At 56.0% G+C, this 57,671-nt stretch carries 51 protein-coding genes and 1 tRNA gene (2 of these 52 cut by a window edge); 34 read left to right on the top strand and 18 right to left on the bottom strand.

Going from position 1 to position 57,671, the window contains the following annotated elements:
- The 7 genes from NHF56_RS07640 to NHF56_RS07610 form a co-directional block, all read left to right on the top strand.
- Positions 1-346 carry the 3' portion of a biotin--[acetyl-CoA-carboxylase] ligase gene (locus NHF56_RS07640; protein WP_252803063.1) on the top strand. Its footprint begins 410 nt before the window's first position, so only the last 346 of its 756 coding nucleotides appear in the window; the start codon falls outside the window, past its left edge; its stop codon occupies positions 344-346.
- Between the two features lie 15 nt (positions 347-361).
- On the top strand, positions 362-2,029 hold the full coding sequence (locus NHF56_RS07635; protein WP_252803061.1) for a ribonuclease J: 1,668 nt from the start codon (positions 362-364) through the stop codon (positions 2,027-2,029).
- Positions 2,030-2,063: 34 nt separating this feature from the next.
- The gene (mce, locus tag NHF56_RS07630) at positions 2,064-2,468 is read left to right on the top strand and encodes a methylmalonyl-CoA epimerase (protein ID WP_252803059.1); all 405 of its coding nucleotides are present in this window, start codon (positions 2,064-2,066) and stop codon (positions 2,466-2,468) included.
- 85 nt (positions 2,469-2,553) lie between these two features.
- A complete protein-coding gene (locus tag NHF56_RS07625) occupies positions 2,554-2,835 on the top strand; it encodes a DUF1467 family protein (RefSeq protein ID WP_252803057.1) in 282 nt (93 codons plus the stop codon).
- A 639-nt stretch (positions 2,836-3,474) separates the two neighbouring features.
- Positions 3,475-4,806, top strand: coding sequence for a proline--tRNA ligase (gene proS / locus NHF56_RS07620; RefSeq protein ID WP_252803056.1), 1,332 nt, complete (start codon positions 3,475-3,477; stop codon positions 4,804-4,806).
- A 10-nt stretch (positions 4,807-4,816) separates the two neighbouring features.
- Positions 4,817-6,121, top strand: coding sequence for a lipoprotein-releasing ABC transporter permease subunit (locus NHF56_RS07615; RefSeq protein WP_252803054.1), 1,305 nt, complete (start codon positions 4,817-4,819; stop codon positions 6,119-6,121).
- 12 nt (positions 6,122-6,133) lie between these two features.
- Positions 6,134-6,814, top strand: a complete 681-nt coding sequence (locus NHF56_RS07610; protein ID WP_252803052.1) for an ABC transporter ATP-binding protein — start codon at positions 6,134-6,136, stop codon at positions 6,812-6,814.
- Positions 6,815-6,834: 20 nt separating this feature from the next.
- Here NHF56_RS07610 and NHF56_RS07605 read toward each other — a convergent pair whose 3' ends face one another.
- Together NHF56_RS07605 and uvrA are read right to left on the bottom strand one after the other, a co-directional pair.
- Positions 6,835-7,626: a DUF72 domain-containing protein gene (locus NHF56_RS07605; RefSeq protein ID WP_252803050.1), complete on the bottom strand. Its 792-nt coding sequence runs from the start codon at positions 7,624-7,626 to the stop codon at positions 6,835-6,837.
- Between the two features lie 139 nt (positions 7,627-7,765).
- Positions 7,766-10,687 carry an excinuclease ABC subunit UvrA gene (uvrA, locus tag NHF56_RS07600; protein ID WP_252803048.1) on the bottom strand — a complete coding sequence of 974 codons (2,922 nt, stop codon included), beginning with the start codon at positions 10,685-10,687 and terminating at the stop codon, positions 7,766-7,768.
- 268 nt (positions 10,688-10,955) lie between these two features.
- Between uvrA and NHF56_RS07595 the strand changes: the two genes are divergently transcribed.
- Both NHF56_RS07595 and NHF56_RS07590 read left to right on the top strand, forming a co-directional pair.
- A complete protein-coding gene (locus NHF56_RS07595) occupies positions 10,956-11,462 on the top strand; it encodes a single-stranded DNA-binding protein (protein WP_252803046.1) in 507 nt (168 codons plus the stop codon).
- Positions 11,463-11,476: 14 nt separating this feature from the next.
- Complete coding sequence (locus NHF56_RS07590; RefSeq protein ID WP_252803044.1) at positions 11,477-11,908, top strand: VOC family protein; 432 nt, start codon at positions 11,477-11,479, stop codon at positions 11,906-11,908.
- A 16-nt stretch (positions 11,909-11,924) separates the two neighbouring features.
- Here NHF56_RS07590 and NHF56_RS07585 read toward each other — a convergent pair whose 3' ends face one another.
- Positions 11,925-12,551, bottom strand: a complete 627-nt coding sequence (locus NHF56_RS07585) for a MarC family protein (RefSeq protein WP_252803042.1) — start codon at positions 12,549-12,551, stop codon at positions 11,925-11,927.
- 189 nt (positions 12,552-12,740) lie between these two features.
- On the opposite strand from NHF56_RS07585, the gene gyrA reads away from it, so the two are divergent.
- Positions 12,741-15,533 (top strand): DNA gyrase subunit A, encoded by a 2,793-nt coding sequence (gyrA, locus tag NHF56_RS07580; protein WP_373456263.1) that lies wholly within the window; start codon positions 12,741-12,743, stop codon positions 15,531-15,533.
- A gap of 89 nt (positions 15,534-15,622) precedes the next feature.
- Here gyrA and NHF56_RS20875 read toward each other — a convergent pair whose 3' ends face one another.
- Positions 15,623-15,754, bottom strand: coding sequence for a hypothetical protein (locus NHF56_RS20875; protein WP_256995383.1), 132 nt, complete (start codon positions 15,752-15,754; stop codon positions 15,623-15,625).
- Positions 15,755-16,072: 318 nt separating this feature from the next.
- Between NHF56_RS20875 and coaD the strand changes: the two genes are divergently transcribed.
- From coaD to NHF56_RS07535, 9 genes are all read left to right on the top strand, one after another.
- Positions 16,073-16,570: a pantetheine-phosphate adenylyltransferase gene (gene coaD / locus NHF56_RS07575; protein WP_252803039.1), complete on the top strand. Its 498-nt coding sequence runs from the start codon at positions 16,073-16,075 to the stop codon at positions 16,568-16,570.
- Positions 16,571-16,590: 20 nt separating this feature from the next.
- Complete coding sequence (locus NHF56_RS07570) at positions 16,591-17,166, top strand: peptidylprolyl isomerase (protein ID WP_252803037.1); 576 nt, start codon at positions 16,591-16,593, stop codon at positions 17,164-17,166.
- Positions 17,167-17,189: 23 nt separating this feature from the next.
- On the top strand, positions 17,190-17,699 hold the full coding sequence (locus NHF56_RS07565; protein WP_252803035.1) for a peptidylprolyl isomerase: 510 nt from the start codon (positions 17,190-17,192) through the stop codon (positions 17,697-17,699).
- A gap of 69 nt (positions 17,700-17,768) precedes the next feature.
- Positions 17,769-18,851 (top strand): tRNA preQ1(34) S-adenosylmethionine ribosyltransferase-isomerase QueA, encoded by a 1,083-nt coding sequence (gene queA / locus NHF56_RS07560; RefSeq protein WP_252804910.1) that lies wholly within the window; start codon positions 17,769-17,771, stop codon positions 18,849-18,851.
- Positions 18,848-19,978, top strand: a complete 1,131-nt coding sequence (tgt, locus tag NHF56_RS07555; protein WP_252803033.1) for a tRNA guanosine(34) transglycosylase Tgt — start codon at positions 18,848-18,850, stop codon at positions 19,976-19,978. Before queA ends, tgt begins: the two co-directional genes overlap by 4 nt.
- 195 nt (positions 19,979-20,173) lie before the next feature.
- Positions 20,174-21,154, top strand: coding sequence for a septal ring lytic transglycosylase RlpA family protein (locus NHF56_RS07550; protein WP_252803031.1), 981 nt, complete (start codon positions 20,174-20,176; stop codon positions 21,152-21,154).
- A 38-nt stretch (positions 21,155-21,192) separates the two neighbouring features.
- Positions 21,193-22,338: a serine hydrolase gene (locus NHF56_RS07545; RefSeq protein WP_252804908.1), complete on the top strand. Its 1,146-nt coding sequence runs from the start codon at positions 21,193-21,195 to the stop codon at positions 22,336-22,338.
- 129 nt (positions 22,339-22,467) lie between these two features.
- Positions 22,468-23,154 carry a dTMP kinase gene (gene tmk, locus NHF56_RS07540; RefSeq protein WP_252803029.1) on the top strand — a complete coding sequence of 229 codons (687 nt, stop codon included), beginning with the start codon at positions 22,468-22,470 and terminating at the stop codon, positions 23,152-23,154.
- Positions 23,151-24,182, top strand: coding sequence for a DNA polymerase III subunit delta' (locus NHF56_RS07535; RefSeq protein WP_252803027.1), 1,032 nt, complete (start codon positions 23,151-23,153; stop codon positions 24,180-24,182). Before tmk ends, NHF56_RS07535 begins: the two co-directional genes overlap by 4 nt.
- Positions 24,183-24,186: 4 nt before the next feature.
- Here NHF56_RS07535 and NHF56_RS07530 read toward each other — a convergent pair whose 3' ends face one another.
- Positions 24,187-24,987: a sulfite exporter TauE/SafE family protein gene (locus NHF56_RS07530; protein ID WP_252803025.1), complete on the bottom strand. Its 801-nt coding sequence runs from the start codon at positions 24,985-24,987 to the stop codon at positions 24,187-24,189.
- A 182-nt stretch (positions 24,988-25,169) separates the two neighbouring features.
- On the opposite strand from NHF56_RS07530, the gene metG reads away from it, so the two are divergent.
- From metG to NHF56_RS07515, 3 genes are read left to right on the top strand one after another with little or no spacing between them, the layout of a single operon-like run.
- Positions 25,170-26,720, top strand: a complete 1,551-nt coding sequence (metG, locus tag NHF56_RS07525; RefSeq protein WP_252803023.1) for a methionine--tRNA ligase — start codon at positions 25,170-25,172, stop codon at positions 26,718-26,720.
- Complete coding sequence (locus tag NHF56_RS07520; RefSeq protein ID WP_252803021.1) at positions 26,720-27,499, top strand: TatD family hydrolase; 780 nt, start codon at positions 26,720-26,722, stop codon at positions 27,497-27,499. The genes metG and NHF56_RS07520 overlap by 1 nt, the downstream gene beginning before the upstream one ends.
- A 9-nt stretch (positions 27,500-27,508) precedes the next feature.
- Positions 27,509-28,321: an MBL fold metallo-hydrolase gene (locus NHF56_RS07515; RefSeq protein WP_252803019.1), complete on the top strand. Its 813-nt coding sequence runs from the start codon at positions 27,509-27,511 to the stop codon at positions 28,319-28,321.
- Positions 28,322-28,354: 33 nt separating this feature from the next.
- On the opposite strand, the gene NHF56_RS07510 is transcribed toward NHF56_RS07515, so the two are convergent.
- Complete coding sequence (locus NHF56_RS07510) at positions 28,355-29,305, bottom strand: phosphoribosylaminoimidazolesuccinocarboxamide synthase (protein ID WP_252803018.1); 951 nt, start codon at positions 29,303-29,305, stop codon at positions 28,355-28,357.
- A gap of 121 nt (positions 29,306-29,426) precedes the next feature.
- Between NHF56_RS07510 and NHF56_RS07505 the strand changes: the two genes are divergently transcribed.
- Positions 29,427-30,434, top strand: coding sequence for a TIGR00341 family protein (locus NHF56_RS07505; protein ID WP_252803016.1), 1,008 nt, complete (start codon positions 29,427-29,429; stop codon positions 30,432-30,434).
- Between the two features lie 122 nt (positions 30,435-30,556).
- Here the strand turns inward: NHF56_RS07505 and NHF56_RS07500 are convergent, their stop codons facing one another.
- The 3 genes from NHF56_RS07500 to NHF56_RS07490 all read right to left on the bottom strand — a co-directional run bounded on the left by NHF56_RS07500 (position 30,557) and on the right by NHF56_RS07490 (position 33,705).
- On the bottom strand, positions 30,557-32,341 hold the full coding sequence (locus NHF56_RS07500; protein ID WP_306431147.1) for an SLC13 family permease: 1,785 nt from the start codon (positions 32,339-32,341) through the stop codon (positions 30,557-30,559).
- A gap of 149 nt (positions 32,342-32,490) precedes the next feature.
- Positions 32,491-33,444 carry a glycosyltransferase gene (locus NHF56_RS07495; RefSeq protein ID WP_252803014.1) on the bottom strand — a complete coding sequence of 318 codons (954 nt, stop codon included), beginning with the start codon at positions 33,442-33,444 and terminating at the stop codon, positions 32,491-32,493.
- A gap of 171 nt (positions 33,445-33,615) precedes the next feature.
- Positions 33,616-33,705: transfer RNA gene (locus tag NHF56_RS07490), tRNA-Ser, on the bottom strand.
- Between the two features lie 187 nt (positions 33,706-33,892).
- On the opposite strand from NHF56_RS07490, the gene NHF56_RS07485 reads away from it, so the two are divergent.
- From NHF56_RS07485 to glp, 5 genes are read left to right on the top strand one after another with little or no spacing between them, the layout of a single operon-like run.
- Positions 33,893-35,788, top strand: coding sequence for a peptidylprolyl isomerase (locus NHF56_RS07485; protein WP_252803012.1), 1,896 nt, complete (start codon positions 33,893-33,895; stop codon positions 35,786-35,788).
- 21 nt (positions 35,789-35,809) lie between these two features.
- Entirely contained in the window at positions 35,810-36,820 is a 1,011-nt protein-coding gene (gene trpD / locus NHF56_RS07480; protein WP_252803010.1) for an anthranilate phosphoribosyltransferase, read from the top strand.
- Between the two features lie 21 nt (positions 36,821-36,841).
- Positions 36,842-37,657: an indole-3-glycerol phosphate synthase TrpC gene (gene trpC, locus NHF56_RS07475; protein ID WP_252803008.1), complete on the top strand. Its 816-nt coding sequence runs from the start codon at positions 36,842-36,844 to the stop codon at positions 37,655-37,657.
- Positions 37,654-38,145, top strand: coding sequence for a cyclic pyranopterin monophosphate synthase MoaC (moaC, locus tag NHF56_RS07470; RefSeq protein WP_252803006.1), 492 nt, complete (start codon positions 37,654-37,656; stop codon positions 38,143-38,145). Before trpC ends, moaC begins: the two co-directional genes overlap by 4 nt.
- 4 nt (positions 38,146-38,149) lie before the next feature.
- A complete protein-coding gene (gene glp / locus NHF56_RS07465) occupies positions 38,150-39,373 on the top strand; it encodes a gephyrin-like molybdotransferase Glp (protein ID WP_252804904.1) in 1,224 nt (407 codons plus the stop codon).
- Here glp and NHF56_RS07460 read toward each other — a convergent pair.
- On the bottom strand, positions 39,345-40,841 hold the full coding sequence (locus NHF56_RS07460) for an NAD(P)H-hydrate dehydratase (RefSeq protein WP_252803003.1): 1,497 nt from the start codon (positions 40,839-40,841) through the stop codon (positions 39,345-39,347). The two genes, glp and NHF56_RS07460, sit on opposite strands and share 29 nt — an antisense overlap.
- Positions 40,842-41,175: 334 nt before the next feature.
- Here NHF56_RS07460 and NHF56_RS07455 point away from each other — a divergent pair, with 334 nt between their 5' ends.
- The 3 genes from NHF56_RS07455 to hspQ all read left to right on the top strand — a co-directional run bounded on the left by NHF56_RS07455 (position 41,176) and on the right by hspQ (position 43,490).
- Entirely contained in the window at positions 41,176-41,514 is a 339-nt protein-coding gene (locus tag NHF56_RS07455; RefSeq protein WP_252803001.1) for a P-II family nitrogen regulator, read from the top strand.
- Positions 41,515-41,587: 73 nt separating this feature from the next.
- Positions 41,588-42,997, top strand: coding sequence for a type I glutamate--ammonia ligase (gene glnA, locus NHF56_RS07450; RefSeq protein WP_252802999.1), 1,410 nt, complete (start codon positions 41,588-41,590; stop codon positions 42,995-42,997).
- 163 nt (positions 42,998-43,160) lie between these two features.
- Entirely contained in the window at positions 43,161-43,490 is a 330-nt protein-coding gene (hspQ, locus tag NHF56_RS07445; RefSeq protein ID WP_252802997.1) for a heat shock protein HspQ, read from the top strand.
- An 87-nt stretch (positions 43,491-43,577) separates the two neighbouring features.
- Here the strand turns inward: hspQ and NHF56_RS07440 are convergent, their stop codons facing one another.
- Positions 43,578-44,210, bottom strand: a complete 633-nt coding sequence (locus NHF56_RS07440; RefSeq protein ID WP_373456262.1) for an invasion associated locus B family protein — start codon at positions 44,208-44,210, stop codon at positions 43,578-43,580.
- A gap of 280 nt (positions 44,211-44,490) precedes the next feature.
- Here NHF56_RS07440 and NHF56_RS07435 point away from each other — a divergent pair, with 280 nt between their 5' ends.
- Both NHF56_RS07435 and NHF56_RS07430 read left to right on the top strand, forming a co-directional pair.
- Entirely contained in the window at positions 44,491-46,296 is a 1,806-nt protein-coding gene (locus NHF56_RS07435) for an extracellular solute-binding protein (protein WP_252802995.1), read from the top strand.
- Positions 46,297-46,305: 9 nt separating this feature from the next.
- Complete coding sequence (locus tag NHF56_RS07430) at positions 46,306-46,968, top strand: DsbA family oxidoreductase (RefSeq protein WP_252802992.1); 663 nt, start codon at positions 46,306-46,308, stop codon at positions 46,966-46,968.
- A gap of 3 nt (positions 46,969-46,971) precedes the next feature.
- On the opposite strand, the gene mfd is transcribed toward NHF56_RS07430, so the two are convergent.
- Together mfd and NHF56_RS07420 are read right to left on the bottom strand one after the other, a co-directional pair.
- On the bottom strand, positions 46,972-50,484 hold the full coding sequence (gene mfd / locus NHF56_RS07425) for a transcription-repair coupling factor (protein WP_252802990.1): 3,513 nt from the start codon (positions 50,482-50,484) through the stop codon (positions 46,972-46,974).
- Positions 50,481-50,798: a succinate dehydrogenase assembly factor 2 gene (locus NHF56_RS07420; protein ID WP_252802988.1), complete on the bottom strand. Its 318-nt coding sequence runs from the start codon at positions 50,796-50,798 to the stop codon at positions 50,481-50,483. The genes mfd and NHF56_RS07420 overlap by 4 nt, the downstream gene beginning before the upstream one ends.
- 99 nt (positions 50,799-50,897) lie before the next feature.
- On the opposite strand from NHF56_RS07420, the gene recG reads away from it, so the two are divergent.
- Positions 50,898-53,003, top strand: coding sequence for an ATP-dependent DNA helicase RecG (gene recG / locus NHF56_RS07415; protein ID WP_252802986.1), 2,106 nt, complete (start codon positions 50,898-50,900; stop codon positions 53,001-53,003).
- Here recG and NHF56_RS07410 read toward each other — a convergent pair.
- From NHF56_RS07410 to NHF56_RS07390, 5 genes are all read right to left on the bottom strand, one after another.
- A complete protein-coding gene (locus tag NHF56_RS07410; RefSeq protein WP_252802984.1) occupies positions 52,990-53,655 on the bottom strand; it encodes a DUF502 domain-containing protein in 666 nt (221 codons plus the stop codon). The genes recG and NHF56_RS07410 overlap by 14 nt on opposite strands.
- Before the next feature lie 139 nt (positions 53,656-53,794).
- A complete protein-coding gene (locus tag NHF56_RS07405) occupies positions 53,795-54,124 on the bottom strand; it encodes a phospholipid-binding protein (RefSeq protein WP_252802982.1) in 330 nt (109 codons plus the stop codon).
- A 101-nt stretch (positions 54,125-54,225) separates the two neighbouring features.
- Positions 54,226-56,052, bottom strand: a complete 1,827-nt coding sequence (glmS, locus tag NHF56_RS07400) for a glutamine--fructose-6-phosphate transaminase (isomerizing) (protein ID WP_252802979.1) — start codon at positions 56,050-56,052, stop codon at positions 54,226-54,228.
- 92 nt (positions 56,053-56,144) lie between these two features.
- Positions 56,145-57,515 (bottom strand): bifunctional UDP-N-acetylglucosamine diphosphorylase/glucosamine-1-phosphate N-acetyltransferase GlmU, encoded by a 1,371-nt coding sequence (glmU, locus tag NHF56_RS07395; protein WP_252802977.1) that lies wholly within the window; start codon positions 57,513-57,515, stop codon positions 56,145-56,147.
- A 147-nt stretch (positions 57,516-57,662) separates the two neighbouring features.
- Positions 57,663-57,671 carry the end of a BMP family ABC transporter substrate-binding protein gene (locus NHF56_RS07390; protein WP_252802975.1) on the bottom strand. Its footprint extends 1,077 nt past the window's final position, so 9 of the gene's 1,086 nt are visible here — the last part of the coding sequence; the start codon falls outside the window, past its right edge; it ends in the stop codon at positions 57,663-57,665.

The following is a 57,671-nucleotide window of genomic DNA, read 5'->3' as shown; positions in this document are numbered from 1 at the left end:
GATAGGCTGCGGCGTCAATGTTGCGCATAAGCCGACCGAAACACCTTACCCGGCGACTTGCCTGAACGACGAGGGTGCGAATGTTTCGGCTGAGGAATTGTTTGCACGCTTCTATGCTGCGATGGCGGCTATGCTCCAGAGGTGGGATCAGGGCAGGCAGACATCGCAGGTGGTCAAGCGCTGGCGCCATGCTGCCAAGGGCATTGGCGAGAAAATCAAGGTCAACCTTCCGGACCGGACATTGGAAGGGGTATTTGCCGATATTGACGAGCGCGGCATGTTGCTTCTCGATCAAGGTAACGGCAATCTGAAGACAATAGCAGCGGGCGACGTCTTTTTCGCCTGATGGGATGGGCTCATAATGAACGATAAAAACGAACTGGTTTTCCTGCCGCTTGGCGGCGTCGGCGAAATCGGTATGAACCTCGGGCTTTATGGTTATGGGCCCGCCAAGAACCGCGAATGGATCATGGTCGATTGCGGCGTGACGTTCCCTGGGCCGGACCTGCCGGGCGTTGACCTCGTGCTTCCCGATATTCGCTTTCTTGCCGAGGAACGTAAGAACCTCAAAGGCATCGTGATTACGCACGCGCACGAGGACCATTATGGCGCTTTGGCCGAACTTTGGCCGGCCTTGAATGTGCCGGTCTATGCGTCGCCGTTCACCGCGGGAATGCTTGAGGCAAAACGGGATTATGAGCGCAGCCGCGCTGAGGTTCCGGTGCAGATTTTCAATGCCGGCGATGTTATCGAACTGGGACCGTTCACGATTGAAGCTGTGGCGGTCAATCACTCCATTCCCGAGCCCATGGCGCTGCACATCAGGACGCCGCTTGGAAACCTCGTTCACACCGGCGACTGGAAAATTGATCTCGAACCGTCGCTTGGTCCATTGACCGACGCGAACCGCCTGAAGTCGATTGGCGACGGCGGTGTTCTTGCCCTGATGTGCGACAGTACCAATGCCATGCGGGACGGTGTCTCTCCTTCAGAGAAGGAAGTGTCCGCCAGCCTTGAGAAAATCATCGAAAGCGCTGAGGGCAGGGTCGCGATTACCACCTTTTCGTCGAATGTGGGCCGTATCCGTTCCATTGCGGAGGCGGCAGAACGTGCCGGGCGTGACGTCCTTCTGCTGGGGAGTTCAATGCGCCGTGTAACCGATGTTGCGCGCGATTGCGGCCTGATGGAAGGCATCAAGCCCTTTATCGCTGAAGACGAATACGGTTACATTCCGCGCGACAAGGTCGTGGTCATTCTGACGGGAAGCCAGGGTGAATCGCGCGCAGCTCTGGCAAAACTCTCGCGTGACGAGATGCGCCATGTCGCGCTCGCTGCAGGCGACACCGTTGTCTTTTCCTCCCGCACAATTCCCGGCAACGAAAAACCGATACAGGACATCCGAAACGGGCTTGTGGAGCAGGGCGTGAAAGTGCTCACCGACGATGACGCGCTCGTTCATGTTTCCGGCCATCCGCGCAAAAGCGAACTGAAGCAGATGTATGAATGGGTTCGCCCGAAAATACTGGTTCCCGTTCACGGAGAGGCAGCCCATCTGGACGCGCATGCTAATTGGGCAAGGCTAAACGGCATCGAAACCGTGCAACAGGTGCGCAATGGCCAAATCCTGCGGCTCGCACCCGGACCCGCTGCTATTCTCGACGAGGCACCGCACGGCCGTATTTACAAAGATGGCAAGCTGATTGGCGATTACGACGACGTTGGCATCGGCGAGAGGCGAAAGCTTTCCTATGTCGGCCATGTCGCAGTAAATGTGCTGTTGGATGGACGTTATGAGTTTTTCCAGGACCCGGATGTGATCAGCCATGGACTTCCGGCCTTCGATGACGAAGGCGAGGATATGGATGAGGCCATTTTCGATGCCGTCATCGGGGCAGTAGAGAGTATTCCCCGCGCCAGACGCAAGGATCTGTCCATGCTGCAGGAAGCCGTTCGCCGCGCCGTGCGCTCCACCTTGAACGAAATCTGGGGCAAGAAACCGGTTGTCTCGGTCTTCCTGACAAAGGTATAGGCTGAATTAAAGTCTATCGTGGAGGAGCAAGAACATGTTGGGCAGAGTAAACCACGTCGCAATTGCTGTGCCGGATCTGGAAGCTGCAGCCGCATCCTACCGCGCAACGCTTGGCTGCCAGATATCGGAGCCGCAAAGCCTACCGGAACACGGTGTGACGGTGGTTTTCGTCGAACTGCCCAACACCAAAATCGAGCTGCTTCATCCGCTCGGCGAGAATTCGCCGATTGCCGCCTTTCTCGAAAAAAATCCGTCCGGTGGAATGCACCATATCTGCTATGAAGTCGGCGATATCATCGTGGCACGTGATCGCTTGAAAGAGGCCGGTGCACGCGTGCTGGGCGACGGCGCCCCTAAAATCGGCGCACACGGGAAACCCGTCCTGTTTTTGCACCCGAAGGATTTTCAGGGTACGCTTATTGAGCTGGAGCAGGTGTGACGATCTTGCGCGCCCGGTTCTATTGATCGCATGGGCTGGCGGTACTAATGCTCGTGAAAACAGAAAACTTCACTGGACCAAAAGCATGAACCTCTTCTTCCACGTTGCAGTATACTTCATCGTTTGGTGGTTTGCCCTTTTTCTCATCTTGCCGACGGGTGTCTTTAGTCAGCACGATGCCGGGGAGGTGACGCAGGGAACAGTAGCCAGTGCGCCTGCAAAATACAGGGCAACCCGAACCATATTGCTGACCACGGCTTTGGCAGCAGTCCTCTATGGTGGATGGCTTGTTCTGAGCTACTACTTCGGGATCAGTTTCGATACGATACTCGACCTTTTCCCCGATCCGCCGGCGAAGTTCTATTAAGTCGATTTGTAACATCAATTGATTAATAAATGGGCAGTTCGTTTGTACTCAAATGAACTTGCAAACGGATACGTGTTCTCTGGAGCGATGGCAAAAAAAAACAAGGCCGAAAGCCTTGTTTTCAAAGTGTTCGCGTGACCTGTTGCCGTTTCCGGCGGCTGCGGATGAACGCGCCGTAGATCTGATCCTCCCAAGACTTGACCGCGAAAGTGGCAGAAGTCTGTGCTCTCTGCCTGTTTTGTGGGCTGAACCTAGCGGAAAGATTCTGCTTTGTCACTCCGTATTTTTGCATTTTTGCTACACTGAGTAGATTTTTTTCTATTGACACGCATTTTTTTGATGCATTGCAATTTTTTGAGCAAGAACAATGGCTTTGCGGAGCCGGCATTACATGTTTTGTTGTTGCAGTGCAGCATGAAACCTTTGCTTTTATTTGAAGTGACCGTGGGGGTGGACGGGTATGGCGGTGTTCGTGGGCTGAATTCCAAAACAGCGAAAACTGGTGAAAGCGTCCTGGCGAGCCTGTCATTACGCAATGCTGCGCCTTTCCATCGGGCTTTGAAATGTTTATGAACGCCTGAGTAAAAAGTGGTGCCACGATTCCCGCAAAGTGCAGGGAACTTTCATCTGGAATATGTCATGCGTCTTTCGCGTTATTTTATGCCCATCCTGAAGGAAAACCCGAAGGAAGCGGAAATTGTCTCACACCGTCTTATGCTGCGCGCAGGAATGATCCGCCAGCAATCGGCGGGCATCTACGCCTGGCTGCCGCTCGGAAAGCGCGTCTTGGAGAAGGTCAACGCGATCATCCGCGATGAGCAAAACAGAGCAGGCGCGATGGAAATCATGATGCCGACGATCCAGTCGGCAGACCTGTGGATCGAGAGTGGCCGCTACAACGACTACGGTAAGGAGATGCTGCGCATTCGCGACCGGCAGGATCGCGCCATGCTCTATGGTCCGACAAACGAGGAAATGGTGACGGATATATTCCGCTCCTACGTGAAGTCCTACAAGAACCTGCCGCTTAATCTCTATCACATTCAGTGGAAGTTCCGCGACGAGATCCGCCCGCGCTTCGGCACGATGCGTTCACGCGAATTCCTCATGAAGGATGCCTATTCCTTTGACCTGACCAAGGAAGACGCCATTCATTCCTATAACAAGATGTTTGCTGCCTATCTGCGGACGTTTTCGCGCCTTGGTCTGCGCGCAATCCCAATGCGCGCCGATACGGGGCCGATCGGTGGTAACCACAGCCATGAATTCATTATCCTGGCGGAAACCGGTGAATCGGAAGTTTTCTGCCACAAGGATTTCGTGAATTTCGATATTCCCGGCATTGATACTGATTTTGATGACGTCGATGGTCTGCAGGCGATCTTCAATCAGTGGACCTCGGCCTATGCAGCGACATCGGAAATGCACGATGAAGCGGAATTTGGCGCCATTGCGGAAGGCGACCGGCTGTCTGCGCGCGGGATCGAAGTCGGCCACATCTTTTATTTTGGCACGAAATATTCAGAGCCCATGGGCGCCAAGGTGCTCGGTCCGGATGGCGTTGAGCACACTGTCCACATGGGCTCCTATGGCATCGGTCCAAGCCGCCTTGTTCCAGCCATCATTGAAGCATCCCATGATGAAAACGGAATCATATGGCCGCGCTCGGTGGCGCCATTCGAGGCGGTTGTCATCAATATGAAGGCTGGGGACAACACGTGTGACACGGTTTCCGCTCAGGTTTATGAAGCCCTGAGCAATGCTGGCAAGGACGTTTTGCTGGACGACACCGCAGAACGCGCCGGCTCGAAATTTGCCACGGCAGACCTGATCGGCATTCCCGACCAGGTGGTCGTCGGGCCGCGCTCCGCAGCCAATGGCGAAGTCGAGGTCAAGGACCGCAAGACTGGCGAGCGTCAAACGATGACCGTCGAGGCGGCGATCAACATGCTTCTGGCGAAAGCCGGATAACGGAGAGAAAATGGCGGCGGCGGAAAACACTGGCGGGGATATCGGCAAACCGGCTGCGGCGACGCGGCCATTTTCCGCATTCGAACGTATGGTGGCGTGGCGTTATCTGCGCGCGCGCCGCAAGGAAGCTTTCATTTCGGTGATCGCCGGCTTTTCCTTTGCAGGCATCATGCTTGGTGTGGCGACGCTGATCATCGTCATGGCGGTGATGAACGGCTTTCGTTCGGAGCTCATTTCGCGCATCCTCGGCATTAACGGACACATGATCGTGCAGCCTATGGACACACCTTTGTCCAACTACGACGACCTGGCGAAAAAGTTCGAGGCTGTGCCAGGGGTCAAACTGGCTGTGCCGCTGGTCGAAGGTCAGGTGCTGGCATCCGGCACCGGCGGGGCAGGCACGGGTGCGCTCGTGCGCGGCATTGAGGCCGAAGATATTGCCAAGCTCAATTTCATTGCCGACAACATTCGCCAAGGCAGCCTGACGGCGTTTGCGACGGGCGACGGCGTGGCGATTGGCTCCCGCATGGCCACCAATCTCGGTCTGTCAGCGGGAGACAGTATCACACTCATCTCGCCTGAGGGCGATGTCACGCCGCTTGGTGTCAATCCGCGCGAGAAAACCTACAAGGTTGTGGCTGTCTTCGAGATCGGCATGTCCGAATATGATGCCTCGATCATCTATATGCCATTGCCGGAGGCGCAGCTCTTCTTCAATTCCGAGGGCATTGTCCAAACCATCGAGCTCTTTGTCGATAATCCCGACCGTGTGGACGATTTGCGCCAGCCGATCGAAGCTGCAGTCGACCGCCAGATTTTCATCTCCGACTGGCGGCAACGCAATCAGACATTCTTCTCAGCCCTCGAGGTTGAGCGAAACGTGATGTTCATGATTTTGACGCTGATCGTTCTCGTGGCTGCACTCAACATCATCTCCGGTTTGATCATGCTTGTGAAAGACAAGGGGCACGATATCGCAATCCTGCGCACAATGGGTGCGACGTCAGGTTCAGTCATGCGCATTTTCTTTATGACAGGTGCCGCCATCGGTGTGGCCGGCACCTTCGCCGGCGTGGTGCTGGGCGTGATTGTCTGTCTCAATATTGAATCGATCCGCGAATTCTTCTCCTGGCTGGTTGGTACGACGCTCTTCAATCCAGAGCTTTACTTCCTCAGCCAGTTGCCGGCCGAGATGAATGCAGGTGAAACGATTTCGGTGATCCTCATGGCGCTGGCGCTGTCGTTCCTGGCGACGATCTTTCCGGCCTGGAGAGCTTCCAAGCTCGATCCGGTGCAGGCGCTGCGTTACGAATAAAGAATTGAGCAGATGAAGAAAATCGTTCTTGAACTGAAGGATATTACCCGCAACTACGGCGATGGCGATCAGCCCCTGCAGGTTCTGAAAGGGGCGAACTTCGCGCTGGCTCAGGGTGAATTGACCGCCCTTGTTGCTCCATCGGGCACCGGAAAGTCCACGCTTCTGCACATTGCAGGGCTTCTCGAACACGCAACATCGGGCGACGTATTCGTGAACGGTCTGCCATGCGGCACGATGAACGATGATGCGCGCACCGCGATCCGCCGTCAGGAAATCGGCTTCGTCTACCAGTTCCACCACCTGCTGCCCGAGTTTACGGCGCTCGAAAACATCATGATTCCGCAGATGGTGGCCGGTCTTACCAAAGCGGAAGCGGAAAAACGGGCCTCACAGCTTCTCGACTATATGCGCATGGGCCATCGTGCGACACACCGCCCGGCAGAGCTGTCCGGTGGTGAGCAGCAGCGTGTTGCCATCGCGCGCGCGGTTGCCAATGCGCCGGTGATACTTCTGGCCGATGAGCCGACGGGAAACCTCGACCCTGAGACGGCAGGCTATGTGTTTGATGCACTGAAGGCGCTGGTCCGGCAGTCCGGTCTTGCGGCGATCTTTGCCACGCACAACATGGAACTGGCTGCCCGTATGGATCGACGGATCACGCTGGAAGACGGCAAGATCGTCGAGCGATAAGCGCAGTCATCGTCCGCGCTTCAGCTTACTCTTTTCATCATTTCCATGGCGCCAAAGGGCGCATTGACCTTGCCGCCGGTGATGAAAAAGGCAAACACATCCCGGCCTTGCGGTGCGGAAATGTGAGGGCAGAGAGCAGGCAGATCATCCGGATGCCCTCCATCTGCAAAACGGCTGAGGCGCTTTGACCAGGCGTCCATATCTGTTTCATCATAACAAATCGGATTTTCATCCACGCCCCGCTGAAGCCGGGCGTAAACGAAATCGGCGCTGACATCGGCGATCATTGGATATTCTTCATGATCAGCGAGCACGCAGGCAACATTGTGCTTGCGCAAAAGCTCAACGAATTTGGGTGTGACAAATGACGGATGGCGAACTTCGACCACGTGGCGGAGTGATATACCATCCTGCTGTTCCGGCAACAGCGCCAGAAATGCAGCAAAATCATCCGGATCGAATTTCTTGGTCGGCATGAATTGCCAGAGGATGGGGCCAAGTTTGGATCCCAGTTCCGTTACACCTGAGTTGAGAAACTTGGCAACGGACTCGCCGGCTTCAGCAAGAACCCGACGATTGGTGGCATAACGCACCGCCTTCAGCGAAAAAATGAAATCGTCAGGCGTTTCCGACGCCCACTTGGCAAATGTGGCCGGCTTTTGCGTTGAATAATAGGTGCCGTTGATTTCAATCGCCGACAGTTTCGAAGACGCATAGGCAAGCTCGTCCTTCTGCTTCAGATCGGAAGGATAAAAATGGTTGCGCCAGGGTTCGAACGTCCATCCACCGATGCCTGTACGAATCTTTGTCATCGAAAATACCTTTCGTCTCTAGCCTTCGGGTGAACGCCTTTCCCATTTTACAGAAAAGCAGCCGACGTCTCTGCGCGCCACCCGGAAACAGGAGATGTGCCGCCACGCCGGGGCAAACCGCCGAAGCGGCAGAGCCACTTCATTCCGCCGCCTGCGTCTTGCCCATCGGACGACGTTCCAGCAGCTCTTTCAGGAACTGACCGGTATAGGAACGCTCGACCTTCACGATATCTTCCGGTGTGCCGGTCGCAACGATCTCGCCTCCGCCGTCGCCACCTTCCGGACCAAAGTCGATCACCCAATCCGCCGTTTTGATGACTTCGAGATTATGCTCGATGACAACGACGGAATTGCCCTGGTTGACCAGTTCGTGCAGCATTTCCAGAAGCTTGGCGACATCGTGGAAATGCAAGCCAGTGGTCGGCTCGTCCAGAATGTAGAGTGTGCGCCCGGTGGAGCGTTTGGAAAGCTCTTTTGCGAGTTTCACACGCTGCGCTTCACCGCCTGAAAGCGTATTGGCCTGTTGACCGACCTTGATATAACCAAGCCCGACATCGAACAACGCTTGAAGTTTGTCGCGCACGGAAGGAACGGCGGAGAAGAACTCCACACCTTCTTCCACAGTCATGTCGAGAACGTCTGAAATCGATTTGCCCTTGAAGGTCACGTCCAGCGTCTCGCGATTATAGCGTTTGCCATGGCAGACATCGCAGGTGACATAAACATCTGGCAGAAAGTGCATTTCGATCTTGATAACGCCATCACCCTGGCAGGCTTCACAGCGTCCACCCTTCACGTTGAAGGAAAAACGGCCCGGCTGATAACCGCGGGCCTTTGCCTCCGGCAGACCGGCAAACCAGTCGCGGATCGGTGTGAAAGCACCGGTATAGGTCGCCGGATTGGAGCGCGGCGTGCGCCCAATCGGTGACTGGTCGATATCGATGACCTTGTCGATATGCTCGAAGCCATCGATGCGGTCGTGTTCGGCCGGGTTTTCACGCGCGCCCATGACGCGCCGCGCTGCAGCCTTGTAGAGCGTCTCGATCAAAAACGTCGACTTTCCGCCGCCGGAAACACCCGTGACAGCTGTGAACACGCCAAGCGGAATGGCAGCAGTGACATTCTTCAAGTTGTTGGCGCGCGCGCCGATCACCTTGATCTCGCGTCCCTTTTTCGTCTTGCGGCGGCTTTCGGGAACGCTGACCTGCATCTCGCCGGAAAGGTATTTTCCAGTCAGCGATTTTGGATTGGCGATAATGTCTTTTGGCGCGCCTTGCGCGACGACATTGCCGCCGTGAATGCCCGCCGCCGGGCCAATGTCAACCACATAATCGGCGGTCATGATCGCGTCTTCGTCATGCTCGACCACGATGACGGTATTGCCGATATCGCGCAGATGCTGCAGCGTATCGAGAAGCCGCGCATTGTCGCGCTGATGGAGACCGATGGACGGTTCGTCAAGAACGTAAAGCACGCCGGTCAAACCGGAACCAATCTGGGACGCCAGCCGAATCCGCTGGCTTTCACCGCCGGAAAGTGTGCCCGAGTTTCGCGAAAGGCTCAGATATTCCAGCCCGACATCATTCAGGAAGCGCAACCGCTCGCGAATTTCCTTCAGGATGCGCACCGCAATTTCATTCTGCTTTGTACTCAGTTTTTCCGGCAGTGCTTCAAACCAGTCACGCGCCACCCGGATCGACATATCCGTGACTTCGCCGATGTGGAGCTTGTTGATCTTCACCGCCAAAGCTTCCGGTTTCAGCCTGTAACCATGACATGACGGGCAGGGGGCAGCAGACATGTAACGCTCGATCTCTTCACGCGCCCAGGCCGAATCCGTTTCCTTCCAGCGGCGCTCAAGGTTCGGCACGATACCTTCAAAGGTCTTTTCCGTCGTGTATGAGCGGGAGCCGTCCTTGTAGTTGAAGACCACCTTGTCTTGGGTGCCGTGAAGGATTGCCTCTTTGGCCTCCTTGGAAATCTCGCTCCATTTCTGCCCCATCTTGAAGCCGAAATGCTTGCCGAGCGCCTCCAGTGTCTGGCTGTAATAGGGGGAGGACGACTTGGCCCAGGGCGCAATAGCGCCATCACGGAGCGTCCGCTCGGCCTCCGGAACGATCAGGCTCGCATCAATTTTCTGCTGAAAACCGAGACCGTCACAGGTCGGGCAGGCTCCGAACGGATTGTTGAACGAAAACAGCCGCGGCTCGATTTCCGAAATCGTGAAACCGGAAACCGGGCAGGCGAATTTTTCCGAGAACAAAACCCTTTCATGGGTCTCGTTCAATGACTTGTTGGCGGCACCCCCAGCAGCCGTTTCGGATTCCGGCAAAGGCTTGTCGGCAAACTCCGCAATGGCGAGGCCATCGGCGAGTTTCAGGCAGGTCTCGAGACTGTCGGCCAGCCGCGCAGCAATGTCGGAACGCACCACGAGACGATCGACGACAACGTCAATATCGTGCTTGTACTTCTTATCGAGCGCGGGCGCTTCGGCAATCTCGTAAAACTGCCCGTCGATCTTGACGCGCTGGAACCCCTTTTTCATGAGTTCGGCGAGTTCCTTCTTGTACTCTCCCTTTCGCCCACGAATGAGCGGTGCGAGAATATAAAGCCGTGAACCCTCCTCCAGCGCCAGGACGCGGTCCACCATTTGGCTAACCGTCTGGCTTTCGATCGGAAGCCCGGTCGCAGGCGAATAGGGAACACCGACCCGCGCAAACAGGAGGCGCATATAGTCGTATATCTCCGTCACCGTGCCGACAGTTGAGCGCGGATTGCGTGATGTTGTCTTCTGTTCGATCGAAATCGCCGGCGACAGTCCGTCGATCTGATCGACATCCGGTTTCTGCATCATTTCCAGAAACTGGCGCGCATAGGCCGAAAGGCTTTCAACATAGCGGCGCTGACCTTCGGCATAGATCGTGTCGAAAGCAAGCGATGACTTGCCAGAGCCGGAGAGTCCGGTCATGACGATCAGCTTGTTGCGGGGCAGATCAAGATCAATGCCCTTGAGGTTGTGCTCGCGCGCGCCGCGGATGGAAATATTCTTCAGTTCACTCATAAGGTCCACACAAAATGCCCATAGCCCGGCAAACATCTCATATACGGCCGGGTAATTCAGGCGGATTTCAGGATTGGCGTCTATCCCGAATCTGTTGACAATAAAGCCATTAATCAATAGAACAAAAATAGAACATAAAAAGCAAATGCTTTTTTTGCAAATTCATTGTGGATTAGTCACGCGGTGGGCGGCGCAGATCGGTCCAGTTCTTTAAGGTGGAGAAAATTTTCCAGCGACAGGGCTGGCTGCGGATAAGAGGATTAAAAAGATGGCGGGTAGCGTCAACAAGGTCATTCTGGTGGGCAATCTGGGTGCGGATCCCGAAATCCGCCGAACACAGGACGGACGTCCGATTGCCAACCTGAGCATTGCAACATCCGAGAACTGGCGCGACCGCAATTCCGGTGAGCGCCGCGAACGTACCGAATGGCACCGCGTGGTGATTTTCAACGAGGGTCTTTGCAAGGTTGCGGAGCAATATCTGAAAAAGGGCGCCAAGGTTTACATCGAGGGCCAGCTGCAAACGCGCAAATGGACCGACCAAAATGGTCAGGATCGCTATTCGACAGAAGTGGTGCTGCAGGGTTTCAACTCCACATTGACCATGCTCGACGGTCGCGGTGAAGGCCAGGGACAGGGCGGCAGCATGTCCCGCGGCGGTGACTATGGTGATTACGGCGGCGGCGGAGACTACGGTGGTGGCTCTTCACAGGGCGGCGGCAGCAGCAGCGGGGGCGGCTTCTCGCGCGACATGGATGATGATATCCCGTTTTGAGGGAATGCCGGTAAATGGCCCAGCGCCTTTCCAATATCGCTATCGTCGTTCGAGACTATGATGAGGCAATTGCCTTCTATTGCGGTGTGCTCGGCTTCGAGTTGCTGGAGGACACCTATCAAGCCGAACAGGATAAACGATGGGTGGTCGTCAGACCAAAAGGTGAAGCAAACGCGGCTGGCACGGCGCTGGTTCTGGCGCGCGCCTCCAAGCCAGAGCTGGAGGCCTTCATCGGCAATCAGGCGGGTGGCCGCGTCTTCCTGTTTCTGGCAACGGACGACTTTAAGCGCGATTTGGCTCTTTACGAGAGCCGCGGGGTCAAATTCATCCGTGAGCCCAAGGTTATGGACTATGGCACAGTCGCCGTATTCCAGGACCTTTACGGCAACCAGTGGGACCTGGTCCAGTTCGCCGAAGGCCATCCGCTCGCGGTCACGGCTCAATAGCGGCCAAGCGTTTCGTTCACAGCATCGTTGCCTTTATTCCATCGACAACGAATTGCACCGACATGGCAGCCAGCAGAACGCCGAGCAGCCGTGTGAGGATGTTTCGACCGGTATTGCCAAGAAGCCGGTCGAGCCCGCCGGCAATAACAAGCGCGGCAAAAACCAGCGCGATACAGACGGCAAGCACACCAATCAGCATCAGCCTGTCGAGCGGACCGCTGAAAGAACCCGCCAGAAGAACGGTTGCTGATATCGCGCCGGGCCCGGCAATCAGCGGCAGGGCGAGGGGAAAGACGGCCAGATTGTGAAGGTGGTCCTTGTTGATCGCTGTTTCCGTTGTCTTCTGTTTTCGCTCTTCACGCTTGCTGAAAATCATCTCGAACGCGATGGTAAAGAGAAGCAGTCCGCCGGCGATGCGAAACGCGCCCATGGAAATCCCGAGCGTCGCAAGAATGGTTTCGCCAAGCAGAGCAAATCCGACAAGGATGAAAAATGCAATCAGCGTTCCCCGCACGGCGGTCTGGAACCGTTCTCGCCGATCAAGGCCTGCAGTCAAACCGAGAAAAATTGGTGCCATGCCGGGTGGGTCGATTGTGACCACAAGCGTGGCGAATGCGTTGATGACCTGATCGATATTGTTCATGTTTCCCGCGTATTCTTCTTGGCTGAATTCGAGCCGTCTCCCCCGCAGGCTGACAGCATTTTGGCCGGTAGCATATCGCGGTTGTCGTGACATGCAAAAGCCTGTTTATAACGGCCTTGGAAATTGGCACCAATGGCGCGTTTCCGCTATAAAAACACCAGTGATTCTGAAACAAGATTGTGACTTGATTTGACAGCGCAAAATACCCCCGGCGGAATGGGTCCGAGCGACATCGAACCCATCTCCATTATCGAAGAAATGCAGCGCTCCTATCTCGATTACGCCATGAGTGTGATCGTGAGCCGCGCTCTGCCGGATGTTCGCGACGGGCTCAAGCCGGTGCATCGGCGCATTCTTTACGGCATGTCCGAACTCGGCATCGACTGGAACAAGAAATATGTGAAATGTGCCCGTGTCACCGGGGATGTCATGGGTAAATATCACCCCCATGGCAATGCGGCGATTTACGATGCGCTGGCGCGTATGGCGCAGGATTGGTCGCTTCGCCTGCCTTTGATTGATGGCCAGGGGAACTTCGGTTCGGTGGACGGCGATCCACCTGCGGCTGAACGTTACACCGAGTGCCGTCTCGAAAAGGCCGCACATTCGCTGCTCGACGACCTCGACAAGGAAACAGTCGACTTCCGCGAAAACTATGACGGCACGCTGAGTGAGCCGGTTGTTGTTCCCGCGAAGTTCCCCAATTTGCTGGTCAACGGCGCAGGCGGCATTGCTGTCGGGATGGCGACGAACATCCCACCGCATAATCTTTCCGAAGTGATCGACGGCTGCATCGCCATCATCGACAATCCGGCAATCGAATTGCCCCAACTCATGGAATATATTCCAGGGCCGGATTTTCCGACAGGTGCTATGATACTTGGGCGTTCTGGCATCCGTTCAGCCTATGAAACCGGACGCGGTTCGGTTGTCATGCGTGGTCGCGCGCATGTTGAGCCAATGCGCGGCGACCGCGAACAGATCATCATCAATGAAATCCCCTATCAGGTGAACAAGTCGACGATGATCGAGAAAATGGCCGAACTCGTGCGCGAAAAGCGCATTGAGGGCATTTCCGATATTCGCGACGAGTCCGACCGTCAGGGCTATCGCGTGGTGATCGAACTGAAGCGCGACGCCGTTGCCGATGTCATTCTGAATCAGCTTTATCGCTATACACCGCTGCAGACCTCGTTTGGCTGCAACATGGTGGCGTTGAATGGTGGCAAGCCGGAGCAGATGACGCTTCTCGACATGTTGCGGGCTTTTGTCTCCTTCCGCGAAGAGGTTGTCAGCCGACGCACGAAGTTCCTTCTCAAGAAAGCCCGCGACCGCGCGCATGTCTTGGTGGGCCTGGCCATTTCTGTGGCCAATATCGATGAAGTGATCAACCTGATCCGCCGCGCGCCCGATCCACAGACTGCGCGTGAGCAGTTGATGGAGCGCCGGTGGCCAGCCAAGGATGTAGAATCACTGATCCGTCTGATTGACGACCCCCGTCACAGGATCAATGAAGATCTGACCTATAATCTGTCCGAAGAGCAGGCCCGCGCGATTCTCGAACTACGCCTGTCGCGCTTGACGGCGCTTGGCCGCGATGAAATCGGCGACGAATTGAACACGATTGGCGATGAAATTCGCGACTATCTGGAAATTCTGGGTTCGCGCCTTCGCGTCCAGACGATCGTGAAGGAAGAGCTCGCAGCCGTTCGTGACGAATTCGGAACCCCACGCCGCACTGAGATCGTCGAGGGCGGTCCGGACATGGATGACGAGGACCTGATTGCACGGGAAGACATGGTGGTCACCGTGTCTCATGCCGGTTACATCAAGCGTGTTCCTCTGACCACCTACCGTGCGCAGCGCCGTGGCGGCAAGGGACGCTCGGGCATGTCGACGCGTGATGAGGATTTTGTCACACGGCTCTTTGTGGCAAACACCCACACGCCGGTTCTGTTCTTCTCCTCACGCGGCATTGTCTACAAGGAAAAGGTCTGGCGCCTGCCCATCGGCACGCCGACGTCGCGGGGCAAGGCGCTCATCAATATGCTGCCGCTGGAGCAGGGCGAGCGCATAACCACAATCATGCCGTTGCCTGAGGATGAGGCGACCTGGGAAAATCTCGACGTGATGTTTGCAACGACGCGCGGTACCGTGCGCCGGAACAAGCTGTCGGATTTCGTGCAGGTCAACCGCAACGGCAAGATCGCCATGAAGCTCGACGAAGGCGATGAAATTCTCTCCGTTGAAACCTGTACCGACACCGACGACGTTCTTTTGACGACGGCATTGGGGCAGGCAATCCGCTTCCGCGTCGATGATGTGCGTGTCTTTGCTGGCCGCAACTCGATTGGTGTGCGCGGCATCAACCTCGCCGATGGCGACCGTATGATTTCCATGACCATCATCGCACATGTTGACGCTGAAGCCTCCGAGCGAGCGGCCTATCTGCGGCGCTCGGCTGCAGAACGCAAAGCCTTGGGCGCTGATGACGAAGAAGTTGCACTGGTTGGCGAAGACGTCACTGAAGTCTCCGACCTTTCCGAGGAGCGTTATCAGGAGCTGAAAGCCCGAGAACAGTTCGTCTTGACCATTTCGGAGCGGGGATACGGAAAACGTTCGTCCTCCTACGACTTCCGAATCTCCGGTCGTGGCGGCAAGGGCATCCGCGCAACCGATACGTCGAAGACGAACGAAATCGGCGAATTGGTCGCAGCCTTCCCGGTCGAAAACACCGACCAGATCATGCTCGTTTCAAATGGTGGACAGCTTATTCGTGTCCCTGTTGGCGGCATTCGCTTTGCAAGCCGTGCAACCAAGGGTGTGACGATCTTTTCAACCTCAAAGGATGAGAAGGTCGTGTCTGTCGAGCGGATCAGCGAACCGGAAGCCGAAGAGGGCGACGATCCGCTGCTCGAAGAACTGGATGCAGCAGTGGGCGATATCCCTGAAGCTGACGGCGGTACGCCGCCGGAGGCCTGACCGCATCCTAAAGTTGGATTAAAAGAAAGCCGGACGCAGGGAAAACGTCCGGCTTCTTCATTTTGGACTGGAGGGGGACAGTCCGGGGGTCACAAAATGTTATAGCGCCTCTGGAATTCGTCGCTCTTGGTCTCGCGCTGCATTTCGACAACTGAGGCGGCAACGGTACCGACGAACATGGTGCTGATCAGGGTGGCAAGTACTGTCATGGCAATAATCATCTTCTTTTCCTCTCTGCGAAACTTGACCTTCGTTCTACCGGTACTTTTTCGGTCGGGCTGTGACCTGCGTGACATGCCGGTATTGCGCTTTCATTTCGCTTATGAGTTCCAAAGTCGCTGATGCGGCTACGGCTCCAAGCACACTCATAAGAATGATCACAGCAAGCATTTGTTCCCCTCCGGGTTTCAGAAGTTTTCCGTCTGTCTATGAAGCAACATAGAAAAGCCCGCCTGAAACACGCTTGAACAGCACGTTCATCTTGCATTCACCGCCATTTTGCTTGCAGTGCCGGCGCTTCCGTGACAAAAGTCTGGCCCATGAAAACCGCATTTTATCCCGGCTCTTTCGACCCGATGACCAACGGACACCTGGACGTGCTTCTGCAGGCGTTGAATGTCTGTGAGCATCTTGTCGTGGGGATCGGTGTCCATCCGGGCAAGACGCCTTTGTTCAGCTTTGATGAGCGGTCAGCGCTGATCAAGCAGTCGCTTCTCGACGCCACAAAAGATGCCGACGGACGCATTGAAGTCATCGCATTCAACAATCTGGCCGTCGATGCCGCGCGCGATGCAGGTGCCACGATGCTGATCCGCGGACTGCGCGATGGAACAGATCTCGACTACGAAATGCAGATGGCCGGCATGAACGGGCAAATGGCACCGGATATTCAGACCGTGTTTTTGCCTGCGGGAACGGGGTCTCGACCCATTACGGCCACATTGGTTCGTCAGATCGCAAACATGGGCGGAGATGTGAGCGCATTCGTTCCTCCGTCCGTTCTGACAGCCCTTGCCGAAAAGCTCGGTAAGGCTTGAACCATTCCAACGGAGCCAAAATGAAATTTCCTCGTCTTATCGCCGCCGCAGCCATCACGCTTGCCGCTTTTGCCTATTCTTCTGTGGCCAGTGCTGCCGAATATCTGACCATTCAGCTCAAGGACGGGCCTGTGGTGATTGAGCTGATGCCGGAAGTCGCCCCCAAACATGTGGAACGGCTGAAGGAACTTGCAAGCAAAGGCGCTTATGACAATGTTGCCTTCCACCGCGTGATCGACGGCTTCATGGCCCAGACCGGCGATGTGGAATTCGGCAATATGGAAAAGAATTTCCAGCCGCAAATGGCCGGCATGGGCGGTTCTGACCTGCCCGATCTGCCCGCAGAATTTTCCGACGTTCCGTTTGAGCGTGGCGTCGTCGGAATGGCACGCTCCCAGGATCCCGATTCTGCAAATTCGCAATTCTTCATCATGTTCGCGCCGGGCGAATTCCTCAATGGACAGTATACCGTTGTCGGTAAGGTCGTGTCTGGCATGGAGTATGTCGACAAGATCAAGCGCGGCGATGAAGCAACAAACGGTTCTGTCACCGATCCTGATCGTATGATCAAGGTGACCGTCGGCAAGCCCAACTGATTGAAATAGCAAAGGAGACACCTATGGCCGAGATCAAGGATCCGGAAAACGCAATCATCATGGAAACGACCAAGGGTAAGGTCGTGATCGAGCTTCTGCCGGATCTGGCCCCCGGCCATGTCGCCCGCATCAAGGAACTCGCCCGCGAAGGCGCTTACGATGGCGTTGTGTTTCACCGCGTGATCGAAGACTTCATGGCCCAGACCGGCGACGTCCGATTCGGAAAGTCCGGCGGCGAACACTTCAACCCGGCCCGCGCCGGCATGGGCGGCTCGGAAAAGCCGGATCTGAAGGCTGAGTTTTCCAACATGAGTCACGTGCGCGGCACTTGCTCAATGGCCCGTTCGCAGAACCCGAACTCCGCCAATTCGCAGTTCTTCATCTGCTTTACGGATGCGCCGTGGCTGAACCGCCAGTATTCTGTCTGGGGTCAGGTCATTGAAGGGATGGACAATATTGACAAGATCGAGCGCGGTGAGCCGGTGGCGAACCCTGACAAGATCGTCTCGATGAAAGTCGCAGCCGACGCTTAATCGGGTCCAATCGCCAGTTTTTGCGCTCCGGTGTTTGACGCCGGAGCGTTTTTCGTTATGAGCCGTGACATGCTTGTAGATGATTTCGATTTCACACTGCCGGAAGACAATATCGCGCTGCGGCCGGCCAACCCGCGCGACAGTGCCCGCATGCTCGTCGTCCGGCCGAACGGAGACCCATTGCTCACCGATAGCGGGGTCTTGTCCTTGCCTGATTGGCTTGAGCCCGGTGATGCGCTGGTTTTCAACGATACGAAGGTCATACCCGCGCAACTTGAGGGCATGCGCACCCGTGATGGCGGTGAGGGTGCACGGGTCTCCGTCACCTTGCATATGCGTCTTGATGGATCGCGCTGGAAAGCCTTTGCGCGGCCCGCCAAACGGCTGAAACCGGGCGACCGTATAAGTTTTGGGCATAGTGGGAAAATATGCCTATATGGCGCCTTGGACGCGACGGTGGAAAACCGCGAGGAGGCTGAAATCACTTTGAATTTCGACTTCTCCGGCCCAATGCTCGATGAAGCGATCATGGCCACAGGCCACATTCCCTTGCCGCCTTACATTGCGGCAAAACGCGCCGAGGACGACCAAGACAAGACCGACTATCAGACGATCTATGCGCGCGAGGAAGGTGCCGTCGCCGCGCCGACGGCGGGGCTTCATTTTACCCCGCTCCTGATGGACGCGCTTGATGAACGAGGCATCGAACGGCATTTCGTGACGCTGCACGTTGGTGCCGGCACCTTTTTGCCTGTAAAGGCCGACAGGACCGAAGACCACAAGATGCATTTTGAGAGTGGGACCGTGACGGCGCAAACGGCAGATGCGCTGAATGCGGTGCGCGCCAGAGGCGGCCGCATTGTGTCTGTCGGCACCACATCGCTTCGCCTGCTGGAAAGTGCGGCGCGCACCGACGGCGTGATCGAACCCTGGTCCGGCGCGACGGACATTTTCATCACGCCCGGATACAGTTTCAAAGCGGTCGACATCCTGATGACGAATTTTCATTTGCCGCGATCGACGCTGTTCATGCTTGTATCGGCCTTTGCAGGCTTTGAAACAATGCATGCAGCCTACCGACACGCAATTCAAAGCGGTTACCGCTTTTACTCCTATGGCGATTCCAGCCTTTTGTTCAGGAATACGAAATGACCGAAACCTTCACCTTCGAGTTGAAAAACACCGACGGCAAGGCGCGCCTTGGCCTGGTCTCCATGCCGCGCGGGGAAATTCGCACACCAGCCTTCATGCCGGTTGGCACCGTTGGAACGGTCAAGGCCATGTATCTCGATCAGGTGCGTGATCTGGGCGCCGATATCATCCTGGGAAACACCTATCACCTCATGCTTCGCCCTGGCGCTGAGCGTGTTGCGCGCCTTGGTGGCTTGCACAACCTCATCCGCTGGCCATATCCCATTTTGACCGATAGTGGTGGGTTTCAGGTTATGTCACTGGCTGCATTGCGCAAGATCGACGAGCAAGGCGTCACCTTCAAAAGCCATGTTGATGGCAGCTTGCATGAAATGTCTCCAGAGCGCTCGATCGAAATCCAGGGGGTGCTGGATTCCGACATCCAGATGCAGCTCGATGAATGCGTTCGCCTGCCGGCTGAACGCGATGACATAAAGCGCGCCATGGAAATGTCCGTCCGCTGGGCCGAACGCTGCAAGGTGGCCTTTGGCGATCAGCCGGGCAAGGCAATGTTCGGCATCGTTCAGGGTGGCGATATCCCGGATTTGCGCGTCCAATCTGCAGAAGCGCTCAAGAGCCTCGATTTGAAAGGCTATGCAGTCGGTGGGCTGGCCGTAGGTGAACCACAAGCCGTCATGCTCGATATTCTGGATGCGACGCTACCCGTTCTTCCCGGCAACAAGCCCCGCTATCTGATGGGCGTGGGTACACCGGATGATATTTTGAAATCCGTCGCGCGTGGCATCGATATGTTCGATTGTGTCATGCCGACCCGTTCCGGCCGCCATGGTCTGGCATTTACCCGCCGCGGCAAGGTGAATATCCGCAACGCGCGTCACGCAGAAGACCTTCGCCCGCTGGACGAGGAATCGTCGTGTCCGGCAAGCCGGGATTATTCCCGTGCCTATCTGCACCATCTCATCCGGGCCAACGAGTCGCTGGGTGGCATGCTCCTGTCCTGGCACAATCTTGCCTATTATCAGGAGCTCATGCAGGGCATCCGGGCAGCCATCGCTGAAAACAGGTTTCAGGCATTCTACGATGAAACGATCGCCACGTGGGAAGCCGGGGATATCGCCCCTCTGTAGCTCGACGGTTTCGTAACGCTTTGTAAACCATAAGCACTGAAATGCCTTGCCGCCTGCGGGTGCTGAGCGCATTTTCGCCATCTTCTTACCCCGATGTGCCAAAATGAGAATTGTGGCCAGCGGGGTGTGCTGCTGGACAGAGCGGCATGTGTAGCGCCTTGGCCGGGGTGAGTATTGCGTATTAGGACGGGGACAATGGCGAAACGCCATATAAAGAGCGTATTGCGTTTGAGTGTTTTGGGCGTGTTGTTGGTAAGTGTTGCTGCCTGCACCACGACCTCAAAGAGCTCCAAATCCCGCTCCAAGGAATATTTCTCCGAGAGCGAATATGGCGTTGCAGCCAGCCCGAGAGTTGCTCACGGCAAGATACCAAAAGGCGGCGGCCGCAAGATGGTCGGCAAGCCATACAAGGTGAAGGGCAATTGGTTCTATCCAAAGGAAGATGAAGACTACAACAAGGTTGGATACGCATCCTGGTATGGCTCCGCCTTCCATGGGCGATTGACAGCCAATGGCGAAGTCTACGACAAAAACAGCCTGTCTGCAGCGCATCCCACATTGCCGCTGCCAAGCTATGTGCGTGTCACCAATCTGAAAAACGGTAGCTCTCTGATTGTCCGCGTCAATGACCGCGGCCCCTTCGAGCGGGGCAGGATCATCGATCTTTCCAAACGCGCCGCCGAAATGCTGGGATCACGGGATCACGGAATTGCCAAGGTGCGCGTTCAGTATATCGGTCCGGCACGCATGGACGGGCATGACCAGCAATATTTGATGGCATCATACAGAAGCAGTGGCGCGCCGTCCGATACGGGCGTCAGCGGCGTGATGCTTGCCTCAGCCTCGCCAGTCGTTCCCAAGTCTGCGCCGCAGCCTGAGCAGCTGCCTGCAGACAACATCTATGTGACCGCGAGCGCATTGACCGCACCTCAGGCAGAACCCGCGGCGTTTGGTGTTTTCGGCAGTTTCGCCGCCTTGCCGGATATTGGTCCCGTGCCGATCGAACGACCAGGCGTCATGCGGCTTGCCTCTTCAGCGCCATCGCTTGTCAGCGGTTTTGTCATGGAGCGCATGAAACCGGTGGCCTCGGCCCGTTTTGAAACGATTCTCGTTGACACGAATGGCCTGACGCCCGAGTCTGTGAAACAGGCATATCTGCGCCGGCTCGACAACTGAGCCGGAAGGCCTTTGTCGAGGAGTGGGTTTTGAAAACGGTGCATGCGGCGTTCGTGCTGTTCATTTTCATTATGGGAGCGGCGGGTAGCGCGAACGCGTTGGAACCGCTGAAGACCAAGGCCGGGCAGGTTTTCCTGATGGAGGCCAGCACCGGCACTGTTCTGATCGACAAGGATTCCGACAAGATCATTCCGCCGGCCTCGCTCGCCAAGCTGATGACAACGGAATACATCTTTCATCTTCTGAAGACGGGCAAGCTGACGCTTGATACAACATTTCCGGTCTCGGAATATGCCTGGCGGACGGGCGGTGCTCTGTCGCGCACATCCACGATGTTTGCGGCCTGGCGCTCCGAGATTCGCGTCGAAGACCTTCTCAAGGGCATCATCGTCCAGTCAGCCAATGATGGTTGCATCATTCTCGCTGAAGGCATTGCCGGTTCGGAAGAGGCGTTTGCAGATCTTTTGACGGCCCGCGCCAAAGAGATTGGCTTTAGCCATCTGACCTTCGGAAACTCCAACGGTTTGCCCAATCCCGAAAACCTTGTGACGATTCGCGAGTTGACACTGCTGGCGAAGCATATTCACGACACCTATCCGGAATTCTTCCGCTACTATTCAATTCCTGAATTCACCTGGAACAACATCCGCCAGCGCAACCGCAATCCGCTCCTGGGCTATCTGGACGGAGTTGATGGCATGAAGACCGGCTACACGGAGGAATCAGGTTACGCGATCATCTCGACCGTGGAGCGAAATGGCGTTCGTCTTTACCTGGGCATGAGCGGGCTGGAGACCGAAGACGACCGCAAGAAGCAGGCCGCTGCTGCCTTGGAATGGGGGCTCGACAACTTCAAGAGCCGCAAGGTGTTCCAGCCAGGGGAGGTCGTCACCAGCGTTTCGGTTTACGGTGGTGCGCAATCAAGCGTGCCCGTCGCGGCCAAGCAGCCCGTATCCATCTTCGAGCAAAAGATCGATCCGGATCGCGTCAACGCCAAGGTCGCTTATGATTGGCCGCTGAAGGCGCCAGTCAGCAAGGGGCAGCAAGTCGCGACACTGCGCCTCTACAAGGATGAAACACTCGTCAACGAAACACCGCTCTATGCGCAGCAGGATATCGGGCAGGGCGATTTGAAGGGGCGCGCATTTGACGCCATCATTGAACTGCTTTTCTTCTGGATATAGACGATACCCCGGACAAAAGAATAATGAACAATTTTACCCTTTTGCTCATTTGGGTTAAGAGGGAATTCAAGATGGTTGCTGCCGCGGCTTGGTGTTGCGCGCAGAGATCACACCACGGGGTTCGGGATATTGGACGGCGTAAACGGCTTGTTTGTAACGTTTGAAGGCGGCGAGGGCGTTGGTAAATCGACGCAAATTCGCCTCTTGGCCGAACGCCTGCGAAACTTGGGTTATGAGGTGATTGTGACCCGTGAACCGGGTGGCTCCATGGGTGCCGAAGCGGTGCGCCACGTGCTTCTCTCAGGCGCTGCCGAAGAGTTCGGCGTGAGAATGGAGGCAATCCTCTTTGCCGCAGCACGAAACGATCACGTCGAAGAGGTGATCAAGCCGGCACTGAAGAATGGAGCAATCGTACTCTGTGACCGTTTCATGGATTCTTCACGCGTCTATCAGGGAATTACCGGCAATCTCGAACCCAGTTTTGTAAAGACCCTGGAGCGTGTAGCCATCGACGGCGCGGTTCCCGACTGCACGCTCATCTTGGACATGCCCGCGGAAAAAGGTCTTGCGCGCGCCAGAAAGCGGGCGGGAGGGGAGAAGGGCGCAGAACCGGATAGGTTTGAAAAAGAAGAGCTTTCCACCCACGAAAAGCGCCGCGAGGCGTTTCTGGACATCGCCGCATCCGATCCGCTTCGTTGCCGGGTGGTGGATGCGTCTCTGCCATCTGACGAGGTTGCTGAAGCCGTGTTTGTTGCCGTAGAGAACCTGCTCCCGATCCGACTCCAGAAGGAAAAATCTGCGGAGACGGTCGCGTGAGCGGTCATGAAGGGCACATTCTCGATGGTGCAATCCCGCCAGAGGCCAATCCGGCGCTTTACGGACATGACGAGGCGCTGAAATTCCTGAGCACCGCCTATCGCAGCGGCAAGTCTCACCACGCCTTGTTGATCGAAGGGCCGGAAGGGATCGGCAAGGCAACGCTTGCGTTTCGCTTTGCAAACCACGTACTTGCCAATCCGGTCGCGCATCAAGCGCCTTTGGAAATTGGACCACCTGACCTGAACTCTCTCGAATACAGGCAGATCGTCGCCGGCGCCTCGCACAGTCTCATCCATCTGACGCGGCCTGAGGATGCGAAGACGGGCAAACTTCGCACTGAGATTACTGTCGAGGAAGTCCGTCGCCTGGGGCGGTTCTTTGGCCAAACCTCAGGCAATGACAATTGGCGCATTGTGATCGTGGATCCGGCCGACGACATGAACCGGAACGCAGCGAATGCGATCTTGAAAATGTTGGAAGAGCCACCGAAGCGCGCGATGTTTTTGGTGATCTCGCATGCGCCCGGCAAGCTGCTGCCGACAATTCGTTCGCGCTGTCTGCCCATCCGTCTCAAGCCGCTCGTGGAAGCTGATCTCGAAGCAGCGCTAAAGAACCTTGGCTTCGAAATCGAACCTGCCATGCGCGAGGCATTGCTGCGTGAGGCCGGTGGAAGCGTTTCCGAAGCGCTCAAGCTTGTAAATTATGGCGGCCTGGAAATGCTGATGGCGCTTCATGAAGCCGCTTCAACTGGCGGACCTTCAGCGCGCAAGGCGATGCACAAGATCGCGGATGCGCTGTCGGCGCGCGATAACGATACGCTGTTTTCATTCTTCTCCCAGGCGGTCTTGCATCGCATGGAAGTGGCAGCCCGACAAAATGCCCTTTCTGGCGCATTGGCAAATTCGGACAGGATTTCCGCACGTGTCAGCGAGCTACGGCAGAAATTGACCGTCTCTGCCGCCTATAATCTCGACAAGAAGCAGACCGCCCTCTCGATGATCGAGACATACTGCGAATCGGTTTGACCGATCAGGAAAGCAGCATCTTGAGCCCGACCGCAGCCAGGGTCGTGGCAAGCATCGGTCTGATGACGTTTTCTGGTAACCTCGGGGCGAGATAACTGCCGAAGACGACGCCCGGCAAAGAGCCGAGCAGCAATGAGCCGAGCAGGCCCATTTGTGTTTCACCGAGCATCCAATAGCCGAATCCGGCTAATAAAGTTAGCGGCACGGCATGTACGATGTCCGTTCCCACCATGTCGCGAACATTGAGATGCGGATAAAGAAGCAGGAGTACGGTCACCCCGATAGCACCGGCCCCCACGGAGGTGAGGCTAACCAGCGCACCGATGACTGCGCCAAGAACCAGGGTCATGATGGATATCTTCGCAGGCGTCAACTCGGGGTGCGCACCCCTGTAGCGGGCAGCAATCTGCATCAGTTTGGTTCGCAAAAACAGAACGGATGCCGTCAGCACCAGCACGCCACCGAGGATGAGGTTAAGCTGTTCCGACACCGTTGCACTGCGCCGGTCGACGCCGGCCAATATCCAGATTGTCAAAGCCGCCGCCGGTATGCTGCCTGCGGCAAGATTGGCAACAATGCGCCAGTTGATGGTCTTGTTCATGCCATGGATGGCCGTGCCGGCGACTTTGGTGACAGCCGCAAACAACAAATCGGTTCCGACCGCTGCAGCGGGATGGACCCCGAAAAGAAGGACAAGGATAGGCGTCATGAGCGACCCGCCGCCGACGCCCGTCAAACCGATGAGAATGCCGACGAAAGCGCCGGCCAAAGTGTACAAGGGTTCAATCTGGCTTAAAAAACCCAATCGATTCTCCGTGCCGCATGAGGTGCAGGACCACACCCGACATAACCGGGTAGCCTCCACCACCGCGTGTGTCAATGATCGGTAGTGACGGAGTGGCGCTAGAATTGAGCAAAAGAGGTTCCATTTCGCGCCGAAAGGCTCTAGAAGCCAAGCCTGTGAGGCCAATTGCAGAAAATGAAATCATGACGGATAAAACGCCCTTTTACATCACGACTCCGATATTCTATCCCAACGGAGTTCCACATATCGGCCACGCCTATACATCGATTGCCAGCGACGCGTTTGCCCGCTTCCATCGTCTGGACGGACGTGAGGTGTATTTTCTGACCGGGACCGATGAACACGGTCAGAAAATGCAGCAGACGGCTGAAAAGGAAGGGGTGAGCCCGCTGGAGCTGGCCACGCGCAACTCCAATGTTTTCAAGCGGCTTTGGTCTGTGCTGAACATTTCCTACGACGACTATATCCGCACGACCGAAGAGCGGCACAGAATATCTGTCCAGGCAATCTGGCAGCGGATGGCCGAAAATGGCGACATCTATCTTGATTCCTATTCCGGCTGGTATTCGGTGCGTCAGGAAGCCTTCTTCGACGAAAAGGAAACGACAGTCGGTGAAGACGGTGTTCGCCGAGAACCGCTCGGCTCTCCTGTAGAATGGGTGGAGGAGGAAAGCTATTTCTTCCGTCTGTCAGCCTATGGTGACAAATTGTTGGAATTCTACGAGGCCAATCCGAACTTCGTTGCCCCGGTTGAGCGGCGCAATGAGGTAAAGAGCTTTGTAAAGTCAGGGCTGCGCGATCTCTCTATTTCGCGCACGACGTTTGATTGGGGCATCCCGGTCCCCAACGACCCGAAGCACATCATGTATGTCTGGGTGGATGCGCTGACCAACTACATAACTGCAATCGGTTATCCTGATCAGACCAACCCGCTTTGGAAATTCTGGCCTGCCGTTCACATTATCGGCAAGGACATCATTCGCTTTCACGCCGTCTATTGGCCCGCTTTCTTGATGTCTGCCGGTGTTCCGCTGCCGAAGCGCGTTTTCGCCCATGGTTTTCTGCTCAACAAGGGCGAAAAAATGTCGAAATCGCTCGGCAACGTGGTGGACCCGTTCAATCTTGCCGAACATTTCGGAACAGATCCGTTCCGCTATTTCCTGCTGCGCGAAGTCTCATTTGGGCAAGACGGTAGCTATAGCGAAGAGGCAATTGCGACCCGCATCAATTCCGATCTGGCAAATGGCATTGGCAATCTGGCGAGCCGCTCGCTGTCAATGATCCACAAGAACTGCGACGGAAAGATACCCGAATGCGGTCCGCTGACGCCGGAAGATGAGGCCATGCTGGCCCATATTGATGGCATACTGGAAACGGCGCGTTCGGATATGGGCGACTTCATGATCCACCGCGCTTTGGCAAGCATTATCGGTGCTGTGGCGGAAGGCGACCGCTATTTTGCGGGCCAGGAGCCCTGGGCGCTGAAGAAGACCGATCCCAAGCGCATGGAAACCGTGCTTTATGTGACCGCAGAGGTCGTACGCCAGATTTCCATATTGCTGCAGCCCTTCATGCCTGAATCAGCGGGAAAGCTGCTTGATCTTGTTTCTGCGCCGGTGGACAAGCGTGATTTTGCAGCTTTGGGTCCTGCAGGCCGGTTGCAGGCCGGAACGGAAATCGAAAAGCCGCAACCGGTGTTTCCGCGTTATGTGGCTCCGGAGGTTGAGAACTGATGCTGATTGACACCCATTGCCATCTCGATTTTCCAGACTTTGCGGAAGAGCGAGATGCACTGGTTGCCCGTGCAGCCGAGGCCGGTGTCGGCCGATTGGTGACGATATCGACATTGATATCCAAACAGGCGCAGGTGAAGGCCGTTGCGGAAGCCTATGAGAATATCTGGTGTTCGGTTGGAACGCATCCCAACCACGCAGCCGAAGAGCCGGACTTGCCCGTGGAAGCCTATCTTGAAGCCGCAAACCACCCGCGCGTCGTCGCGATCGGTGAGGGCGGGCTCGATTATCACTATGACTATGCATCGCCGGAAATACAAAAGCCGGTGTTCAGACGCCAGATTGAAGCTGCCCGGCTTACGGGTTTGCCGCTGGTCATCCACAGCCGAAGCGCAGATGACGATATGGCTGCAATTCTGACAGAGGAAATGGGGAAGGGGGCATTCACCTTCATTCTTCATTGCTTCTCCTCCGGGCCCGAACTGGCACGTGTCGGTGTTGATCTCGGCGGTTACGTTTCGTTTTCGGGCATACTGACCTTTCCGAAGTCGACCGAGCTGCGCGACATTGCTGCGAGCATCCCCCGCGACCGCCTGCTTGTTGAAACAGACGCACCTTATCTTGCGCCCAAGCCATTTCGTGGCAAACGCAACGAGCCCTCCTATGTCGCCCATACTGCGGCGGTTCTGGCGCAAACGATTGGCGTCAGCGAGGCGGAGATTGCCGATATGACAACGCAAAATGCGCTGCGCTGCTTCTCGCGCATGCCTGCACTCTGAGGTTCTTCCTTGGCCCTGCGGCGTTTCACCATTTTAGGCTGCTCATCGTCTCCCGGCGTTCCGCGCATTACGGGCGACTGGGGCGATTGCAACCCTGACAATCCGAAAAATCGCCGAACCCGCGCAGCTCTTCTGGTTGAACAATTCGCTGATGACGGCGGCAAGACGACAGTCGTTGTCGATACCGGCCCCGATTTTCGCGAGCAGATGGTCCGCGCGAATGTCGATTGGATCGATGCCGTGGTCTATACACATGCCCATGCCGACCACATCCATGGTATCGACGACATACGCGGCTATTTTCACCGCGCTCGTCGCCCTATCCCCATCTATGGCGACGCACCCACATTGGAGCGGATCAGCGAGGGGTTCGCCTATTGTATCGAAACCCCGCCCGGCAGCGAATACCCGCCGATCGTCACCCCCAATCTCATTGAAACGCCTGACAGTCCAGTGACAATCAACGGGGCAGGCGGGGCCATACGCTTTATGCCTCTTTTGCAGCGCCACGGGTCGATCAACTCGCTCGGGTTCAGAATTGGCAACTTCGCCTATTGCAGTGATGTGAGCGATTTTCCGGAAGAAACGGTTGCGAAGCTGCAGAACCTTGATGTTTTTGTGATCGACGCTTTGCAGTATCGTACCCATCCAAGCCATCTCTCTCTTGGCGAGGCACTGATGTGGATCGAGCGCGTGAAGCCGAAACGCGCCGTTCTGACCCACATGCACATTCCTCTGGACTACGACCGCGTCATGGCAGAAACGCCGGATCACGTGGAACCGGCGTTTGACCAGATGAAATTTGAAGAAAGCATAGAATAAACAGAAGCCTGTTCGGCTATCTTGAAGTCAGCCTTACTTAAAGTAAGGCTTCAGATTGTTGCGGATCCGATCGAGCAGCGCGGGCTCGACATCCCAGGCGTCAAACGATTCGCCGGTGATCATCTCATACGCCTTGATATAGACTGCAGATGTTTCCCGAACGAGATTTTCGGGAATTTCGGGAATGGGATCCTTGTAAGGATCGCAGCGCTGTGTGACCCAGGCGCGCACGAAATCCTTGTCGAAACTCTCAGGCCTCTGGCCGGTTTCGAACCGCTCCTGATAGCTTTCCGCGATCCAGTATCGGCTGCTGTCCGGGGTGTGAATTTCATCCGCCAGGATGATCTTGCCGCCTTCGTCCGTGCCGAATTCATATTTGGTATCAACCAGAATGAGCCCCCGCTCAGCCGCCACCTCCTGACCGCGGGCGAAAAGCCGCAATGCATAGTCGGATACCGTATCCCATTGCTCCTGCGTGAGAAGCCCTTGCTCCACGATCTGTTTTTCAGACAGGGGCTCGTCATGCCCGCCGTCAAAAGCCTTGCTGGTGGGCGTAATGATGGGTGTCGGCAGTTTCTGATTGGCCTTCAGCCCGTCCGGCAAAGTGATGCCGTACATCTGCCGCTGACCCTTTTTATAAAGGGTGAGAATAGACGTCGATGTTGTGCCTGCGAGATAACCGCGCACTACGATTTCCACGGGAAGAATGTTGAGCCTTTTGCCAAGCACGACATTCGGATCAGGATAGGAGATCACATGGTTCGGGCAGATGTCGGCAGTGTTTTCAAACCAGAATCGTGCAATCTGCGTGAGAATCTGCCCCTTGTAGGGGACCGAGGTCAGAATACGATCGAACGCGCTCAGACGGTCCGTAGCAATGATGATGCGCTGATCACCTGGCAAATCGTAATTTTCGCGAACCTTTCCCTTATAATGGTTGGGTAGTTCGGGAATTGTGGCGTCGTCGAGAACGGGAAGCCGCATGGTCGCATTGCTCCAGATTGCTGGTCTTTTGTTGCTTCCGATTGAACTACCTTTCTAAGCAAGTCAAGTAAGGGTAGGGTGGTGGTCCCCTTGGCTGACTGGACCGGAATCATAAAAAACAATGCCGCTCTACAGAATTGAAGTGATTGCTGACGAAAAGCACGCAAAAGCCATCAAGAAGATTGCTGATAAGTTTGAAGCGCTCGACTGTTATGTCGATACCGCTGCAGATGGCGGACGTCAGCATAGTACATTGCTTGTCAGCCAGACAGATCGCCAGGAACTGGTTGACGCGATCCAGAGCGAGATTGGTGATCTGGAGGGAAGCCGCATCATTCTGATGGCCGTCGAGGCAACACTGCCGAACGAACAGAAGGAAGAAAAGGAACAAAGTAAGGAGGACGTGAAGAAAAAAGAAGCACTTGCCACGCGTGAGGAGCTTTTTACGCAGGTCGAAAGCGGTGCCGATCTGACCCTTTCGTATCTTCTTCTGACTGCCTTGTCTACGATCGTGGCGGCTATAGGCCTGGTGGAGAATAATATCGCAGCCGTCATCGGCGCCATGGTGATTGCACCGCTTCTGGGCCCCAATCTCGCGCTGTCTCTGAGCGTGGCACTTGGCGAACGAAAGCTGATTTTGAAAGCGCTGCTGACAGGTGCCGCGGGTATCGGTGTTGCACTGGTTATCGGCATTGCGGTTGGTGCCAGCGGCTTGTTTGCACTCGATGCGCCGGAGCTTCTGTCACGCACCGATGTCGGAATTTCCGGTGTGATCCTGGCGCTGTCATCGGGCGCAGCCGCTGCCTTGACGATGACAACCGGAATTCCGCTGGCACTCGTCGGCGTCATGGTCGCCGTTGCCTTGCTTCCGCCCGTTGCTGCAGCCGGCATCATGCTGGGCTCGCTGGAATATGCGCAGGCAATCGGCGCATTGCTGCTGCTGGTCGTCAACATCGTTTGCGTTAACCTGGCAGGCCTTGCGGTATTCGTGGTGCGCGGCGTACGGCCAAGAACATGGCTCGAAAAACGCGCCGCACGGCAATCGACAATCGTCAGCACGACCGTCTGGTTATCCATGCTGATCCTGCTGGTCATCATTATCGTGCTGCGCAAGAATGATGTGCTTTAGATAGCGATATCAAGGGTTTGCTATGCCGTTAAGTTCCATAATCTATCTTATGTGATTTATATGTAGCCGGAGGTGGGTTCTATTCCCATTCGCACAAGGCTCCATGAATGCTGGTGAAATCTTCAAACACCATAATACAGATAGATCGCGTAACAGGACACGACCCCGACAATAATGTTCATCGGCAGTCCGATTTTCACAAAATCGCTGAAGCGATAGTTGCCTGCGCCATAGACCAGAGTGTTGGTCTGATAGCCAATGGGTGTGGCAAAGCTTGCGCTTGCGCCAAACATGACGGCAACGACAAGTGCGCGCGGCTCGATGCCGAGCTGCTGACCGAGACTGATGACGATAGGCGTCAGGATGACGGCGACCGCATTATTCGTCACGGACTCGGTGAGTATTGATGAAAGCGCATAGACGATGAGCAGGACGGCAAAGGGCGTGACGGTGGACATGATCGGCATGGCCGCATCGACAATCAGCGTAACCGCTCCAGTCTCCTGCAACCCCTGCCCGACCACCAGCATGGAAAAGATGAGGATCAAAATGCCGCCATTGATTGATCCCCATGCCTCATCGGCGTCGATGCAGCGCAAAATGAGGATGGCGGGCACCGCAATCATTGCCAGCGCGGCGATATCCATCACATTGAATGCGGCCAGCACGACGACAAGGCCGAGCGCCAGAAGCGCCAGAGGTGCCTTGGTCGGCCGAAATGCACGCGCCGTGGAGCGGGTGATGGACACCAGTTCGCTCTGCTGGGAAAGTTCGTCAAGGGCTTCCGGCTTGCCTTCAAGAAGCAACTTGTCTGCAGGCCGCAGCTGGACATTGCCGAGATCGGGGCCAGGCACATGCCGGTGCCGGTGCGCACCCAGAATATGGACGCCGAACTGGCGTCCAAGCGAGAGACTTGACAGAAGAACGCCGTGACTGAAGCGGCCAGGTGCCACAACGGCTTCAACAACAATCCTCTCGCCCTCTCCGGTGCTCCCGCGGCGTTGCCCGACACGCACCCCTTCCAGAGTGTTCAGAGTCAGAAGTTCAGACGATTTTGCAAGGATTATCAGACTGTCGCCTTTTTTCAGTTTCATGGTCTGCAGGTCTTTGCGAACAACCTTGCCCTCGGATCGCAGACCCACGATGCGCAGACCGGGTTGTTTGAAATCGGCGATCTCGCCAATGGGCTTTTCGGTATATGCGCCATCTGCAACCACCATCAACTCAGACAGATATTCGGCATTGTCCTGATCGTCCAATTCACCGCCCTCTTCCCGCCGGTCTGGCAGAAGGAACTTGCCGAGCAAAAACATGGTGAGAATTCCCGTACAGGCGGCAACCAGGCCGACAGGTGTGATCTCGAAGAGAGAAAACGGCTCCAGCCCCTGCCCGCGCGCTACGCCATCGACAAGCAAGCTGGTCGATGTGCCAATCAGCGTCAACGTGCCACCGAAGATTGCTGCGTAGGACATGGGAATCAGCAGCCGGGTGGCAGCAATATCGAGCGCAGCTGCAAGCCGGATGACAATGGGAATGAGGACCAGAACCACAGGCGTGTTGTTCATGAAAGCCGAGGCGATAAGCGCGGTGAACAGAAAGGACGCCAGCGCCAGTTTTGGATAGGTCTTGGACCGTTCCAGTACGATAGCCGCAACACGCTCCAGAACACCGGTACGAACCAGCGCGCCGGTCAGGATAAACATTGCGCCAATCGTCAGTGGCGCGGAATTGGAAAACACCGCCAGCGCTTTCTCGGTCGGCACAAAACCGAGCGCCATGAAAAGCGCAGCGCCCGCCGATGCCGTCACTTCCGCGGGATATTTCTCCCAAACAAAAAGACCAAAGAGGACAATGACCAGCCCGAGCGCAATTTGAGCCTCGTAACCCGCGAAAAAGGCAGTCATCATATTTGTATTGCCCCCAATGATTCAGCTCCGTTAACGCTCCACTCTCATCTGGGTTCCTCGGAGAAGTAAAATGTTTTTGCCGGCATAGAACAGGCCAGGTAACGCGACGACATACGAGACATACACCAAAAAGGCGAAGGACTGCCCGATCAGTCACTCACAACGGGCTTGCTGACTAAAGGCTTTGTTCGCTGAACTGAAAGATAGGCAAGGCGTTTTTGCTCGCGATGCGCATGCGCCACATTGTCGAGCAGAATGCCGGTCATAAAACTGATGAAGCCAATGATCATCACGCCGGATGCCGCAATGGCGGTTGGAAAGCGCGCCACCTGATCCGTTATAAGAAATTCGATGATCACGGGAACACCGAGCCCGAGCGAGATCGCGACGAAAAAGCCAGCGATGACATTGAAAAGGTAGAAGGGCCTGATCTGCTTCATGACCCGAAACAGATAGAGCAAAATCCGCAAACCATCGCGATAGGTGTTGAGTTTGCTGGTATCGCCCTCCGCCCGCGCCCCGTAGCGCGTTTCCACCTCGCTGACAGGCAGGCGCAATTCAATGGCATGCAATGTCATCTCCGTTTCCGTCTCGAACCCTTCGGCAAGCGCCGGAAGCGACTTGACGAATGGCCTCGACAGCACACGATAGCCTGAAAAAATGTCCGAAAGCTTGGTTTCAAAGAGATTGCCGACAAACCAGTTGAACAGCCGGTTGCCCAGCACATGACCGCTTCGATAGGCGTTCGATTGTTCATGGCGGCGAACGCCGACCACCATGTCCATATCGTTTTCAATCAATTCGCGCACGAGATCGGGAGCCGCCGCGGCATCATAGGTGCCATCGCCATCGGCCATCACATAGATATCGGCGTCAAGAAGCGAGAACGCCTGACGAAGAACATTGCCCTTCCCTTGCGCGCGAACGCTACGGACTATCGCCCCGGCAGCCTCGGCTTCCGCCCGTGTATCGTCTTTGGAGTTGTTATCGAAAACGTAGACGCGGGCGTCCGGTAAAGCCGCCTTGAAGTCGCTTACGACCTTTCTGATAGACCGCCCTTCATTGTAACAGGGCAGAATGATTGCGATGTCCGGTTGATCCATAAATGTCGCCGTTCAAAATCAAGAGATTCGTCCAGCAAAACCTAACCGGATGGCGTGTTTCATCCAAGACAATTTGCCGGTGGGTCGACGCGAGGTCGCGCACGGAGGTGTTTGCTGTTGTTCTTGGGTCAAAAAATGCAACGTCTTATGCGCTGCCGAACGGACGAAAAGTGGCGGATGGGGTGGGATTCGAACCCACGGTACGGTCTCCCGCACGCCGGTTTTCAAGACCGGTGCCTTAAACCGCTCGGCCACCCATCCGTTGGCGCCTACATGCGCGAATCGTCGCGCTTTTGCAAGACCTATTCTCTTCTCGGCACGATCTGCGCACCTTGAGTGATCAAATTCCCCTGCCCGCCTTCATTTCTGGAAAAAATTCATTTAATGAGGCCGTAACTAAAGACAAGCGCCAGCGCGCTGCACAATGGAATCTGAGGAAACTGTTCAAATGATGGACCTTTTGCGCCGCGGCGCGCAGACATGGATCGCCAAGTTCTTTTTCGTGCTTCTGGTCGCCTCCTTCGGCGTATGGGGTATTTCGAGTTCTCTTGTTTCCAGTCCGTCGACAGCGGTTGTCACCGTGGGCGATCAGACCGTTGATGCACCGGAATTCCGCCTCAATTACGAACGTCAGCTCGCGCTGCTGTCGCGTCAGCTCGGGACGCGCCTGACGACCGAACAGGCACGCGCTTTCGGTGTAGACCGTCAGGTTTTTGCCCAATTGGCCGCGGGTGCTGCACTTGATCAGCTTGCGGACGATATGAACCTCGGCCTTTCTGAAGAGCGTCTCGCACAGATCATTGCCGAAGAGCCGGCGTTTCGGGCGCCCAGTGGTCGTTTCGACCGCACGGTCTTTGCCAACGCCTTGCGCAACGCCGGTCTCAATGAAGAAGACTATATCAAGAGCCAGTCCAAGGTTGCTGTTCGCAGCCAGATCGTTGATGCCGTGGCCAATGGTTTTGAGCCGCCGGCAGCCCTCTCGTCCGCGCTGAAGGAATATCAGAACCAGGTTCGCGATGTGGACTACATCGTTCTTTCCTCCGCCAACATCGATCCGATTGCAGCACCTTCCGACGACGTGCTTTCCAAATGGTTTGAAGAGCATAAGAAGGAGTATCGCGCGCCGGAATACCGCACGTTCACCTATCTCAAGCTCGAGCCTTCCGACATCATGGATGTGAACGCGGTGGCCGAGAGCGAGGTGAAGGCCGATTATGAAAAGAACAAGGATCGCTATTCCACGCCTGCCAGCCGCACCATTGATCAGCTGAGCTTCGCCGATAAGGCAGCGGCCGATGATGCTGCTGCCAAGCTTGCCTCCGGTGAAGCAACCTTTGACGAGCTGGTGAAGGAAAACGGCAAGACCGAAAAGGATGTCAATCTGGGTAACTTCACGCCGGCCACCTTCCCTGACAAGAAGACCGCCGATGCCGCTTTTGCAATAAGCGAAAACGGCGGCACAAGCCCGGTGGTCGATGGAACCTTTGGTCCGGTGATCTTGCGGGCCACAGATATCAAGCCGGAAAACACAAAGTCTTATGACGAAGTGAAGGATGAAATCCGCAAGGATATCGCGCTCAATCTGGCAGCCGATGAAATTCTCAATGTTCACGATGCCTATGAAGATGCCCGCGCCGGCGGCGCAACATTGGCCGAGGCTGCAAAGCAGCTTCGCCTGACGCCTGTGAAAATCAGCGATATCGACGAAAACGGTGAAGACATGAGCGGAAAGAAAGTTGCCGATCTTCCTGAAGAGCGGAAACTGCTGACCTCCGTTTTCGACACCGATCCAGGCGTCGAAGCTTTGCCGATCGATATCGGTCGCGAAGGTTACCTGTGGTTTGAGGTCGATTCGATCACGCCGGATCGCGACCGAACACTTGATGAGGTAAAGGACAAAGTCCTTGCCGACTGGAAAGCTGAAGCAACGGCCGATGCCTTGAAAGCCAAGGCTCAGGCGGTCCTTCAAGACGTCAAGGGCGGTAAGAGCCTTGAAGAGGTTGCAACCGAGCTGGCCCTGCCGGTCAACACAAAGTCCAATCTGAAGCGCTCGGGCTCTGCCGATGCTGTGTTTGGAAACGAAGCCGTCGCAGGTGCCTATGGTGGACCTGAAGGCCACGCCGCGACAGCGCCGAGCGCCGACGGTTCTGCACAATTGGTGCTGGTTGTAAAATCCACGGGCGAAGGCGCTAGTGTTGATGCACTGAGTGCTGACAATGGCCAGGTGGAACGCCTCGCACAGGCTGCTGGCGACGACATCCTGGATCAGATGGTCTCCAAACTGCAGGCAACATATGGTGTGCAGATCAATCAGACGCTGGCTCAGCAAGCCATGGTTCGCTAAAATATCGCAATCGGGGGAATGATGGCTGATTTCAAACATTTCATTGCAAAGGTTGCCAATGGCGAGCCGCTGAACCGGCAGGAATCGGCAGAAGCCTTCAATATCATGATGTCGGGCGATGCGACCCCATCGCAGATCGGCGGATTTTTGATGGCGCTGCGGGTGCGCGGTGAAACCGTTTCCGAAATCGCGGGCGCGGTCGGCGTGATGCGGAACAAGATGTTGAAGGTGAAGGCACCCGCCGACGCGGTCGATATCGTCGGTACCGGCGGCGACGGCATGAAAACCTACAATATTTCGACCCTGGCTGCTCTCATCGTAGCCGGGGCCGGCGTACCGGTCGCAAAACACGGCAATCGCGCATTGAGCTCAGCTTCAGGCGCTGCCGATGCGCTGACGGCACTGGGTGTGAAGCTCGATATCGGACCAGAGCAGATTTCGCGCTGCATTACGGAGGCCGGCATCGGATTCATGTTTGCGCAATCGCATCACTCTGCCATGCGCCATGTCGGCCCAAGCCGCGTCGAGCTTGGCACACGCACGATCTACAATCTGCTTGGCCCCCTTTCCAACCCCGCCGGTGTCCGGCGTCAGTTGATCGGCGTTTTCGCCCCCCAATGGCTTCTGCCGATTGCCGAGGTGATGAAGGATCTGGGCTCAGAAAGCGTATGGGTCGTGCACGGCGAAGGCATGGATGAGATCACGACGACGGGCTCGACGGAGGTTGCTGCCCTGGAAGATGGCAAAATCCGAACCTTCAAACTCACTCCGGCCGATTTCGATGTCGCTCCGGCGAAACTGGAAGATGTTCGCGGTGGCAATGGCGAAGAAAATGCAAAAGCACTGCGCGCCGTGCTGGCAGGTGCAAAAAATGCCTACCGCGATATCGCGCTTGCCAATGCCGCAGCCTCTCTGGTTGTCGCCGGAAAAACCTCTGACATTGCCGGTGGCATGGCGTTGGCGACGGAATCGCTGGAAAGAGGCGCTGCCGCATCAGCGCTCGAAAGACTTGTCGCCGTTTCCAATTCATAAGAAGAGCGCTAAGGTTGAACGATGACTGATATTCTGCGTAAGATCGAAGCCTATAAGCGTGAAGAAATTGCGGCTGCCAAGGCAAACCTGCCCTTGCAAGAGCTTGTCGCCATTGCCAAGGACCAAACACCGGCGCGCGGCTTTTACAATGCCTTGAAGCAAAAGCAAGATGCCGGCGCGTTCGGGCTCATTGCCGAGATCAAGAAGGCAAGTCCTTCAAAGGGCCTTATCCGCGAGGATTTCGATCCCCCTGCCCTTGCCCGCGCCTATGAAGAAGGCGGCGCTGCGTGCCTTTCTGTTTTGACGGACAGGCCGAGCTTTCAGGGCGCGCCGGAATTTCTGTCGGCGGCGCGCGATGCGTGTTTGTTGCCTGCGCTGCGCAAGGATTTCATGTTCGAACCCTACCAGGTGTACGAAGCGCGCGCATGGGGTGCCGACGCTATCCTCATCATTATGGCAAGTCTGGCTGACGACGAGGCTAAACGGCTGGAAGAGACCGCATTTTCTCTCGGCATGGATGTGCTGATCGAGGTCCATGATCGCGAGGAAATGGAGCGCGCGCTTGCGCTATCATCCCCGCTGGTGGGCATCAACAACCGCAACCTGCGTACCTTTGAAGTCAGCCTCGGTGTATCGGAAGAGCTTGCGGAAATGGTTCCCGAAGGCCGTCTTCTGGTCGGCGAAAGCGGCATTTTCACCAACGACGACTGTAAACGATTGAGCGCCTGCGGCATCACCAGTTTTCTCGTCGGGGAAAGCCTCATGCGGCAGTCAGATGTCACTGCAGCGACAAAGCGTCTGCTGAGTGGTGTCGCCTCAGAACAGGCCGCCGAATGAGTGGCGATCGTCTGACCCATCTGGACGAAAGCGGCGCGGCCAACATGGTCGATGTCGGCGCAAAGTCGGAGACGGAGCGCACGGCCATTGCCGAAGGCTTCATCAAGATGAAGCCGGAAACCCTGCAACTGATCAAGGATGGTTCGGCAAAAAAAGGCGACGTTATCGGCACGGCGCGTATCGCCGGCATTATGGCAGCCAAAAAGACGTCTGACCTTATTCCACTTTGTCATCCACTGATGCTTACCAAGGTTTCCGTCGATATCGAGTATGATGACCAGCTGCCCGGCCTTCGCGTGGAAGCCATGGCAAAGCTGAGCGGCAAGACGGGCGTTGAAATGGAAGCGCTGACAGCCGTCTCCGTCACCTGCCTGACAATTTACGATATGGCCAAGGCTGTCGACAAAGCGATGGAAATCGGATCGATTCGCCTGGTCGAAAAAACCGGCGGAAAATCAGGCCATTACAGGCTGGAAAACGATGGTTGAGCCAATGCCATTGTTGCCGGTCGAAGATGCGCTCGTAAGGCTTTTACGTGCGGCAAAGCCTGTTTCAGAGACCGAATCCCTTTCGCTTGCTCTTGCGCATGGGCGGATTTTGGCAGCGCCCGTCTCAGCCCGCCTGACACAGCCACCTTTCAACGCTTCGGCGATGGATGGTTATGCATTGCGTCATGCAGATGTTGTCAGCGGCAAGCCCCTGAAAGTCATCGGCGAATCCGCAGCCGGCAAAGCGTTTTCCGGCACGGTCAGCGAAGGCCAAGCGGTGCGGATATTTACCGGTGCTCCAGTTCCGCAAGGTGCCGATACCGTCCTGTTGCAGGAAGATGCGGCTTTCAACGACGACGGCACATTGGCTGCAACCTTTCAGCCATCGCTGGGACGGCACATCCGTCCGCGTGGACAGGATTTTGCAGAGGGTGAAATCGTCTTGCACAAAGGCATGCAGCTTGATGCATCCCGCTTGATGGTTGCTGCTGCCATGAACCACGCAACGCTCGAAGTTTACCGTCGTCCCAAGGTCGCAATCATGGCAACGGGCGATGAACTCGTCGCGCCTGGCAATACGCCGAAACCGGACCAGATTGTCGCTTCCAACAATTTTGCGATCGGCGCGCTGGCGCGCGAGGCCGGTGCAGACGTCCTGGATCTGGGAATTATTCCCGACCGTATGGATGCGCTGGCGGCAGGCATTGCCGAAGCGCGCGCGGCGAATGTCGATATGCTCGTCACATTGGGCGGTGCGTCGGTCGGCGACCATGACCTGGTTCAAAAAGCGCTGAAAACAGCCGGTATGGAACTTGATTTCTGGCGGCTGGCTATGCGTCCCGGCAAACCGCTGATGGCCGGCAAGCTGGATGCTGTTTCCGTTCTCGGGCTTCCGGGAAATCCTGTTTCATCGCTTGTCTGCGCGCTCCTCTTCATGCAACCGGTCTTGCGCAAGATGGCGCACCGGCCTGATGCTTCAAACGAGGCAGATGTGATCGTGACCCGCGATCTTGCCGAAAACGACAAACGCCGTGATCACCTGCGGGCGACACTGACACTGCGTGAAGACGGCGCTTTGCTGGCCGAGCCTTTCGACAAGCAGGATTCATCCATGATGAAAATCCTGGCTCAATCCGGCTGTCTGATTATCCGACCTCCGTTTGCGCCGCCGCTGAAAGCAGGCGAAACCGCGAAAGCAATTATTCTGCGCGAGCCTGGTACGGTCTGACAGCCGAAGCGAGCGTTTCCGCGGTCAGGCCAGGTCCCAAAGTGCGGGCGGTATCAGCATGAAGCCAAACGGCTGCCGCGGCCGCCTCAAAGGTGGAAACGCCCTGCGCCAGCAATGCGCCACACATTCCCGCCAGCACATCGCCTGAGCCCGCAGTCGCCAGCCACGGTGGACCGTTGATATTTGCATAGGCGCGCCCGTCCGGTGCGGCCACAACGGTATCCGCCCCCTTATAGATGATGACCGCGTTTGAACGTTTCGCCGCACTTTTCGCGCGGTCGATCTTCGAGAGCGTTTCATCGTCAGCCAGGTCCGCGAACAATCTGGAGAACTCACCTTCATGTGGGGTCAGTATGGTTTGGCAAGCGCTCTGTTTCAGTCTTGCAAAGAGTGTCTCCGGGTTCGATGAAAACGAAGAAATTCCGTCAGCATCCAGCACCAGCGGCTTTTCAGCCAAGGCCAGAGCCAGGTGACACGTCTCATCGCCCACGCCGAAGCCCGGACCGAGAACGAATGCGCTGGTTCTCTTGTCTTGGACCAGCGACTCAACAGTTTCGTTTGAGGATTCCTTGAGCATCACCGCCGTCAGATGTGCGGCATTGACGTGAAGTGCTTCGCGAGGGGCGAGAAGCGTGACTGCTCCAGCACCCATCTTGAGCGCAGCCTCGGCAGAAAGGCGAGCCGCGCCCGTCGCAGTTGCAGGTCCCCCAAAGACGCAAAGATGTCCACGCTTATATTTGTGATCACTTGCTGAGGCTTGGCGGAGAGAGCTCTTCCACAGTTCTGGTTCATTGATGCGCATCGCCTGGTCGCGGGACAGGACGACACGTTTCGGGATCCCAATGTCGAACAACGCGACTGTTCCGCAATATTCCCGCCCCGGCAGAAGGACATGTCCCGGCTTATTGGTCATGAAAGTAACCGTGTGGGAGGCTCGAAACGCGCGAGCATTCTGACCAGATCCCGCGGGAAACCGGCCTGTCCGCCCGTCAATTCCGCTAGGCAAATCCGCCGATATCACCGGCAATGCTGCTGCATCGCATCTGTCGATCAAGGCGTTGAGCATGGAATCGAGAGGACGAGCCAGCCCTGCCCCGAACAATGCGTCGATGATCACATCGCCCTCGTCGGGCTCGTAGGCTTCGATTGGCTCCACAGTGCGGGCCCAAAGCGCTGTAGCCCTGCCCGCGTCGCCGCGGTTTGGGGAAGGACCAAAGCGATAGACACCGACAACAGCACCGGATGAATGCAGAAAATGTGCAGCCACATAGCCATCGCCGCCGTTGTTGCCGGGGCCGCACAAAACAACGTAGCGCTTTGCCTGCGGATATTCACGGAGCGCAGTTGAGGCAATTGCCGCCCCCGCATTCTCCATCATCCGCCACATATCAATACCGCTATCCGCCGCCGCCCTGTCCACAGCATTCATGGTTGCCGGCTCAAGCAGGAGGTGATTCAAATGGGTCATGGTGAGTTACTATGCGTCCAAGCTTGCGGCCATGGCAAGATGCAGATTTGTGGTTAAATTATGGGCATTTGCATAGCGCATATGCGCTTGAAGAGCGCCAAAAGACAGGCTATGCCTTTCATGAACGAAATCGGTTTCAGACCACGGGGAGTTCGTCGAGACGGCGAAGAGGAAATAAAGCGGTTTGGACGCCCAAAGCGGCGACAAAGCTTGCGGATAAGAGGATTAATCCTATCAAATTCTTGAACCTGCCCGGAAAATTGGCATGATACCTGCATGAGGTGGGCCAGCGGAATAGACCGCTGCAACGGGAGAAGCAGAGAGTTATTTTCTTATGAAAAAGATCGAAGCGATCATTAAACCATTCAAACTCGACGAAGTGAAAGAAGCCCTTCAGGAAGTCGGTCTGCAAGGCATCACAGTGACGGAAGCCAAGGGCTTTGGTCGCCAGAAGGGGCATACCGAACTCTATCGCGGCGCTGAATACGTCGTCGACTTTCTGCCGAAGGTCAAAGTTGAGGTTGTATTGGCCGACGAAAATGCGGAAGCGGTTATCGAGGCCATTCGCAAGGCAGCCCAGACCGGGCGTATCGGAGACGGAAAAATCTTCGTCTCGGATGTTGAAGAGGTCATTCGCATTAGAACCGGTGAAACCGGCGTGGATGCGATCTGACATTTTATACGTTTGCACCCCAATTTGCTTGGGGCCAGAGGAAACACCCGCAAAAAGAATAGGGACATAAGACATGGCTACCGCAAAAGACATTCTCAAACAGATCAAGGATGACGATGTCAAATTCGTAGACCTGCGCTTCACGGATCCGCGTGGCAAGCTGCAGCACCTGACAATGGATGTCAGCTGCGTGGACGAGGACATGTTCACCGATGGTGTCATGTTTGACGGATCGTCGATCGCAGGATGGAAGGCGATCAATGAATCAGACATGGTCCTCATGCCGGATACTGAGACTGCGCATATGGACCCCTTCTTTGCGCAATCCACGATGGTGATCGTCTGCGATATTCTCGACCCGATCTCCGGAGAATCCTACAACCGCGATCCCCGTGGTACCGCTAAGAAGGCCGAAGCCTATCTCAAGGCATCCGGAATTGGCGATACGGCCTTTTTTGGTCCTGAGCCTGAATTCTTCGTGTTTGACGACGTCCGTTACAAGGCCGATCCCTACAATACCGGCTTCAAGCTCGATTCGACGGAACTGCCGATCAACGACGACGCCGACTACGAAACCGGCAACCTTGGCCATCGCCCGCGCGTCAAGGGTGGCTATTTCCCGGTTCCGCCGATCGACAGCATTCAGGACATGCGCTCCGAAATGCTGACAATTCTCGCTGAAATGGGTGTTGTCGTCGAAAAGCATCACCACGAAGTGGCTTCCGCCCAGCACGAGCTCGGCGTGAAGTTTGACACGCTGGTGCGCAACGCCGACAAGGTGCAGATTTACAAATACGTCGTGCATCAGGTCGCCAATGCTTATGGAAAGACCGCAACTTTCATGCCCAAGCCGGTCTTCGGCGACAATGGTTCCGGCATGCACGTTCACCAGTCCATCTGGAAAGACGGCAAGCCGACCTTTGCAGGTGATGAATATGCGGGCCTTTCTGAAAGCTGCCTTTACTATATCGGCGGCATTATCAAGCATGCCAAGGCGATCAACGCCTTTTCAAACCCGTCTACCAACTCCTACAAGCGTCTGGTACCGGGTTATGAAGCGCCTGTGCTTCTGGCCTATTCCGCGCGCAACCGCTCGGCATCTTGCCGCATTCCGTTCGGTTCTTCGCCGAAGGCAAAGCGCGTTGAAGTTCGCTTCCCCGATCCGACAGCCAATTCGTACCTCGCCTTCGCAGCCATGCTGATGGCCGGTCTTGACGGCATCAAGAATAAGATCCATCCCGGCAAGGCGATGGACAAGGATCTCTACGATCTGCCGCCGAAAGAACTGAAGAAGATTCCGACGGTCAGCGGTTCGCTGCGCGAAGCCCTGGAAAGCCTCGACAAGGATCGCAAGTTCCTGACAGCTGGTGGCGTCTTCGACGATGATCAGATCGATGCCTATATCGAGTTGAAGATGGAAGAAGTTGCACGTTTCGAAATGACGCCGCACCCGGTCGAGTTCGAAATGTATTATTCGGTTTAAGGGCTTACGCCCTTATCCGGAAAACGAAGAAGAAGGCGGTGCTTATGTGCCGCCTTTTTTGATGACCGCTTGTCACAACGCCGTCACAAATTGTGCGCGGAACAATATAGCCCCCTTGATGTTTGGTAAAATAACCCCAAATATCCCCTGAAAGGATGTTTCCATGAAACAGGGTCAGGCAAAATTTCAGATTGGTCAGGTTGTCCGGCATCGTGTGTTCCCTTTCCGGGGCGTTATTTTCGATGTGGACCCGGAATATGCAAACACGGATGAATGGTGGAATTCCATTCCCGAGGAAATCCGTCCACGCAAGGATCAGCCATTTTACCATCTTCTCGCGGAAAACGCGGAGACGGAGTATGTGGCATACGTGTCGGAACAGAACCTGCTTCCGGATGAAAGCGGTGTGCCGCTGCGGCATCCACAGGTTGCACATGCGTTCGAGCAGGTGCAACACGGCTTTTACAGGCCAAAGGCCATCACCGCGCATTGAACATGCGATGTAAGGTTGAGCAAAAAAGCCCGGTCAGCGTTCAACTGACCGGGCTTTTTGTGTCGAATTCTGCGTTAGCTGAGCGACTTAGTTGCCCTGCTTGGCTGCGTTCTGTGCGTCTTCCAGCTTCTTGCGACGCTCTTCGGCTTCCTTGAGCGTTTTTTCCTGCAGCTGTCGCTGGGTTTCTTCAAGCTTGGACTGCTCAACCGGCGGACCGTCAAAGGCAGATGTAAAGCCTTCAAGCGAAATCTTGATCGGGTTGGGCGCACGTTGGAAGTTCACGGACGTGAAGACCACCTCTCCGCCCTTCTTCAGGTTCGCAATCATCCCGTCTGTCATCGGCGCTTCGGCAACGCACTTGTCTGGCATGCAAACGGCGTAATCGAGCTTCGTTGGTTTTCCGCCATCGATCTGCATGGTGATGCCCGGAGGAATGGCACGTGCGGATGGGACAGATACCTGGAACAGCTGGCGATTGATCTTGCCGGTCACGGTGATGAGACCGACGGCAGTCAGAAGCTGACCATTGCTGGCCTGCGTCAAGTTCTGCACAACGCAGACGTCGTTATCTTCCTGCTTGGAGCAAACCTTGAACCAGCCTTGGGGCACCTGAGGCACAGCCTCCTGCGCGGATGCTGGTGCATAGCCAGCCGTTCCGGCAATCGCCATCGCGGCAAAGCCGAGTACGCCGTATTTTGCGGTCTTGGCAACGAGTTTCATATCGGTATCTATCTCCCGGTGTCTGACAAAACAGTATTCTGTTTAATCGAGGTCATATCAGCGCGCTCACTGCCGATCAATTGAGGCGATTAGATGACCTGCTGAAAAGTAACTCCTGTTACATCGCCCCCGTTTCGAAATCCACCCGCCGCGATCAAGAATTTACACGCGCAGGCCAAAATTGGGCTCATTCATTTGATTATTGCGCAAAACCTGCAAGCGTCTTCACGTTCGTGATAGCGTAGCCAGTGAATCGCATGCCTGAGCCCGGGAGACCGTCTTGAAGAAACTCATCGTCAGCCTTTTTGCGCTATTTGCGCTTTGCCAGATTTCGGTCGCTGAACCGTTGCATGGCATTGCCATGCATGGCGCCCCTGCTCTGCCGGCTGACTACACACACTTTCCATACGCCAATCCGGATGCACCCAAGGGTGGCCGCATCACCTATGGTGTTGTCGGCAATTTTGACAGTCTCAACCCGTTTGTCCTGAAGAGCATGCGCACGACAGCGCGCGGCATGTGGGATCCCGGCTTCGGCAACCTCTATTTCGAGGCGCTCATGCAGCGCTCGCGCGATGAACCGTTCACCATGTATGGTCTGCTCGCCAAGAGCGTGGAATGGGACCCGGAGAGAACCTATATCCAGTTCAACATCGACCCGCAGGCAAAATGGGCGGACGGCAAGCCGGTGACGGCGGACGATGTCATCTTCACGTTCGAACTGCTGCGCGACCACGGTCGTGCGCCCTATTCAACACGGCTTGCCCGCGTGAAAACGATGGAGAAGGTCGGCGAAAACAGCGTGCGCTTCACCTTCAATGACACCGCCGACCGCGAGTTCCCCCTGATCCTGGCCTTGTCGCCGGTACTGCCCAAACATGCGATTGATCCCGATACCTTCGAAAACTCGGGCCTCACACCCATTGTTGGTTCCGGCCCTTACGCAATCAAGGAAATCAAGCCCGGCGAAAAGATCGTCTATGAGCGGCGCAAAGATTATTGGGGCAAAGACATTCCCGCCAAGGTCGGCTTTGACAATTATGACGAGATACAGGTGAACTACTACCTTCAGGAAACAGCTCTTTTCGAAGCTTTCAAGAAGGGCGAAGTGGATGTCTACCTGGAAGGCAATCCCGGCAAATGGGCCGAAGCCTACAACTTTCCGGCCGCAACAAGCGGAGATGTGGTGAAGGAGACTTTCAATCCGCAGGTCCCCTCCGGCATGCTGGGTTTTGTCTTCAACACCCGCCGCAAGCCTTTCGACAACGAAAAGCTGCGCGAAGCACTTTCTTTGGCCTACGATTTCGAATGGGCCAACAAGAACCTCTACAACAATGCCTATACACGCACGCAAAGCTTCTGGCAGAACTCCGATCTCTCAAGCTTTGGCGTTCCAGCCAGCGACGCTGAGCGGAAGCTTCTGGGCGATGCGGCCAAGACGATGGACCCGGAATACCTCGACGGGACATACAAGCAGCCGGTGACAGATGGCTCCGGGCGCGATCGCAAGATATTGCGCCAGGTCGTCGATACACTGAAGGAAGCCGGCTACACCATTCAAGGCAACAAGATGGTCGGCCCGGATGGAAAGCAGCTCGCCTTTGAAATCATGACGCAAAACGCCGATCAGGAGCGGTTTTCCATCCCCTTCCAGCGGACTTTGGCGGCGATCGGAATAGATGTCAAAATCCGCACCGTGGACGACTCCTCCTATCAGAAGCGCACGCAGGAATATGATTACGACGTGATCGTCAAAGCCTACACATCGTCACTATCCCCTGGTGCAGAACAAGCGTGGCGATGGGGTTCCGCCGGCAGGGATCGGCCTGGCACCGACAATTTCGCGGGCGTTGCCGATCCCGCAGTTGACCGTCTGATCGAAACAATTGTGAATGCACGCGAGGAAGATGAATTCCAGACCGCCGTTCGCGCCTTCGACCGCCTTTTGATGTCGCGCCATTATGTGGTCCCATTATACCATATTGGTGAACAGTGGGTCGCCCATTGGGCATATATACACCACCCCGAAAAGCTGCCACTTTACGGCTACCAATTGCCGGTATGGTGGGATTCCAGAGCAGAATAGGATAATGTTTTGAATACGATAACGATCGATGTTGTGTCAGACGTGGTTTGCCCCTGGTGCTACCTGGGCAAGGCGCGGCTGGAAAAAGCATTGGAACTCACCGCAGACCAGGTCAATGTGCAGGTCGTATGGCGGCCTTTTCAGCTTGATCCTGAAACACCGGCTGAAGGCGTTGATCATCACGCGCGGCTGGCGGAGAAATTCGGCGGTCGGGAAAATGTCGAGCGCGCGCATCAGCAGATTGCCGACCTCGGCCGCGAAGTCGGCCTTGCCTATGATTTCGATGCCATTAAGCTGACGCCCAACACACTTGATGCACATCGGCTGCTGCACTGGGCACAGGCTTTGGGTCCGGAGGTGCAAAACCGATTGGCCGCCCTCCTTTTCAAGGCGAATTTCGAAGAGGGCCAATTCCTTGGCGATCATACGGTGCTGACGCGGCTCGCCGTAGAAGCCGGCATGGAGAAGGAGGTGGTTGAACGCCTTCTCGCTTCGGATGCGGACAAGGATACGGTGCGCGAGGAGATAGAGGCCGCTCAGCGCATGGGTGTGAGCGGCGTTCCCTGCTTCATCGTCAATCAGAAATACGCAATCAGTGGCGCGCAAATGCCCGAGACGCTGGCTGGCGCACTGCTCTCGATTGCGTCTGAAAACGCCCAGCCGTCCGCGTAAATCTTACGCTGCGGTGACGAGGTCTGACAGCTGCTTGATGACAACCGCAGCGGCATTCAGCCGCTTTTCCGGTGTCGGAAGATCGCGCATCAGGAAAACGCTGTGATCGGCTCTGATCTTGGCGAGTGTACCCTGCCGGGAAATATAATCCACGAGTCCGGCGGGGTTGGGAAACTCCTTGTTTCTAAACTGCACCACAACGCCCTTTGGACCTGCCTCCAGCTTCTCCACATTGGCTTTGCGGCAAAGCCCCTTCACAAAGACAATCTTCAGGAGATGTTGGAGCTCGGTCGGCAAGGGACCGAAACGGTCGATCATCTCCGCGCCGAAGGCATCGATATCGGCAGCATCGCTGATATCCCCCAAACGCCGGTAAAGCCCAAGACGAAGATGGAGGTCTGGAACATAGTTCTCCGGTATCATCACCGGTGTTCCAACTGAAATCTGCGGCGACCACCCACTGTCGTGAACCTCTTCCACGCCGCGCATTTCCGAAACCGCCTCTTCCAGCATCTGCTGGTAGAGTTCAAAACCGACTTCCTTGATGTGTCCCGACTGTTCTTCACCAAGCAGATTGCCGGCGCCCCGCATATCGAGATCGTGGCTGGCAAGCTGGAAACCTGCGCCGAGCGAATCAAGAGACTGAAGAACTTTCAGACGACGCTCGGCGGTGGCGGTCAGCTTTTTGTTGACGGGTAAGGTGAGGAGCGCATAGGCGCGAACCTTGGAGCGACCGACGCGCCCGCGGATCTGATAAAGCTGCGCAAGCCCGAACATATCGGCGCGGTGAACCACGAGCGTATTTGCCGTTGGCACATCGAGACCGGATTCGACAATCGTCGTCGAAAGCAGCACGTCATACTGCCCTTCGTAAAAGGCAGTCATCACGTCGTCGAGTTCGCTTGCCGCCATCTGGCCGTGCGCGATGGCCACTTTCAGTTCCGGCACATTCTCCTTTAGAAAGTCATGAACTTCGCTCAGATCGGAAACGCGTGGGCAGACATAGAAGCTCTGGCCACCGCGATAGTGCTCCCGCATCAGCGTTTCGCGGATCACCAAACCGTCGAAGGGCGAAATGAACGTACGCACAGCCATGCGATCAACCGGCGCGGTGGTGATCAAAGACAATTCGCGAACCCCCGTCATCGCCAGTTGCAGCGTGCGCGGTATCGGCGTGGCAGACAGGGTCAGAACATGCACATCCGACTTCAGCTCTTTCAGTCTCTCCTTGTGTTTCACACCGAAATGCTGCTCTTCATCGATGATCAAGAGGCCTAGATTGGCAAACTTGATCGAATTACCCAACAGCGCATGCGTGCCGACGACGATATCGAGTTTTCCGCTTTCCAGTTCACCTTTGGTAAGACTCAATTCCTTGGCCGACACAAGGCGCGATGCCTGGGCAACACGGATCGGAAGTCCGCGGAAACGCTCGCTGAAGGTCTTGAAATGCTGACGCGCCAGGAGCGTGGTCGGAACGACAACAGCGACCTGTACGCCGTTCATGGCCGCCAGAAAAGCAGCACGAAGCGCCACTTCGGTCTTGCCGAAACCGACGTCGCCGCATACCAGCCGGTCCATCGGCTTACCCGCGCCCAAATCCTCACGAACCGCCTCAATGGCGTTCATCTGGTCTTCCGTTTCCTCATAGGGGAACCGGGCCGCAAATTCGTCGTAGACGCCCTCGGGCGCAACGAGCGGCTCTGCGTGACGCGTCGCGCGCTCGGCAGCAATCTTGATGAGCGCATCGGCCATGTCGAGCAGGCGTTTTTTCAGCTTCGCCTTGCGCGCCTGCCAGGCGACGCCACCGAGCTTGTCCAGCTGCGCATCCGATATGTCGGAGCCATAGCGCGAGAGAAGATCGATATTCTCTACCGGCAGAAAAAGCTTGGCGTTGTCGGCATATTGAAGCTCGAGGCAGGCATGGGGCGCGCCGGCCGCCTCAATGGTGCGCAGACCGACAAAGCGGCCAATGCCATGCTCGGCATGGACCACGATACTGCCTTCGTCGAGGCCGGAAACCTCCGAGATATAATCCGAATCGCGCTTGCGGCGGCGCGAACGGCGAACCATCCGGTCACCCAGAATATCCTGTTCGCCGACGATAACGAGGTCGCCGCTCTCAAAGCCGCCTTCAATGCTCAGAACGGCAGACGCTGCCTCGCCCTTGTTCAGCGTGTTCAGGTCCCTGAGCGCAGAGATCGGCCTAATACGCTCCAGCCCATGCTCGTTCAGCACCTGGAGAAGACGATCGAGCGACCCTTCCGACCAGCCGGAAATGATGACCTTTTTACCTTCGGCGCGTTTGTCGGCAATGTGCTTGACGGCAATATCAAAGACATTCACTCGCTCGGCCTTGCGCTCTTCTTCAAGACCGGCGACCCGCGCCCAGCGTGGGCCTGCATGCGCATCAAGCGTGACCACGCCGCGGCCTGCAAGCGCCTCCTCCGCAAAAGGCGTGAAGCGGATGGCATTCACCTTATCCAGTGTTGACACCGCTTCATCCGCATTCAGATAGAGCATGCTGGGCGGCACCGGCTTATAAGGTGTGCCTTGCCCGACCTGGCCTTTGCCGCCGTCGCCCGCAATCTTGCGTGCCTCGTAGTAATCAAGAATAAGCTTCTGCCGCTCCTGAAGCCCCTCACTTAACGTATGGTCCCTAACGATACGGAAGGCAGAGAGATAGTCGAAGACGGTTTCGAGTTTTTCGAAGAAGAGCGGCAGCCAATGCTCCATGCCGGCATAGCGGCGACCTTCCGATATCGCCTGATAAAGCGCATCGTCCCGCGTGGCGGCACCAAAAAGTGACAGATAGTTCGTCCGGAAACGGCTGATCGCTTCCGACGTCAGGTTCACTTCGCTCATTGGGTTCAGGTCGAGCGACTTAGCCTGCCCTGTCGTGCGCTGGCTCGCGGGATCGAAATGCCGGATGGTCTCAAGCGTGTCGCCGAAAAAATCCAGCCGAACCGGCTCGTCGTCACCGGGAACAAAGACATCAAGAATGCCGCCCCGTACGGCGAATTCTCCCACCTCGCGCACGGTCGCAACACGCTCGAAACCGTTGCGCTCCAAACGCGCGGCAATCTCCTCCATGCGTATCAGCATGCCCGGTTTAGCCGAAAACGCCATGGCTTCAATGGCAGACCGCGGCGGCATTTTCTGCAGCAGCGCATTGGCCGTCAAAAGTACGATCGCGGCATGTGGCTTTTTCTGATGGGCAACCAGTGACGCCATGGCGGACAGCCGTTGCGCCGAAATGTCGGCACTCGGTGACACGCGGTCATAGGGCAAACAATCCCAGCCCGGCAGGCGCAAAACCGGGATATCAGGTGCAGCAAAGGAAAGAAGCTGTTCGAGATCAGCGATGCGCTGTCCGTCCGAAAGAACATAGGCGACAGGCGTTCCTTGTCTGGCCATGTCCGCCAACAACAGAGCCTCAGCACCGGCCGGCACATTGGAGACCGTCAGAGCGCTTTCGACACTCAGCATGGTTTTCGCATCAAATCCTGCAATCATTCCGGTTTGCCTGAATGCTCATCCTTGACCGGCGAAAAATCCGGGCGATAACTGGCGATCTTTTCAAACATCGGTGTCCGGAACCGCTCAGGCACCGGCTTCTCGCCGTTGATCCATTTGATCAGATCGCCGTCTTCTTCAGACATGATGTCTTCCAGATGGTCGAGTTCCGCTTCAGACAGCGTGCCAATTTCGGCCTCGGCATATTGCCCGAGGATCAGGTCCATTTCACGTATGCCACGATGCCAGGCGCGGTAAAGCATGCGCTTGCGGCGAGGTGAAAGGTCAGCACTTGTGCGGTTGAGGCCGGTCATGAAAATTCGCTCGGACTTGATTTGGATGGCTCTCTATAAACACTTGAAATCGGCTTGTCAGCCTTGCCAAAGCGGTAATTTCTGGAAAGAGTTGCCCGCATGCGCCCCTCTGTTCTTGATCCGCTTTTTGCCCCCCTGTCCACACTGCCCGGTATCGGACCGCGAACGGGCGACTTTTACGCGCGCCTGCTGGGGCGCGAAAGTGTGGAGGATTGCCGCGTTGTCGATCTTCTGTTTCACCTGCCCCATTCGGTCATCGATCGCAGACATCAGCCGGGTATAGCCCTGTCCCCGCAAGGCGGCATTGTCACCATCAGAGGACATGTGGATCGGCATCAGCCGCCACCGCGCGGCAAGAGCCAGGTTCCCTATCGCGTCTTCATTCACGATGACACCGGTGAACTGTCCCTGGTCTATTTTCGCGGCAAGGCCCAATGGCTGGAGAAATCTTTGCCCATAGGCGAAGAGGTCATCGTGAGCGGCAAGATCGATTGGTTCAATGGCCGCGCCTCCATGGTTCACCCGGACTACGTGACCACGGTCGACAAGGAAGAGGAGATGCCCTTGGTCGAGCCGGTTTACCCGCTCACCGGCGGCCTGGCTCCAAAAGCGCTGAGAAAAGCCATCATCGCGGCAACAGAACGCGCTCCGGAGCTATCAGAATGGCTCGATCCGGAACTCATTCGTCGCCAGAGCTTTCCATCCTTTCACGAAAGCGTCATGCAGCTGCATTTTCCGCGTGATGCGGCCGATGCCGATCTGCAGACACCCGCCCGTCGAAGGCTCGCCTATGACGAATTTCTGGCAGGCCAGATTTCACTGACCCTGGTGCGGCGAAAACTGAGAAAAGCCGCAGGCATTCCCGTTCACGCGACGGGCAATTTGTCGGCCAGAATACGCCAAGCCCTGCCCTTCTCGCTCACCGGAAGTCAGGAGGACGCCGTGGCAGCCATCGTGAAAGACATGGCTGGCAATGACCGGATGTTGCGCCTTCTTCAAGGTGACGTCGGCTCCGGTAAAACTGCCGTTGCCTTGATGGCCATGGCGGCGGTTGTCGAAGATGGCGGACAAGCCGTTTTAATGGCGCCAACCGAAATCCTGGCGCGGCAGCATTTTGAAACCATCACCAGGATGACTGCGGCTGCCGGAATTGGGGTGGAAATCCTGACCGGCCGCAACAAGGGGCGCGAGCGTGAGGAAATTACCGCCCGCATTGCCTCCGGCGAGGCCCAGATGATTATCGGCACGCATGCACTGTTCCAGGACAATGTAAGTTATCACAAATTGCGGCTCGCCATTGTCGATGAGCAACACCGCTTCGGCGTCCACCAGCGCTTGTCACTCACGGCAAAGGGTGCAGCACCCCACATGCTCGTGATGACCGCCACCCCTATCCCGCGCACTTTGGTCCTGGCAGCGTTCGGCGATATGGATGTCTCCCGCCTGACCGAAAAACCGGCAGGTCGCCAACCGGTGACCACAGCCATCGTCCCGCTCGAACGTCTTGGTGACGTCGTCGCCAGATTGAAAGCGGCGATCGCAGAGGGACGCAAGGCCTATTGGATTTGCCCCTTGGTCGAGGAATCGGATGTATCTGACCTCATGCCCGCCGAAAAACGCTTCGAGCTTTTGCAGCGAGAATTCGGCAAGGCGATCGGGCTTGTGCATGGCCGTATGTCAGCCACCGAAAAGGATGCGGCCATGCTCGCCTTCAAAAATGGCGACACCCGCCTCCTTGTGGCGACCACAGTTATTGAAGTGGGCGTGGACGTACCGGACGCTTCGATCATGGTCATCGAGCATGCAGAACGCTTCGGGCTTGCGCAGCTCCACCAGTTGCGCGGGCGGGTGGGCCGCGGAACGGAGGCTTCCACGTGTATTCTCGTCTACAAGTCACCAATCAGTGAAAATGGCCAGGCAAGGCTGAAAATCATGCGCGACACGGAGGATGGCTTTGTCATCGCTGAAGAAGACCTGCGTTTGCGTGGAGAAGGCGAGCTCCTGGGAACCCGGCAATCCGGCACGCCCGGCTTTCAACTGGCGAGCTTGGAGGCGCATGGCGATCTTCTGGAAATTGCCCGCAAGGACGCCGCGCTGATGACCGAAAGAGATGAAAACCTGGAAAGCGAACGCGGCAAAGCGCTCAGAACGCTACTTTACCTCCACCGGCGTGACGAGGCGATCCGCTTTCTCAGGGCTGGATAGTTTTCGGATTGAACTCCGGCGTCACCAAACCACCGGAAATGAGGTATTTGGTGGCGTCTTCCACCGACATATCCAGAAGGCGGATTTTAGAACGGGGCACGAACAGCAGAAACCCGGCCGTGGGTACCGGTGTCGGCGGAACAAACACGCTGACGATGTCTTCACCGGCATCGGAGAGTTTTTCTGCAATCTCGCCTTTCACGTCAGACGAAATGAAGGCGAGCGTCCAGCTGCCCGGTGATGGAAACTCGATCAATCCGACCTGGCGGAACGAATTCGATTGGTCGTTGAGCACAGATTCGAAAATCTGCTTCAGACCCTTATAGATCGAGCGCACAAGCGGTGTCCGGTGCAGAATGGACTCGCCGAAATTGACGATCGAACGCCCGATCAAGTTCTTGGCCAGAAATCCGACGGTTGTAATCAGGATGACCGCGACCAGAAGTCCTAGTCCCGGCACAGCAAAGGGCAGATATTCCTGGGGCGTCAACTCATAGGGGATATAGGGCGTGACCCAACTGTCAGCCCATTGGATAACCGACCAGGTCAACCATATCGTAATTGCAATGGGCGCACAGATGATCAATCCCGTCAGGAAATTGTTTCTCAACCGTGCTGCAAATTTCGGGCGTTCGGGCTTTTCGTCATCCATTCGGGTTTGCGGACCAATCCTTGAAATCTGGCTCAAATCGACCCGCTTTGAGGCGGATCAAATCACTGAGCCAGACTATATTGCAGTGCACCCTGATTGTCATTAGGTCACGAATGAAATGCGATTGTCAGCCGCAGACTTAGGGATAGTCTCTCGACGCCTTTGCGGTCGCAATGGTTCCACCAAAAGAGGACTTCTTGCCCTTTGCGGATGCCGTCCACTCATAGGTATGGCTGCCGCTCGGCGGGCAAGGCGACTTGTACTTGAATGCACCGGGTGAGATCGTGTCTTTGCCGCTATATTGAACCCATCCTCCGCCGTGATTGTAGGAGGGAACATTGCGATCCTTCATTCTGAAATAGATCCAATTGGTTCCTTCGGGTACATTCTTCAGCTTGAACACCGGATTGGGAACTGTATTCGGATTTCCCGACGTGCATTTCTTCAGGTTGCCCCAGTCAAAGGACATCGAAAAATCACCGCTATTGGCAGCCGAGACAGTGGCCAAAAGTAAGATCGTCGACAAAATAGTGTGCTTTAGCATTTCCCACCTCAAAAAACGTTTCAAAATTATTCGACTGTCACCGACTTCGCCAAATTGCGCGGCTGATCGACATCAGTGCCCATGAAGACAGCCGCATGATAGGCTAAAAGCTGAATCGGCAAAGCAAAAATCATCGGTGAAATGATTTCATCGACATTGGGAAGCACAATCGTCGCCATGGTTTCGAGGTTTGATGCTGCAGCGCCGGCCTCATCGGTGATAAAGATGATGCGACCGCCCCGCGCTGCAACTTCCTGCATATTGGAAACGGTCTTTTCAAAGAAGCGATCATGCGGCGCAATCACGATGACCGGCATCTCCTCGTCGATCAGCGCAATCGGCCCGTGCTTCAATTCCCCCGCGGCATAACCTTCGGCATGGATGTAGGAGATTTCCTTGAGCTTCAGAGCCCCTTCCAAAGCAAGCGGGAACGAGGTGCCGCGGCCGAGGTAGAGTACGTCTTTGAATTTCGAGAGTTCACGGGCGAGCTCTTCGATTTGCGGCTGAATATCATTCAACACCGTGCTCATCATGCGGGGCATTTCGACAAGATGATGCACAAGTTCCGCTTCCTGCTTTTCATCAATGTGACCGCGCGACCGCGCGGCTCCAATTGCCAAAGCAGCCAACACAGTCAACTGGCAGGTAAATGCCTTGGTGGAAGCCACACCGATTTCCGGACCTGCCATAATGGGAAAAATGGCATCGGATTCGCGCGCAATCGTCGATTCCACCGTATTGACAACAGCGCCAATGTTTAGACCGTTGTCTTTGCAATATCGCAAGGACGCCAGCGTATCAGCTGTTTCGCCCGATTGCGAAATGAAAAGCGCTCCTGCTTCGGCAGGCAGCGGTATCTCACGATAACGAAATTCCGATGCGACGTCGATTTCGACAGGTAATCTGGCTAGCCGTTCAAACCAGTATTTTGAAACCAGTCCTGCAAGGTAGGCTGTCCCACAAGCCGAAATCGCAAGGCTCGGCATCTTCGTAAAGTCGATCGAGGAGGCGATATCACGCACCAGACCGGTATTGAAATTCACATATTGCGCCAGCGCGTGTGACACCACTTCCGGCTGGTCATAGATTTCTTTTTCCATGAAGTGCCGGTGATTGCCTTTGTCGACAAGGAAAGTCGCAGCCGTGGAAATCTGCTTCTGGCGATCAACCTTGTTGCCATCGAAGTCCAGAATTTCTGCGCCGTGACGGTGCAGGATCGCCCAGTCGCCGTCCTGCAGGTAGGTAATCTGGTTGGTAAACGGGGCAAGCGCGATTGCGTCCGAACCCAGGAACATTTCGTCCTTGCCATGGCCGATTGCCAGTGGCGGACCGGAGCGAGCCGCCATGATCGTATCGGCATCGTCTGCAAACATCAGCGCGATGGCATATGCACCTTTGAGCCGGGAAAGAACAGATTGGACGGCTGCCTTTTTCTCAACGCCGTTGCGCAGCTCGCGCGCGACCAGCTGAGCGACAACTTCGGTATCCGTCTGTGATGAAAACTTTGCGCCATCAGCGATCAGTTCGTCGCGCAATTCGGAGAAGTTCTCAATGATACCGTTGTGAACAATAGCGACGCCATCCACAAAATGCGGATGGGCATTGTCCTCAGTGGGCGCCCCGTGCGTAGCCCAGCGCGTATGCGCAATTCCCGTGTGGCCATCGAGCGGTGAATCGCTGAGAACGCGCTCAAGATTGAAAAGTTTGCCCTCGGCCCGGCGGCGGTCGAGTTTGCCGTTCTCGATCACGGCAACACCGGCGGAATCGTAGCCCCGATATTCCAATCTGCGCAGCGCATCCACCAGACGACCCGCAACCGGTTGATTACCGACAATTCCGACAATTCCGCACATAAATCAGCCACTCCGATAAAAAATCACAGCATTCAAGTAGCGGATTCGAAAGAATGTTCAATCTCCCGGCGGGTCACATTCGGTTTCTTCGGTTAATCTTGCGCGCGAGCCTTCTTCAGGGTTTCCTTCAACGCGGCAATGCGCTTGCGGATGATGGCTGCCCTGCCCGGTTTGACCTCCTGGCGAGCCCGCGCCAGTGCAAGCGCATTATCCTCCACATCCTTGGTGATCACGCTGCCTGATGCCACATACGCCCCGTCGCCGATGGAAACGGGAGCGACCAATGAAGAATTGGAGCCGATAAAGCTGTTGGCTCCTATCTTGGTGAGATGCTTGTTCACGCCATCGTAGTTGCAGGTAATGGTGCCGGCACCGATATTTGCGCCTGCCCCGATTTCCGCGTCGCCGATATAAGTCAGATGGTTGACCTTTGCGCCCGCACCGATATCTGCCTTCTTGACCTCGCAAAAGTTGCCGACCTTAGCGCCTTCACCAAGCGTGGCCCCCGGTCTCAAACGCGCATAGGGGCCAACCGAGGCGTTCGACCGAACCAATGCTCCTTCCAGATGACTGAAAGCATGCACGATGGCATTCGGCTCAATGGTCACTCCCGGTCCGAATACAACGTTGGGTTCGATGACGGCGTCCTGACCGATGACGGTGTCCCAGGCGAGGAAAACGGTCTCCGGCGCAATCATCGTCACACCCGACAACATCAACTCGCGCCTTCGACGTTCCTGCCAAAGCTTCTCCAGATAGGCAAGTTCAGCGCGATTGTTGCAGCCTGCAAGCTCGTCTTCCGGCGCTTCTACAGCAACCGCACGCCCGCCTTTCTGACGCGCAACTTCAACAATGTCGGTCAGGTAATATTCACCCTTGGCATTATCATTGCCAATCGCATCCAGATATTCGAGCGCTTTTGCGCCGTTGATAGCCATCATGCCACCATTGCAGAAACGAATGGCGCGCTCGTCTTCGGTTGCGTCCTTTTCCTCCCGAATCGCGAGCAGTTCACCATTCTCGATCAGCAAACGACCATAGCCGCTCGGCTGCTCGGTCATGAATCCAATGACGGCAACATCCACGCCTTGGGTAAGCGCCTCACGCGCCCGAGAAAGCGTATCCGCCGTCAACAGCGGTGAATCACCGAAGAGAACAAGAACATCGTCAAAGCCTCTGGAAATCGCCTCGCGCGCAGCAAGCACCGCATGGCCAGTTCCGAGCCGTTCAACCTGAGTGTAGCTGGAAAGCTTCAGGCCATCCAGACTTGCGGCTTCTGAGACCTTTTCCGCGTCACGCCCCACCACCAACGCCACATGGTCGACATCACAATCGGTGAGCATGCCTGTCACATGTGCAATCATCGGACGACCGGCGATCGGATGAAGAACCTTGGATTTATTGGATTTCATTCGCGTGCTTTCGCCAGCCGCCAACACGATCGCCAAACAGGTTCGAGCCATGAGGAAGAATTTCTCCAAAATTTTCAAGCTTCGCCGATCTATCAGAAACGGCAGCGAATTGGCAATGCGAAGCCTCTGGAATGAAAAATCCCGCAGCCAATAACGGCTGCGGGACAGAAAAAGCGTCTCGAAGGAAGCTGGTCTCAACTAAGCGGC

The organism is Rhizobium sp. L1K21, from assembly GCF_024055895.1.
Lineage (GTDB): Bacteria > Pseudomonadota > Alphaproteobacteria > Rhizobiales > Rhizobiaceae > Ensifer_A.
Note: the sequence above shows the minus strand (reverse complement) of the source record. Positions and strands in the feature narration are given on the sequence as shown.

What these genes read in the sequence shown, in the direction of transcription:
- NHF56_RS07595 (WP_252803046.1), top strand. Translation starts at nt 10,956, where the DNA reads ATGGCGGGTAGCGTCAACAAGGTCATTCTGGTGGGCAATCTGGGTGCG.
- glp (WP_252804904.1), top strand. Translation starts at nt 38,150, where the DNA reads ATGCCATTGTTGCCGGTCGAAGATGCGCTCGTAAGGCTTTTACGTGCG.
- NHF56_RS07455 (WP_252803001.1), top strand. Translation starts at nt 41,176, where the DNA reads ATGAAAAAGATCGAAGCGATCATTAAACCATTCAAACTCGACGAAGTG.
- hspQ (WP_252802997.1), top strand. Translation starts at nt 43,161, where the DNA reads ATGAAACAGGGTCAGGCAAAATTTCAGATTGGTCAGGTTGTCCGGCAT.
- mce (WP_252803059.1), top strand. Translation starts at nt 2,064, where the DNA reads ATGTTGGGCAGAGTAAACCACGTCGCAATTGCTGTGCCGGATCTGGAA.
- NHF56_RS07605 (WP_252803050.1), bottom strand. Translation starts at nt 7,626, where the DNA reads ATGACAAAGATTCGTACAGGCATCGGTGGATGGACGTTCGAACCCTGG.
- coaD (WP_252803039.1), top strand. Translation starts at nt 16,073, where the DNA reads ATGAAAACCGCATTTTATCCCGGCTCTTTCGACCCGATGACCAACGGA.
- NHF56_RS07615 (WP_252803054.1), top strand. Translation starts at nt 4,817, where the DNA reads ATGGCGGCGGCGGAAAACACTGGCGGGGATATCGGCAAACCGGCTGCG.
- NHF56_RS07625 (WP_252803057.1), top strand. Translation starts at nt 2,554, where the DNA reads ATGAACCTCTTCTTCCACGTTGCAGTATACTTCATCGTTTGGTGGTTT.
- tgt (WP_252803033.1), top strand. Translation starts at nt 18,848, where the DNA reads ATGACCGAAACCTTCACCTTCGAGTTGAAAAACACCGACGGCAAGGCG.
- NHF56_RS20875 (WP_256995383.1), bottom strand. Translation starts at nt 15,754, where the DNA reads ATGATTATTGCCATGACAGTACTTGCCACCCTGATCAGCACCATGTTC.
- recG (WP_252802986.1), top strand. Translation starts at nt 50,898, where the DNA reads ATGCGCCCCTCTGTTCTTGATCCGCTTTTTGCCCCCCTGTCCACACTG.
- mfd (WP_252802990.1), bottom strand. Translation starts at nt 50,484, where the DNA reads ATGATTGCAGGATTTGATGCGAAAACCATGCTGAGTGTCGAAAGCGCT.
- NHF56_RS07500 (WP_306431147.1), bottom strand. Translation starts at nt 32,341, where the DNA reads ATGATGACTGCCTTTTTCGCGGGTTACGAGGCTCAAATTGCGCTCGGG.
- NHF56_RS07505 (WP_252803016.1), top strand. Translation starts at nt 29,427, where the DNA reads ATGCCGCTCTACAGAATTGAAGTGATTGCTGACGAAAAGCACGCAAAA.
- NHF56_RS07610 (WP_252803052.1), top strand. Translation starts at nt 6,134, where the DNA reads ATGAAGAAAATCGTTCTTGAACTGAAGGATATTACCCGCAACTACGGC.
- NHF56_RS07485 (WP_252803012.1), top strand. Translation starts at nt 33,893, where the DNA reads ATGATGGACCTTTTGCGCCGCGGCGCGCAGACATGGATCGCCAAGTTC.
- NHF56_RS07565 (WP_252803035.1), top strand. Translation starts at nt 17,190, where the DNA reads ATGGCCGAGATCAAGGATCCGGAAAACGCAATCATCATGGAAACGACC.
- glmS (WP_252802979.1), bottom strand. Translation starts at nt 56,052, where the DNA reads ATGTGCGGAATTGTCGGAATTGTCGGTAATCAACCGGTTGCGGGTCGT.
- NHF56_RS07550 (WP_252803031.1), top strand. Translation starts at nt 20,174, where the DNA reads ATGGCGAAACGCCATATAAAGAGCGTATTGCGTTTGAGTGTTTTGGGC.
- NHF56_RS07405 (WP_252802982.1), bottom strand. Translation starts at nt 54,124, where the DNA reads ATGTCCTTTGACTGGGGCAACCTGAAGAAATGCACGTCGGGAAATCCG.
- glnA (WP_252802999.1), top strand. Translation starts at nt 41,588, where the DNA reads ATGGCTACCGCAAAAGACATTCTCAAACAGATCAAGGATGACGATGTC.
- NHF56_RS07590 (WP_252803044.1), top strand. Translation starts at nt 11,477, where the DNA reads ATGGCCCAGCGCCTTTCCAATATCGCTATCGTCGTTCGAGACTATGAT.
- trpD (WP_252803010.1), top strand. Translation starts at nt 35,810, where the DNA reads ATGGCTGATTTCAAACATTTCATTGCAAAGGTTGCCAATGGCGAGCCG.
- metG (WP_252803023.1), top strand. Translation starts at nt 25,170, where the DNA reads ATGACGGATAAAACGCCCTTTTACATCACGACTCCGATATTCTATCCC.
- NHF56_RS07585 (WP_252803042.1), bottom strand. Translation starts at nt 12,551, where the DNA reads ATGAACAATATCGATCAGGTCATCAACGCATTCGCCACGCTTGTGGTC.
- uvrA (WP_252803048.1), bottom strand. Translation starts at nt 10,687, where the DNA reads ATGAGTGAACTGAAGAATATTTCCATCCGCGGCGCGCGCGAGCACAAC.
- NHF56_RS07520 (WP_252803021.1), top strand. Translation starts at nt 26,720, where the DNA reads ATGCTGATTGACACCCATTGCCATCTCGATTTTCCAGACTTTGCGGAA.
- NHF56_RS07460 (WP_252803003.1), bottom strand. Translation starts at nt 40,841, where the DNA reads ATGACCCATTTGAATCACCTCCTGCTTGAGCCGGCAACCATGAATGCT.
- moaC (WP_252803006.1), top strand. Translation starts at nt 37,654, where the DNA reads ATGAGTGGCGATCGTCTGACCCATCTGGACGAAAGCGGCGCGGCCAAC.
- NHF56_RS07510 (WP_252803018.1), bottom strand. Translation starts at nt 29,305, where the DNA reads ATGCGGCTTCCCGTTCTCGACGACGCCACAATTCCCGAACTACCCAAC.
- NHF56_RS07410 (WP_252802984.1), bottom strand. Translation starts at nt 53,655, where the DNA reads ATGGATGACGAAAAGCCCGAACGCCCGAAATTTGCAGCACGGTTGAGA.
- NHF56_RS07495 (WP_252803014.1), bottom strand. Translation starts at nt 33,444, where the DNA reads ATGGATCAACCGGACATCGCAATCATTCTGCCCTGTTACAATGAAGGG.
- trpC (WP_252803008.1), top strand. Translation starts at nt 36,842, where the DNA reads ATGACTGATATTCTGCGTAAGATCGAAGCCTATAAGCGTGAAGAAATT.
- queA (WP_252804910.1), top strand. Translation starts at nt 17,769, where the DNA reads ATGCTTGTAGATGATTTCGATTTCACACTGCCGGAAGACAATATCGCG.
- NHF56_RS07420 (WP_252802988.1), bottom strand. Translation starts at nt 50,798, where the DNA reads ATGACCGGCCTCAACCGCACAAGTGCTGACCTTTCACCTCGCCGCAAG.
- NHF56_RS07635 (WP_252803061.1), top strand. Translation starts at nt 362, where the DNA reads ATGAACGATAAAAACGAACTGGTTTTCCTGCCGCTTGGCGGCGTCGGC.
- proS (WP_252803056.1), top strand. Translation starts at nt 3,475, where the DNA reads ATGCGTCTTTCGCGTTATTTTATGCCCATCCTGAAGGAAAACCCGAAG.
- NHF56_RS07570 (WP_252803037.1), top strand. Translation starts at nt 16,591, where the DNA reads ATGAAATTTCCTCGTCTTATCGCCGCCGCAGCCATCACGCTTGCCGCT.
- glmU (WP_252802977.1), bottom strand. Translation starts at nt 57,515, where the DNA reads ATGGCTCGAACCTGTTTGGCGATCGTGTTGGCGGCTGGCGAAAGCACG.
- NHF56_RS07440 (WP_373456262.1), bottom strand. Translation starts at nt 44,210, where the DNA reads ATGAAACTCGTTGCCAAGACCGCAAAATACGGCGTACTCGGCTTTGCC.